At 69.3% G+C, this 53,893-nt stretch carries 67 protein-coding genes and 1 pseudogene (2 of these 68 only partly in view); 51 read left to right on the forward strand and 17 right to left on the reverse strand.

The window, feature by feature from the left end:
* The 24 genes from rplP to truA all read left to right on the forward strand — a co-directional run.
* A protein-coding gene (gene rplP, locus ABZ826_RS03360) for a 50S ribosomal protein L16 (protein ID WP_014047785.1) crosses the window boundary here: on the forward strand, positions 1-47 show its final stretch. Its footprint begins 373 nt before the window's first position; the window shows 47 of its 420 coding nt (coding positions 374-420); its start codon lies off the left edge, out of view; it ends in the stop codon at positions 45-47.
* Positions 47-271 (forward strand): 50S ribosomal protein L29, encoded by a 225-nt coding sequence (gene rpmC / locus ABZ826_RS03365; protein ID WP_015035581.1) that lies wholly within the window; start codon positions 47-49, stop codon positions 269-271. The genes rplP and rpmC overlap by 1 nt, the downstream gene beginning before the upstream one ends.
* Complete coding sequence (gene rpsQ / locus ABZ826_RS03370; RefSeq protein ID WP_361441421.1) at positions 271-579, forward strand: 30S ribosomal protein S17; 309 nt, start codon at positions 271-273, stop codon at positions 577-579. The genes rpmC and rpsQ overlap by 1 nt, the downstream gene beginning before the upstream one ends.
* A gap of 106 nt (positions 580-685) precedes the next feature.
* A complete protein-coding gene (gene rplN / locus ABZ826_RS03375) occupies positions 686-1,054 on the forward strand; it encodes a 50S ribosomal protein L14 (protein WP_003966950.1) in 369 nt (122 codons plus the stop codon).
* A 2-nt stretch (positions 1,055-1,056) separates the two neighbouring features.
* Entirely contained in the window at positions 1,057-1,380 is a 324-nt protein-coding gene (gene rplX, locus ABZ826_RS03380) for a 50S ribosomal protein L24 (RefSeq protein WP_003966949.1), read from the forward strand.
* Positions 1,380-1,937, forward strand: coding sequence for a 50S ribosomal protein L5 (gene rplE, locus ABZ826_RS03385; RefSeq protein WP_189544134.1), 558 nt, complete (start codon positions 1,380-1,382; stop codon positions 1,935-1,937). The genes rplX and rplE overlap by 1 nt, the downstream gene beginning before the upstream one ends.
* Before the next feature lie 2 nt (positions 1,938-1,939).
* A complete protein-coding gene (locus ABZ826_RS03390; protein ID WP_003948630.1) occupies positions 1,940-2,125 on the forward strand; it encodes a type Z 30S ribosomal protein S14 in 186 nt (61 codons plus the stop codon).
* A gap of 224 nt (positions 2,126-2,349) precedes the next feature.
* A complete protein-coding gene (gene rpsH, locus ABZ826_RS03395) occupies positions 2,350-2,748 on the forward strand; it encodes a 30S ribosomal protein S8 (protein ID WP_037688013.1) in 399 nt (132 codons plus the stop codon).
* A gap of 21 nt (positions 2,749-2,769) precedes the next feature.
* Entirely contained in the window at positions 2,770-3,309 is a 540-nt protein-coding gene (gene rplF / locus ABZ826_RS03400) for a 50S ribosomal protein L6 (RefSeq protein WP_361441426.1), read from the forward strand.
* A gap of 2 nt (positions 3,310-3,311) precedes the next feature.
* On the forward strand, positions 3,312-3,695 hold the full coding sequence (rplR, locus tag ABZ826_RS03405) for a 50S ribosomal protein L18 (protein ID WP_093540756.1): 384 nt from the start codon (positions 3,312-3,314) through the stop codon (positions 3,693-3,695).
* 47 nt (positions 3,696-3,742) lie between these two features.
* Positions 3,743-4,348, forward strand: a complete 606-nt coding sequence (gene rpsE / locus ABZ826_RS03410) for a 30S ribosomal protein S5 (protein WP_030914151.1) — start codon at positions 3,743-3,745, stop codon at positions 4,346-4,348.
* Positions 4,348-4,530: a 50S ribosomal protein L30 gene (rpmD, locus tag ABZ826_RS03415; protein WP_030914154.1), complete on the forward strand. Its 183-nt coding sequence runs from the start codon at positions 4,348-4,350 to the stop codon at positions 4,528-4,530. The genes rpsE and rpmD overlap by 1 nt, the downstream gene beginning before the upstream one ends.
* Before the next feature lies 1 nt (position 4,531).
* Entirely contained in the window at positions 4,532-4,987 is a 456-nt protein-coding gene (gene rplO, locus ABZ826_RS03420) for a 50S ribosomal protein L15 (RefSeq protein ID WP_018550610.1), read from the forward strand.
* A gap of 215 nt (positions 4,988-5,202) precedes the next feature.
* A complete protein-coding gene (secY, locus tag ABZ826_RS03425; protein WP_329818620.1) occupies positions 5,203-6,522 on the forward strand; it encodes a preprotein translocase subunit SecY in 1,320 nt (439 codons plus the stop codon).
* On the forward strand, positions 6,522-7,178 hold the full coding sequence (locus ABZ826_RS03430) for an adenylate kinase (protein ID WP_361441433.1): 657 nt from the start codon (positions 6,522-6,524) through the stop codon (positions 7,176-7,178). The genes secY and ABZ826_RS03430 overlap by 1 nt, the downstream gene beginning before the upstream one ends.
* A 135-nt stretch (positions 7,179-7,313) precedes the next feature.
* Positions 7,314-8,156, forward strand: a complete 843-nt coding sequence (map, locus tag ABZ826_RS03435) for a type I methionyl aminopeptidase (RefSeq protein ID WP_361441436.1) — start codon at positions 7,314-7,316, stop codon at positions 8,154-8,156.
* A 190-nt stretch (positions 8,157-8,346) separates the two neighbouring features.
* Positions 8,347-8,568, forward strand: coding sequence for a translation initiation factor IF-1 (gene infA, locus ABZ826_RS03440; RefSeq protein WP_003956442.1), 222 nt, complete (start codon positions 8,347-8,349; stop codon positions 8,566-8,568).
* A gap of 59 nt (positions 8,569-8,627) precedes the next feature.
* Positions 8,628-8,741 carry a 50S ribosomal protein L36 gene (gene rpmJ / locus ABZ826_RS03445; RefSeq protein WP_003956441.1) on the forward strand — a complete coding sequence of 38 codons (114 nt, stop codon included), beginning with the start codon at positions 8,628-8,630 and terminating at the stop codon, positions 8,739-8,741.
* A gap of 194 nt (positions 8,742-8,935) precedes the next feature.
* Positions 8,936-9,316: a 30S ribosomal protein S13 gene (rpsM, locus tag ABZ826_RS03450; RefSeq protein WP_014047799.1), complete on the forward strand. Its 381-nt coding sequence runs from the start codon at positions 8,936-8,938 to the stop codon at positions 9,314-9,316.
* A 105-nt stretch (positions 9,317-9,421) separates the two neighbouring features.
* Complete coding sequence (gene rpsK, locus ABZ826_RS03455) at positions 9,422-9,826, forward strand: 30S ribosomal protein S11 (protein ID WP_003956432.1); 405 nt, start codon at positions 9,422-9,424, stop codon at positions 9,824-9,826.
* A gap of 31 nt (positions 9,827-9,857) precedes the next feature.
* A complete protein-coding gene (gene rpsD / locus ABZ826_RS03460) occupies positions 9,858-10,484 on the forward strand; it encodes a 30S ribosomal protein S4 (protein WP_093897256.1) in 627 nt (208 codons plus the stop codon).
* 107 nt (positions 10,485-10,591) lie between these two features.
* On the forward strand, positions 10,592-11,614 hold the full coding sequence (locus ABZ826_RS03465; RefSeq protein ID WP_003966937.1) for a DNA-directed RNA polymerase subunit alpha: 1,023 nt from the start codon (positions 10,592-10,594) through the stop codon (positions 11,612-11,614).
* Between the two features lie 188 nt (positions 11,615-11,802).
* The gene (rplQ, locus tag ABZ826_RS03470) at positions 11,803-12,315 is read left to right on the forward strand and encodes a 50S ribosomal protein L17 (protein ID WP_361441441.1); all 513 of its coding nucleotides are present in this window, start codon (positions 11,803-11,805) and stop codon (positions 12,313-12,315) included.
* A gap of 86 nt (positions 12,316-12,401) precedes the next feature.
* Complete coding sequence (truA, locus tag ABZ826_RS03475) at positions 12,402-13,271, forward strand: tRNA pseudouridine(38-40) synthase TruA (protein ID WP_361441444.1); 870 nt, start codon at positions 12,402-12,404, stop codon at positions 13,269-13,271.
* 34 nt (positions 13,272-13,305) lie between these two features.
* Here the strand turns inward: truA and ABZ826_RS03480 are convergent, their stop codons facing one another.
* The 3 genes from ABZ826_RS03480 to ABZ826_RS03490 all read right to left on the reverse strand — a co-directional run bounded on the left by ABZ826_RS03480 (position 13,306) and on the right by ABZ826_RS03490 (position 16,036).
* Entirely contained in the window at positions 13,306-13,683 is a 378-nt protein-coding gene (locus ABZ826_RS03480) for a hypothetical protein (protein WP_361441447.1), read from the reverse strand.
* 137 nt (positions 13,684-13,820) lie between these two features.
* Positions 13,821-14,981 (reverse strand): amidase domain-containing protein, encoded by a 1,161-nt coding sequence (locus tag ABZ826_RS03485; RefSeq protein WP_361441450.1) that lies wholly within the window; start codon positions 14,979-14,981, stop codon positions 13,821-13,823.
* A gap of 203 nt (positions 14,982-15,184) precedes the next feature.
* Positions 15,185-16,036 (reverse strand): hypothetical protein, encoded by an 852-nt coding sequence (locus tag ABZ826_RS03490; protein ID WP_361441453.1) that lies wholly within the window; start codon positions 16,034-16,036, stop codon positions 15,185-15,187.
* A 58-nt stretch (positions 16,037-16,094) separates the two neighbouring features.
* On the opposite strand from ABZ826_RS03490, the gene ABZ826_RS03495 reads away from it, so the two are divergent.
* From ABZ826_RS03495 to glmM, 5 genes are all read left to right on the forward strand, one after another.
* On the forward strand, positions 16,095-17,723 hold the full coding sequence (locus ABZ826_RS03495) for an ATP-binding cassette domain-containing protein (RefSeq protein WP_361441813.1): 1,629 nt from the start codon (positions 16,095-16,097) through the stop codon (positions 17,721-17,723).
* 54 nt (positions 17,724-17,777) lie between these two features.
* A complete protein-coding gene (locus ABZ826_RS03500) occupies positions 17,778-18,158 on the forward strand; it encodes a hypothetical protein (RefSeq protein ID WP_361441456.1) in 381 nt (126 codons plus the stop codon).
* A 255-nt stretch (positions 18,159-18,413) separates the two neighbouring features.
* Positions 18,414-18,857, forward strand: coding sequence for a 50S ribosomal protein L13 (rplM, locus tag ABZ826_RS03505; RefSeq protein ID WP_072486702.1), 444 nt, complete (start codon positions 18,414-18,416; stop codon positions 18,855-18,857).
* A 44-nt stretch (positions 18,858-18,901) separates the two neighbouring features.
* Positions 18,902-19,429, forward strand: a complete 528-nt coding sequence (gene rpsI / locus ABZ826_RS03510) for a 30S ribosomal protein S9 (RefSeq protein WP_351078005.1) — start codon at positions 18,902-18,904, stop codon at positions 19,427-19,429.
* 183 nt (positions 19,430-19,612) lie between these two features.
* Complete coding sequence (gene glmM / locus ABZ826_RS03515) at positions 19,613-20,971, forward strand: phosphoglucosamine mutase (protein WP_361441460.1); 1,359 nt, start codon at positions 19,613-19,615, stop codon at positions 20,969-20,971.
* Between the two features lie 172 nt (positions 20,972-21,143).
* Here glmM and ABZ826_RS03520 read toward each other — a convergent pair whose 3' ends face one another.
* From ABZ826_RS03520 to ABZ826_RS03550, 7 genes are all read right to left on the reverse strand, one after another.
* The gene (locus ABZ826_RS03520; protein ID WP_361441463.1) at positions 21,144-22,100 is read right to left on the reverse strand and encodes a DUF389 domain-containing protein; all 957 of its coding nucleotides are present in this window, start codon (positions 22,098-22,100) and stop codon (positions 21,144-21,146) included.
* Between the two features lie 27 nt (positions 22,101-22,127).
* Positions 22,128-23,123 (reverse strand): type I pantothenate kinase, encoded by a 996-nt coding sequence (coaA, locus tag ABZ826_RS03525; protein ID WP_361441466.1) that lies wholly within the window; start codon positions 23,121-23,123, stop codon positions 22,128-22,130.
* 132 nt (positions 23,124-23,255) lie between these two features.
* A complete protein-coding gene (locus tag ABZ826_RS03530) occupies positions 23,256-24,230 on the reverse strand; it encodes a CU044_5270 family protein (RefSeq protein WP_361441469.1) in 975 nt (324 codons plus the stop codon).
* On the reverse strand, positions 24,218-24,817 hold the full coding sequence (locus ABZ826_RS03535; RefSeq protein ID WP_361441472.1) for an RNA polymerase sigma factor: 600 nt from the start codon (positions 24,815-24,817) through the stop codon (positions 24,218-24,220). Before ABZ826_RS03535 ends, ABZ826_RS03530 begins: the two co-directional genes overlap by 13 nt.
* Positions 24,818-25,034: 217 nt before the next feature.
* Complete coding sequence (locus ABZ826_RS03540; protein ID WP_361441475.1) at positions 25,035-26,783, reverse strand: insulinase family protein; 1,749 nt, start codon at positions 26,781-26,783, stop codon at positions 25,035-25,037.
* 4 nt (positions 26,784-26,787) lie between these two features.
* Entirely contained in the window at positions 26,788-27,735 is a 948-nt protein-coding gene (locus ABZ826_RS03545; RefSeq protein ID WP_361441478.1) for a hypothetical protein, read from the reverse strand.
* A 344-nt stretch (positions 27,736-28,079) separates the two neighbouring features.
* Positions 28,080-28,499: an ATP-binding protein gene (locus tag ABZ826_RS03550; protein WP_361441481.1), complete on the reverse strand. Its 420-nt coding sequence runs from the start codon at positions 28,497-28,499 to the stop codon at positions 28,080-28,082.
* A 144-nt stretch (positions 28,500-28,643) separates the two neighbouring features.
* Here ABZ826_RS03550 and ABZ826_RS03555 point away from each other — a divergent pair, with 144 nt between their 5' ends.
* The 11 genes from ABZ826_RS03555 (at position 28,644) to ABZ826_RS03605 (ending at position 39,120) form a co-directional block, all read left to right on the forward strand.
* Complete coding sequence (locus ABZ826_RS03555; RefSeq protein ID WP_361441484.1) at positions 28,644-29,516, forward strand: helix-turn-helix transcriptional regulator; 873 nt, start codon at positions 28,644-28,646, stop codon at positions 29,514-29,516.
* Positions 29,513-29,719 carry a DUF397 domain-containing protein gene (locus ABZ826_RS03560; protein ID WP_361441487.1) on the forward strand — a complete coding sequence of 69 codons (207 nt, stop codon included), beginning with the start codon at positions 29,513-29,515 and terminating at the stop codon, positions 29,717-29,719. The genes ABZ826_RS03555 and ABZ826_RS03560 overlap by 4 nt, the downstream gene beginning before the upstream one ends.
* Positions 29,720-30,206: 487 nt before the next feature.
* Positions 30,207-31,034, forward strand: a complete 828-nt coding sequence (locus ABZ826_RS03565; RefSeq protein WP_361441490.1) for an alpha/beta hydrolase — start codon at positions 30,207-30,209, stop codon at positions 31,032-31,034.
* Positions 31,035-31,515: 481 nt separating this feature from the next.
* Complete coding sequence (glmS, locus tag ABZ826_RS03570) at positions 31,516-33,363, forward strand: glutamine--fructose-6-phosphate transaminase (isomerizing) (RefSeq protein ID WP_361441493.1); 1,848 nt, start codon at positions 31,516-31,518, stop codon at positions 33,361-33,363.
* A 20-nt stretch (positions 33,364-33,383) separates the two neighbouring features.
* Positions 33,384-33,752 carry a holo-ACP synthase gene (locus ABZ826_RS03575; RefSeq protein WP_361441496.1) on the forward strand — a complete coding sequence of 123 codons (369 nt, stop codon included), beginning with the start codon at positions 33,384-33,386 and terminating at the stop codon, positions 33,750-33,752.
* 4 nt (positions 33,753-33,756) lie between these two features.
* Positions 33,757-35,217, forward strand: a complete 1,461-nt coding sequence (locus tag ABZ826_RS03580) for an NAD(P)H-hydrate dehydratase (protein WP_361441499.1) — start codon at positions 33,757-33,759, stop codon at positions 35,215-35,217.
* Positions 35,218-35,285: 68 nt separating this feature from the next.
* Positions 35,286-35,684, forward strand: coding sequence for a DUF488 family protein (locus tag ABZ826_RS03585; RefSeq protein ID WP_361441502.1), 399 nt, complete (start codon positions 35,286-35,288; stop codon positions 35,682-35,684).
* A 97-nt stretch (positions 35,685-35,781) separates the two neighbouring features.
* The gene (gene alr / locus ABZ826_RS03590; RefSeq protein ID WP_361441505.1) at positions 35,782-36,936 is read left to right on the forward strand and encodes an alanine racemase; all 1,155 of its coding nucleotides are present in this window, start codon (positions 35,782-35,784) and stop codon (positions 36,934-36,936) included.
* 93 nt (positions 36,937-37,029) lie between these two features.
* On the forward strand, positions 37,030-38,289 hold the full coding sequence (locus tag ABZ826_RS03595) for an alpha/beta hydrolase (RefSeq protein WP_361441507.1): 1,260 nt from the start codon (positions 37,030-37,032) through the stop codon (positions 38,287-38,289).
* Complete coding sequence (gene tsaE, locus ABZ826_RS03600; protein WP_361441509.1) at positions 38,258-38,788, forward strand: tRNA (adenosine(37)-N6)-threonylcarbamoyltransferase complex ATPase subunit type 1 TsaE; 531 nt, start codon at positions 38,258-38,260, stop codon at positions 38,786-38,788. The genes ABZ826_RS03595 and tsaE overlap by 32 nt, the downstream gene beginning before the upstream one ends.
* A gap of 131 nt (positions 38,789-38,919) precedes the next feature.
* Complete coding sequence (locus ABZ826_RS03605; RefSeq protein ID WP_361441511.1) at positions 38,920-39,120, forward strand: hypothetical protein; 201 nt, start codon at positions 38,920-38,922, stop codon at positions 39,118-39,120.
* A 9-nt stretch (positions 39,121-39,129) separates the two neighbouring features.
* Here ABZ826_RS03605 and ABZ826_RS03610 read toward each other — a convergent pair whose 3' ends face one another.
* Positions 39,130-39,675 carry a hypothetical protein gene (locus tag ABZ826_RS03610; RefSeq protein WP_361441816.1) on the reverse strand — a complete coding sequence of 182 codons (546 nt, stop codon included), beginning with the start codon at positions 39,673-39,675 and terminating at the stop codon, positions 39,130-39,132.
* 176 nt (positions 39,676-39,851) lie between these two features.
* Between ABZ826_RS03610 and tsaB the strand changes: the two genes are divergently transcribed.
* The 6 genes and pseudogenes from tsaB to ABZ826_RS03640 form a co-directional block, all read left to right on the forward strand.
* Positions 39,852-40,514, forward strand: a complete 663-nt coding sequence (gene tsaB / locus ABZ826_RS03615; RefSeq protein ID WP_361441514.1) for a tRNA (adenosine(37)-N6)-threonylcarbamoyltransferase complex dimerization subunit type 1 TsaB — start codon at positions 39,852-39,854, stop codon at positions 40,512-40,514.
* Positions 40,511-41,014, forward strand: a complete 504-nt coding sequence (gene rimI / locus ABZ826_RS03620) for a ribosomal protein S18-alanine N-acetyltransferase (RefSeq protein WP_361441517.1) — start codon at positions 40,511-40,513, stop codon at positions 41,012-41,014. The genes tsaB and rimI overlap by 4 nt, the downstream gene beginning before the upstream one ends.
* The gene (tsaD, locus tag ABZ826_RS03625) at positions 41,014-42,114 is read left to right on the forward strand and encodes a tRNA (adenosine(37)-N6)-threonylcarbamoyltransferase complex transferase subunit TsaD (protein ID WP_361441520.1); all 1,101 of its coding nucleotides are present in this window, start codon (positions 41,014-41,016) and stop codon (positions 42,112-42,114) included. Before rimI ends, tsaD begins: the two co-directional genes overlap by 1 nt.
* Positions 42,111-42,389 (forward strand): hypothetical protein, encoded by a 279-nt coding sequence (locus ABZ826_RS03630; protein WP_361441523.1) that lies wholly within the window; start codon positions 42,111-42,113, stop codon positions 42,387-42,389. Before tsaD ends, ABZ826_RS03630 begins: the two co-directional genes overlap by 4 nt.
* Before the next feature lie 385 nt (positions 42,390-42,774).
* Positions 42,775-43,140 (forward strand): YciI family protein, encoded by a 366-nt coding sequence (locus ABZ826_RS03635; protein ID WP_361441526.1) that lies wholly within the window; start codon positions 42,775-42,777, stop codon positions 43,138-43,140.
* Between the two features lie 41 nt (positions 43,141-43,181).
* A pseudogene (locus ABZ826_RS03640) lies at positions 43,182-43,484 on the forward strand (sigma factor); the annotation flags it as partial.
* Between the two features lie 109 nt (positions 43,485-43,593).
* Here ABZ826_RS03640 and ABZ826_RS03645 read toward each other — a convergent pair.
* Positions 43,594-44,214, reverse strand: a complete 621-nt coding sequence (locus tag ABZ826_RS03645) for a methyltransferase domain-containing protein (protein WP_361441529.1) — start codon at positions 44,212-44,214, stop codon at positions 43,594-43,596.
* Between the two features lie 95 nt (positions 44,215-44,309).
* Between ABZ826_RS03645 and ABZ826_RS03650 the strand changes: the two genes are divergently transcribed.
* Positions 44,310-44,975 carry a hypothetical protein gene (locus ABZ826_RS03650; protein ID WP_361441532.1) on the forward strand — a complete coding sequence of 222 codons (666 nt, stop codon included), beginning with the start codon at positions 44,310-44,312 and terminating at the stop codon, positions 44,973-44,975.
* 103 nt (positions 44,976-45,078) lie between these two features.
* The gene (locus tag ABZ826_RS03655; protein WP_361441535.1) at positions 45,079-45,444 is read left to right on the forward strand and encodes a hypothetical protein; all 366 of its coding nucleotides are present in this window, start codon (positions 45,079-45,081) and stop codon (positions 45,442-45,444) included.
* A gap of 16 nt (positions 45,445-45,460) precedes the next feature.
* Here the strand turns inward: ABZ826_RS03655 and ABZ826_RS03660 are convergent, their stop codons facing one another.
* Positions 45,461-46,750 carry a class I SAM-dependent methyltransferase gene (locus ABZ826_RS03660; protein ID WP_361441538.1) on the reverse strand — a complete coding sequence of 430 codons (1,290 nt, stop codon included), beginning with the start codon at positions 46,748-46,750 and terminating at the stop codon, positions 45,461-45,463.
* 115 nt (positions 46,751-46,865) lie between these two features.
* Here ABZ826_RS03660 and ABZ826_RS03665 point away from each other — a divergent pair, with 115 nt between their 5' ends.
* Positions 46,866-47,858, forward strand: coding sequence for a polysaccharide deacetylase family protein (locus ABZ826_RS03665; RefSeq protein WP_361441541.1), 993 nt, complete (start codon positions 46,866-46,868; stop codon positions 47,856-47,858).
* Between the two features lie 214 nt (positions 47,859-48,072).
* On the opposite strand, the gene ABZ826_RS03670 is transcribed toward ABZ826_RS03665, so the two are convergent.
* Positions 48,073-48,555, reverse strand: coding sequence for a DUF6234 family protein (locus tag ABZ826_RS03670; RefSeq protein WP_361441544.1), 483 nt, complete (start codon positions 48,553-48,555; stop codon positions 48,073-48,075).
* Positions 48,556-48,918: 363 nt separating this feature from the next.
* Between ABZ826_RS03670 and groES the strand changes: the two genes are divergently transcribed.
* Positions 48,919-49,227, forward strand: coding sequence for a co-chaperone GroES (groES, locus tag ABZ826_RS03675; protein WP_093540722.1), 309 nt, complete (start codon positions 48,919-48,921; stop codon positions 49,225-49,227).
* Between the two features lie 100 nt (positions 49,228-49,327).
* Positions 49,328-50,950, forward strand: coding sequence for a chaperonin GroEL (groL, locus tag ABZ826_RS03680; RefSeq protein WP_361441547.1), 1,623 nt, complete (start codon positions 49,328-49,330; stop codon positions 50,948-50,950).
* A gap of 174 nt (positions 50,951-51,124) precedes the next feature.
* Here groL and ABZ826_RS03685 read toward each other — a convergent pair whose 3' ends face one another.
* The 3 genes in view from ABZ826_RS03685 to ABZ826_RS03695 are tightly spaced (at most 35 nt apart) and all read right to left on the reverse strand, a layout consistent with a single transcriptional unit that may run on beyond the window.
* A complete protein-coding gene (locus ABZ826_RS03685) occupies positions 51,125-52,153 on the reverse strand; it encodes a hydroxyacid dehydrogenase (protein WP_361441550.1) in 1,029 nt (342 codons plus the stop codon).
* 35 nt (positions 52,154-52,188) lie between these two features.
* Complete coding sequence (locus ABZ826_RS03690; RefSeq protein ID WP_361441553.1) at positions 52,189-53,043, reverse strand: carbohydrate ABC transporter permease; 855 nt, start codon at positions 53,041-53,043, stop codon at positions 52,189-52,191.
* Positions 53,040-53,893 carry the 3' portion of a sugar ABC transporter permease gene (locus ABZ826_RS03695; protein WP_361441556.1) on the reverse strand. It continues 40 nt past the right edge of the window, so 854 of the gene's 894 nt are visible here — the last part of the coding sequence; its start codon lies beyond the right edge, outside the window; its stop codon occupies positions 53,040-53,042. The genes ABZ826_RS03690 and ABZ826_RS03695 overlap by 4 nt, the downstream gene beginning before the upstream one ends.

Genomic DNA, 53,893 nt, shown 5'->3' on the forward strand with positions numbered 1-53,893 from the left:
TTCCGATGAAGTGCCGGATCGTTCGGCGCGAGGCAGGTGAGTCGTGATGTCGGCCGGTACCAAGGCGTCCGAGCTGCGCGAGCTGGGCAACGAGGAGCTCCTCAACAAGCTCCGCGAGGCCAAGGAAGAGCTGTTCAACCTCCGCTTCCAGGCGGCGACGGGGCAGCTCGAGAACCACGGCCGGCTCAAGTCCGTCCGTAAGGACATCGCCCGGATCTACACCCTGATGCGCGAGCGCGAGCTGGGCATCGAGACGGTGGAGAGCGCCTGATGAGCGAGAAGACTGTGACTGAGACGACTGCAAGCAAGAGCGACGCTGTCGCGGGCGACCGCGGTTTCCGCAAGACCCGTGAGGGTCTGGTCGTCAGCGACAAGATGGACAAGACCGTCGTCGTCGCTGTCGAGGACCGTGTCAAGCACGCGCTGTACGGCAAGGTCATCCGCCGTACGAACAAGCTCAAGGCGCACGACGAGCAGAACGCCGCCGGCGTCGGCGACCGCGTCCTCCTGATGGAGACCCGGCCGCTGTCCGCCACGAAGCGGTGGCGCGTCGTCGAGATCCTCGAGAAGGCCAAGTAATTCCTGAGGGGCATTCCCCTCAGGCAGGTTCCGCCAGGCTCGGTGGGGTCCGCTCCGGTGACGGAGTGGCCCCCACCGGGAACCGGCAGACGATCAGGAGATAGACGTGATCCAGCAGGAGTCGCGACTTCGCGTCGCCGACAACACGGGTGCGAAGGAAATCCTCACCATCCGTGTTCTCGGTGGTTCGGGTCGCCGCTACGCGGGCATCGGTGACGTCATCGTCGCCACCGTCAAGGACGCGATCCCCGGTGGCAACGTGAAGAAGGGTGACGTCGTCAAGGCCGTCATCGTTCGCACCGTCAAGGAGCGTCGCCGTCAGGATGGCTCGTACATCCGCTTCGACGAGAACGCCGCCGTCATTCTGAAGAACGACGGTGACCCCCGCGGCACCCGCATCTTCGGCCCGGTGGGCCGGGAACTGCGCGAGAAGAAGTTCATGAAGATCATCTCGCTCGCGCCGGAGGTGCTGTAAGCATGAAGATCAAGAAGGGCGACCTGGTTCAGGTCATCACCGGTAAGGACAAGGGCAAGCAGGGCAAGGTCATCGTGGCCTACCCCGCTCAGGACCGCGTCCTCGTCGAGGGTGTCAACCGGGTCAAGAAGCACACCAAGGCCGGCCAGACCGCTCGCGGTTCGCAGACCGGTGGCATCGTCACGACCGAGGCCCCCATCCACGTGAGCAACGTTCAGCTCGTCGTGGAGAAGGACGGCAACAAGGTCGTCACGCGCGTCGGTTACCGCTTCGACGACGAAGGCAACAAGATCCGCGTTGCCAAGCGGACGGGTGAGGACATCTGATGGCTACCACCACCACTCCGCGTCTGAAGACGAAGTACCGCGAGGAAATCGCCGGCAAGCTGCGTGAGGAGTTCTCCTACGAGAACGTCATGCAGATCCCCGGCCTGGTCAAGATCGTGGTCAACATGGGTGTGGGCGACGCCGCCCGCGACTCCAAGCTGATCGACGGCGCCGTGCGCGACCTCACCACGATCACCGGCCAGAAGCCGGCCGTCACCAAGGCCCGCAAGTCCATCGCGCAGTTCAAGCTGCGCGAGGGCCAGCCGATCGGCTGCCACGTCACCCTGCGCGGTGACCGGATGTGGGAGTTCCTGGACCGTACGCTGTCGCTCGCGCTGCCGCGTATCCGTGACTTCCGTGGCCTGTCGCCGAAGCAGTTCGACGGCCGTGGCAACTACACCTTCGGTCTCACGGAGCAGGTCATGTTCCACGAGATCGACCAGGACAAGATCGACCGGGTCCGGGGCATGGACATCACCGTGGTCACCACGGCGACCAATGACGACGAGGGTCGTGCCCTCCTTCGTCACCTCGGCTTCCCGTTCAAGGAGAACTGACCGTGGCGAAGAAGGCTCTGATCGCTAAGGCCGCCCGTAAGCCGAAGTTCGGCGTTCGCGGGTACACCCGCTGCCAGCGCTGCGGCCGGCCCCACTCCGTCTACCGCAAGTTCGGCCTGTGCCGCGTGTGCCTTCGTGAGATGGCTCACCGTGGCGAGCTGCCGGGCGTGACCAAGAGCTCCTGGTAATTCTCCTTCGCCCTCCGGGCGTTGGGAATTGACGGAAGCTCTCGGTAAGCATCTGGTCGGCAGGAGTCCGGCCTCACATGCCGTAGGCTTGTGGGGTTGGGCGCCTGCCGCCCTAGACCGACTTACTACGCCGTAGGTCCCCGCACCGCACCCGTCCTGCCTCTGAGTGGGGAGAGGGATGGCGCATACAGGAAACCCCGGCGAGAGAGGCCGAAGGCCAATTCATGACCATGACTGATCCCATCGCAGACATGCTCACGCGTCTGCGCAACGCGAACTCGGCGTACCACGACTCCGTCGTGATGCCGCACAGCAAGATCAAGTCGCACATCGCGGAGATCCTCCAGCAGGAGGGCTTCATCACCGGCTGGAAGGTCGAGGACGCCGAGGTCGGCAAGAACCTCGTCCTGGAGCTGAAGTTCGGCCCGAACCGCGAGCGCTCGATCGCCGGCATCAAGCGCATCTCGAAGCCGGGTCTGCGTGTTTACGCAAAGTCCACCAACCTGCCGAAGGTTCTCGGCGGCCTGGGCGTGGCGATCATCTCCACGTCCCACGGTCTCCTGACCGGCCAGCAGGCCAGCAAGAAGGGCGTAGGTGGGGAAGTCCTCGCCTACGTCTGGTAGTCGGGAACGGAGGAATAGCTCATGTCGCGAATCGGCAAGCTCCCCATCCAGGTTCCCGCCGGTGTGGACGTCACCATCGATGGCCGCACGGTCGCGGTGAAGGGTCCCAAGGGCACCCTCACGCACACCGTCGCGTCGCCGATCGAGGTCACCAAGGGTGAGGACGGCTTCCTCAGCGTCACCCGCCCGAACGACGAGCGTCAGAACAAGGCCCTGCACGGCCTGTCCCGCACGCTGGTGGCGAACATGATCACCGGTGTGACCCAGGGATACATCAAGGCGCTCGAGATCAGTGGTGTCGGTTACCGCGTCCAGGCGAAGGGCTCCAACCTGGAGTTCGCCCTGGGCTACAGCCACCCGATCCTGATCGAGGCCCCGGAGGGCATCACCTTCAAGGTGGAGTCCCCCACGAAGTTCTCCGTCGAGGGCATCGACAAGCAGAAGGTCGGCGAGACCGCGGCCAAGATCCGCAAGCTGCGGAAGCCTGACCCGTACAAGGCCAAGGGCGTCAAGTACGCCGGCGAGGTCATCCGCCGCAAGGTCGGAAAGGCTGGTAAGTAGCCATGGCATACGGCGTGAAGATCGCCAAGGGCGACGCCTACAAGCGTGCCGCCCTCAAGCGTCGCCACATCCGTGTCCGCAAGCACATCTCCGGTTCGCCGGAGCGTCCGCGCTTGGTCGTGACGCGGTCCAACCGCCACATGGTGGCTCAGGTCATCGACGACATCGCGGGCCACACGCTCGCGTCGGCGTCGACCCTGGACGTCTCCATCCGTGGTGGCGAGGGCGACAAGAGCACCCAGGCCAAGCAGGTCGGCGCCCTGGTCGCTGAGCGCGCCAAGGCCGCAGGCGTCGAGGCCGTCGTGTTTGACCGCGGTGGTAACCAGTACGCCGGGCGGATTGCCGCTCTGGCTGACGCCGCCCGTGAAGCCGGGCTGAAGTTCTAAGCCCCGGTTCCTACGCACAGCGGACGTAACAGAGAGAGGTAAATCCAATGGCTGGACCCCAGCGCCGCGGAAGCGGTGCCGGTGGCGGCGAGCGGCGGGACCGGAAGGGCCGTGACGGCGGCGCAGCTGCCGCCGAGAAGACCGCGTACGTTGAGCGCGTCGTCGCGATCAACCGCGTCGCCAAGGTTGTGAAGGGTGGTCGTCGCTTCAGCTTCACCGCGCTGGTCGTGGTGGGCGATGGTGACGGCACCGTCGGTGTCGGCTACGGCAAGGCCAAGGAAGTTCCCGCGGCCATCGCCAAGGGCGTGGAAGAAGCCAAGAAGAACTTCTTCAAGGTTCCGCGCATCCAGGGCACCATTCCTCACCCGATCCAGGGCGAGAAGGCTGCGGGCGTCGTCCTGCTCAAGCCTGCTTCCCCCGGTACCGGTGTGATCGCCGGTGGCCCGGTGCGCGCCGTTCTGGAGTGCGCCGGCGTTCACGACATCCTGTCGAAGTCGCTCGGCTCCGACAACGCGATCAACATCGTGCACGCGACCGTGGCGGCCCTCAAGGGCCTGCAGCGTCCCGAGGAGATCGCGGCCCGCCGCGGTCTGCCGCTCGAGGACGTCGCCCCCGCGGCCCTGCTTCGTGCGCGTGCGGGAGCGGGTGCGTAATGGCTCGCCTCAAGATCACGCAGACGAAGTCGTACATCGGCAGCAAGCAGAACCACCGCGACACCCTGCGTTCGCTCGGGCTCAAGCGCCTGAACGACGTGGTCGTCAAGGAGGACCGTCCCGAGTTCCGCGGCATGGCTCACACCGTCCGCCACCTCGTGACGGTTGAGGAGGTCGACTGACATGGCGGAGAACAAGCCGCTGAAGGCCCATGACCTCCGGCCCGCCCCGGGCGCCAAGACCGCCAAGACCCGTGTGGGTCGTGGTGAGGCGTCCAAGGGTAAGACCGCTGGTCGTGGTACCAAGGGCACCAAGGCCCGTTACCAGGTTCCGGAGCGCTTCGAGGGTGGGCAGATGCCCCTCCACATGCGTCTCCCGAAGCTCAAGGGCTTCAAGAACCCGTTCCGCACCGAGTACCAGGTCGTGAACCTGGACAAGCTCGCGACGCTCTACCCCGAGGGTGGAGAGGTCACCGTGGCCGACCTGGTCGCCAAGGGTGCGGTGCGCAACAACCACCTCGTCAAGGTCCTCGGACAGGGCGAGATCTCCGTGGCACTGCAGGTTTCGGTTGACGCCGTCTCCGGCTCCGCCAAGGAGAAGATTGCCGCCGCCGGCGGCACCGTCACCGAGCTCGTCTGAGACAACTCGATGGCCTGAACATCCGACCGGGGATGCCTCTCATTTGAGGCATCCCCGGTTGGTCGTTCCTAGGTGGGCATGGTCGCCGGTAAGGTGGCGTGCGTTGTTGTGTGGTAACCCCTCGGGCACCCGCCCAGGGACTTTTGACTGTTACGTATTCGTCGATCCTCAAGACCGTCACCTCTACGCATTGCGCGGGGGTCGCAGGAGGCACCGTGCTCACCGCGTTCGCCCGGGCGTTCAAGACGCCCGACCTGCGCAAGAAGCTGCTCTTCACGCTCGGCATCATCGTGCTCTACCGGCTCGGGGCACACATCCCCGTACCGGGCGTGAGCTACGAGAACGTCCAGACCTGTGTTGATCAGGCCAGCAAGGGCAACAACAGCCTCTTCGGCCTGGTGAACATGTTCAGCGGTGGTGCACTGCTGCAGATCACGATCTTCGCGCTCGGCATCATGCCGTACATCACGGCCAGCATCATTCTCCAGCTGCTGACCGTGGTCATTCCCCGACTTGAGGCGCTCAAGAAGGAGGGGCAGTCCGGCCAGGCCAAGATCACGCAGTACACGCGTTATCTGACCGTGGCGCTCGCCATCCTCCAGGGCACCGGCCTGGTGGCCACCGCCACCAGCGGCGCGCTCTTCAGCGGCTGCCCGGTCGCCGACCAGATCGTTCCGAACCAGTCGATCTTCACCACCATCGTCATGGTGATCACCATGACCGCGGGCACCGCCGCCGTCATGTGGCTCGGTGAGCTCATCACCGACCGCGGCATCGGCAACGGCATGTCGATCCTGATGTTCATCTCGATCGCCGCCAGCTTCCCCGGCGCCCTGTGGGCCATCAAGACCAGCGGCAAGCTGGCCGACGGCTGGATCGAGTTCGGCACCGTCATCCTGATCGGCTTCGTGATGGTGGGCCTCGTCGTCTTCGTCGAGCAGGCCCAGCGCCGTATCCCGGTGCAGTACGCGAAGCGCATGATCGGCCGCAGGTCGTACGGCGGTACCTCGACGTACATTCCGCTGAAGGTGAATCAGGCGGGTGTGATTCCCGTCATCTTCGCTTCTTCGCTGCTCTACATCCCCGCCCTGATCGTCCAGTTCTCCAACTCCACCGCGGGCTGGGCGACCTGGATCAAGGACAACTTCGTCAAGGGCGACCACCCGTACTACATCACGGCGTACTTCCTGTTGATCGTCTTCTTCGCCTTCTTCTATGTGGCGATTTCGTTCAACCCCGAGGAAGTCGCCGACAACATGAAGAAGTATGGTGGGTTCATCCCGGGTATCCGGGCTGGTCGACCTACTGCCGAGTACCTGAGCTACGTGCTCAACAGGATCACTTGGCCGGGCTCGCTGTACCTGGGTCTGATCGCTCTGGTGCCGACGATGGCGTTGGCAGGCTTCGGTGGCGCTAACCAGAACTTCCCGTTCGGCGGGACGAGCATCCTCATCATCGTGGGTGTGGGTCTGGAGACCGTGAAGCAGATCGAGAGTCAGCTCCAGCAGCGCAATTACGAAGGGTTCCTCCGCTGATGCGAATCGTCCTCGTCGGGCCGCCCGGTGCCGGCAAGGGAACGCAGGCTGCGTACCTTGCCAAGAACCTGTCGATTCCGCACATCTCCACGGGCGATCTCTTCCGCGCCAACATCAGCCAGGGCACCGACCTTGGCAAGCAGGCCCGCGCCTACATGGACGCGGGGCAGCTGGTGCCGGACGAGGTCACCATCGCGATGGCCAAGGACCGCATGTCCCAGCCCGACGCCGTGAACGGCTTCCTGCTGGACGGCTTCCCGCGCAATGTGGGTCAGGCCGAGGCTCTTGACGCGATGCTCAAGGACGAGGGCGTGAAGCTGGACGCGGTTCTCGACCTGGAGGTCCCCGAGGACGAGGTCGTCAAACGGATCGCGGGTCGCCGGATCTGCCGCAACGACAGCGCGCACGTCTTCCACGTGACGTACAACCCGCCGAAGGCCGAAGGCGTCTGCGACTCCTGCGGCGGCGAGCTGTACCAGCGCGACGACGACTCCGAGGAGACGGTCCGCACTCGGCTGGAGGTCTACCACACGCAGACCGAGCCGATCATCGACTACTACAGGGCCCAGAACCTGGTGGTCACCATCTCCGCGCTCGGCAAGGTCACCGAGGTGACCGAGCGGGCGATGGAGGCTCTCGGGTCCGAGAAGGCCTGAGGGGCAGTCCCCGCAGTACTCGTACAGTCGGCCGCGGCGTCCATGGGCGTCGCGGCCGACTGTTTGCGCCGTATCGTTGTGTACGCCGCACCCCGTCACCGTTCGATGCAGTTCGATGCAGAGAGGCGCCGCGTAATGGTGCAGATCAAGACCCCCGAGCAGATCGCGAAGATGCGTGAGGCGGGGCTGGTGGTCGCTGCCATTCACGCGGCCACCCGTGAGGCGGCGGTGCCCGGCGCCACCACCCTGGACCTGGACCAGGTGGCCCGCAAGGTGATCGCCGATCACGGTGCGAAGTCGAACTTCCTCGGGTACGGCGGGTTCCCCGCGACCATCTGCACTTCGGTCAACGAGGTCGTCGTCCACGGCATCCCGGACGACAAGACCGTCCTCAAGGACGGCGACATCATCTCCATCGACGCCGGCGCGATCGTCGACGGCTGGCACGGGGACGCCGCGTACACGGCGTTCGTGGGCACCGGTCACGCTCCGGAGCTCATCGAGCTCTCCCGGGTGACGGAGGAGTCCATGTGGGCCGGTATCGCCGCGATGAAGGTGAACAACCGCCTCGTCGACATCTCGAAGGCGATCGAGTCCTGCATCCGCCGCCAGCCGCGTCCGGCCACCGGCAAGTACGGGATCATCGAGGACTACGGCGGCCACGGCATCGGCACCGAGATGCACATGGACCCGCACCTTTTGAACTACGTCGCCCGGAAGCGGGGCAAGGGAATCAAGCTCGTGCCCGGCGTCTGCCTGGCCATCGAGCCGATGGTCTCCCTCGGCACGCCGCAGACCGAGGTGCTCCAGGACGACTGGACCGTGATCACCACGGACGGCACCTGGTCCTCCCACTGGGAGCACTCGATCGCCCTCACCGAGCAGGGCCCCCTGGTCCTGACCGCCCCCGACTGCGGCAAGGCGAAGCTGGCCCAGTACGGAATCGAGACGGCGCCGGACCCTTGCGCGGGGTCCTGAGGACCGGGGCGGGCCTCATGGGCTGATTTGACCCCCTTGTGGAGGTCTAAGGATCTCCCGCGGTGGGCAAACTTGACGGATTCGTCTTTTGGGGTCCGCTGACGTAGACTGACGCGTCGGCTCTTGTGCATCCGTGTGTCCACATGTGATACCGAAAGTCGATCAAGGTAGCCGATTCGAAGGGCGAAGCGTGGCCAAGAAGCAAGGTGCCATCGAAATTGAGGGCACCGTGATCGAGTCCCTCCCGAACGCCATGTTCAAGGTGGAGCTCCAGAACGGTCACAAGGTCCTCGCGCACATCAGCGGCAAGATGCGGATGCACTACATCCGCATCCTTCCGGATGACCGGGTCGTCGTGGAGCTCTCTCCGTACGACCTGACGCGTGGCCGGATCGTCTACCGCTACAAGTAGATCTTGCCCGCACCCGCCTCGGCGCGGTGATGGCACTGACCCGGAGAACCTGACATCCCATGAAGGTCAAGCCGAGCGTCAAGAAGATCTGCGACAAGTGCAAGGTGATCCGCCGCCACGGTCGGGTCATGGTCATCTGCGACAACCTGCGCCACAAGCAGCGCCAGGGCTGACGTACGACCCCCTGCATCTCGCAGTACTTCGCGCGACGCACGTAATACGTACATACGCAGAGTCCGTCCAAGCTTCGGCTGACGACACCTCCGGCGGGGGCCGGGGACCCGGGCGTACCACTTCTCCTCGTGAGTGGTCGGCGATCGGGAGCGGCTCTGTGGAAGACCCCCGACTTAACAACTGGAGCCATTGAATGGCACGCGTTTCAGGTGTTGACATCCCGCGCGAAAAGCGCGTGGAGGTTGCCCTCACCTACGTCTTCGGTATCGGGCGCACCCGGTCCAAGGAGATCCTCGCCACCACCGGCGTGAACCCGAACACCCGCGTTCGTGACCTGGCCGAAGAGGACCTGGTCAAGATCCGCGAGTACGTGGACGCCAACCTCCGCACCGAGGGTGACCTCCGTCGCGAGATCCAGGGCGACATCCGCCGCAAGATCGAGATTGGCTGCTACCAGGGCATCCGCCACCGTCGCGGCCTGCCGGTCCACGGCCAGCGCACCAGCACGAACGCTCGTACCCGCAAGGGCCCGCGTCGCGCGATCGCCGGCAAGAAGAAGCCGGGCAAGAAGTAGTCCTCAGCGGACGCACTGCGGGTGTCCGGGCCACCGGTCAGCCGCAGCAACCAGCGGTCTTCGCTGTAGGACCGATCACCTCCCCTCTCCATCTGGAGTCAAGACATGCCCCCCAAGGGACGTCAGGGCGCAGCCAAGAAGGTGCGTCGCAAGGAAAAGAAGAACGTTGCTCACGGCCACGCGCACATCAAGAGCACGTTCAACAACACGATCGTCTCGATCACGGACCCCTCGGGCAACGTGATCTCCTGGGCCTCTGCCGGCCACGTCGGCTTCAAGGGCTCGCGCAAGTCCACCCCCTTCGCCGCGCAGATGGCCGCCGAGTCGGCCGCCCGCCGCGCGCAGGAGCACGGTATGCGCAAGGTTGACGTCTTCGTCAAGGGTCCGGGCTCCGGCCGCGAGACCGCGATCCGTTCGCTCCAGGCCACCGGCCTGGAGGTGGGCTCGATCCAGGACGTCACCCCCACTCCGCACAACGGATGCCGGCCGCCCAAGCGCCGCCGCGTCTGATTCCGTCTGAAGCAACGGAGACAACTGGAAAATGGCGCGATACACCGGGGCCGACTGCAAGCGTTGCCGTCGGGAGAAGCAGAAGCTGTTCCTCAAGGGCAGCAAGTGCGAGAGCGCGAAGTGCCCGATCGAGATCCGTCCTTACCCCCCGGGTGAGCACGGACGCGGGCGCACCAAGGACAGCGAGTACCTTCTTCAGCTTCGTGAGAAGCAGAAGTGCTCGCGGATCTACGGTGTTCTTGAGCGGCAGTTCGTGAACTACTACAAGGAAGCGAACCAGAAGACCGGCAAGACCGGTGAGAACCTTCTGCGCATCCTTGAGACCCGCCTCGACAACGTGGTCTACCGGGCAGGCTTCGCCAAGTCCCGCGACCATGCCCGTCAGCTGGTGCGTCACGGACACATCGCGGTGAACGGCACGAAGACCGACATTCCGTCGGCCCGCGTCGCCGTGAACGACGTGATCGAGGTTCGTCAGAAGTCCAAGGCCCTGACCCCCTTCCAGGTGGCCCAGGCCGAGGCCGGCGAGCGCACCGTTCCGGCGTGGCTCGAAGCCGTGCCGTCGACGATGCGGATCCTCGTGCACTCCCTGCCCGAGCGCCAGGTGATCGACACCCAGGTGCAGGAGCAGCTGATCGTCGAGCTCTACTCCAAGTAGTAGCTCGTGGGTCCGGGCGGTACGGCTCTTTCGGGTCGTGCCGCCCGTACCCTTGTCAGTATCTGGGGGCGTCAAATAGTGGGCGCCCACGACTGAAGGAACGCAACATGCTTATCGCTCAGCGTCCGTCGCTGACCGAAGAGGTCGTTGACGAGTTCCGCTCCCGGTTCGTGATCGAGCCGCTGGAGCCGGGCTTCGGCTACACCCTCGGCAACTCTCTTCGCCGCACGCTCCTTTCCTCGATCCCCGGTGCCGCCGTCACCAGCATCCGGATCGACGGTGTCCTGCACGAGTTCACCACCGTGCCGGGCGTCAAGGAGGACGTCACCGACCTCATCCTCAACATCAAGCAGCTGGTCGTCTCCTCGGAGCACGACGAGCCGGTCGTGATGTACCTGCGCAAGCAGGGTCCCGGCCTGGTCACCGCTGCTGACATCGCCCCGCCGGCCGGTGTCGAGGTCCACAACCCGGACCTGGTCCTGGCCACGCTGAACGGCAAGGGCAAGCTGGAGATGGAGCTGACCGTCGAGCGCGGTCGCGGCTACGTCTCCGCCGTCCAGAACAAGCAGGTGGGCCAGGAGATCGGCCGTATCCCGGTCGACTCCATCTACTCGCCGGTGCTCAAGGTCACGTACAAGGTCGAGGCGACCCGTGTCGAGCAGCGGACCGACTTCGACAAGCTGATCGTCGACGTCGAGACCAAGCAGGCCATGCGTCCGCGTGACGCCATGGCTTCGGCCGGTAAGACCCTGGTCGAGCTGTTCGGTCTGGCGCGTGAGCTCAACATCGACGCCGAGGGCATCGACATGGGCCCGTCCCCGACGGACGCCGCGCTCGCCGCCGATCTGGCGCTGCCGATCGAGGAGCTGGAGCTCACGGTCCGTTCGTACAACTGCCTCAAGCGTGAGGGCATCCACTCCGTGGGTGAGCTCGTGGCTCGTTCCGAGGCCGACCTGCTCGACATCCGCAACTTCGGTGCGAAGTCGATCGACGAGGTCAAGGCGAAGCTGGCCGGTATGGGCCTGGCGCTCAAGGACAGCCCGCCCGGATTCGACCCGACGGCCGCAGCCGACGCCTTCGGCGCCGACGACGACGCGGACGCCGGTTTCGTGGAGACCGAGCAGTACTAGTACGCCTCCGGCTGGGGTGCCCGGGTTTGCTGGGTGCCCCGGACCGGGTGAGGCTCTGTCCTCGAACGCCGGACGGGCTTGAGATTGGTTCTTGCCTGTTCGGCTCTTGATCTTCCGTGTGGCGTCCGCCGCGCGGGAACTGACACCGGTACCTGATACGGCCGGTGCAGCACACAAGGAGAAACACCATGCCGAAGCCCGCCAAGGGTGCCCGTCTGGGCGGCAGCGCTGCGCACGAGAAGCTTCTTCTCATCAACCTCGCGAAGGCGCTGTTCGAGCACGGCCGCATCACCACGACCGAGGCCAAGGCCCGCCGCCTGCGTCCGGTCGCCGAGCGTTTCATCACCAAGGCGAAGAAGGGCGACATCCACAACCGTCGCCTGGTGCTGCAGTCGATCACGGACAAGGGCATCGTGCACACGCTCTTCACCGAGATCGCCCCGCGCTACGAGAACCGCCCTGGTGGTTACACCCGCATCACCAAGATCGGCAACCGTCGTGGCGACAACGCCCCGATGGCGGTCATCGAGCTGGTCGAGGCGCTGACCGTGGCCCAGCAGGCCACCGGTGAGGCCGAGGCCGCGACCAAGCGTGCGGTCAAGGAGGACGCCCTCAAGAAGGACGAGGCTCCGGCCGAGTCCGCCGAGGTCGTCGAGGACGCCAAGTCGGCCGAGGCCGAGGCGGAGTCCAAGGACGCCTGAGCGTTCTGAGAGCACTGGACGGGCCCGCATCACCCTTCGGGGCGGTGCGGGCCCGTTCCGTATGGACTGGAGACAAGGATCCTCGGGTGAGTGACGAAGTGGAGCCCGGCTTCGTGCGGGTGCGGCTGGACCTGGCGTACGACGGCAAGGATTTCTCCGGCTGGGCCAAGCAGACCTCCAGGCGGACCGTCCAGGGGGAGATCGAGGACGCGCTGCGGACCGTGACGCGGTCCTCGCGGACGTACGGCCTGACCGTCGCCGGACGCACGGATGCCGGGGTGCACGCCCGGGGCCAGGTCGCCCATGTCGATCTGCCGGACGAGGTGTGGGCCGAGCACGCGGACAAGCTGCTGCGGCGGATGGCCGGGCGGATGGCGCCCGATGTACGGATCTGGCGCATCGAACGGGCTCCGGCGGGGTTCAACGCCCGGTTCTCGGCGCTGTGGCGTCGGTACGCGTACCGTGTCGCCGACCGTCCCGGTGGGGTGGATCCGCTGTTGCGCGGTCATGTGCTCTGGCACGACCGGCCGTTGGACGTCGACGCCATGAACGAGGCGGCGGCCCGGATGACCGGGGAGCACGACTTCGCCGCGTACTGCAAGAAGCGCGCGGGCGCGACGACGATCCGTACGCTGCAGAAGCTGAGCTGGGTCCGGGACGAGGCGTCCGGGATCATGACGGCGACCGTGCAGGCCGACGCGTTCTGCCACAACATGGTGCGGGCGCTGATCGGCGCGGCGCTGTTCGTCGGCGACGGGCGCCGTCCGGCCGAGTGGCCCGCCCAGGTGCTGGCGGCACGGGTGCGGGATCCCGGGGTGCATGTCGTGCGACCCCACGGGCTGACGCTGGAGGAAGTGGCCTACCCCGCCGACGAGTTGCTGGCCGCCCGCTCCAAGGAGGCGCGCAATGTGCGCACGCTTCCCGGAACGGGCGACGGTGGCGAGGGCTGCTGCTGAGACGCGATGACGGGCCCGCCCGGTGGTCGGTCCCTCAGGGCGACGGCCGCTCCGCGGACGAGGACTCCTTGCCCGGGGGGAGGGGGCGATCATCGAAGATCACCACGTGCCAGGCACCGGCCGTCCGGAGCACGGTGAAGGTGTCGTGGAGAGTGGCGCCCGTCCGGCCCTTCGCGGTGAGCTCGGCCGATCCGGTGTTCGGGCCTATGTCGTAGTCGATGCGCACGTCCGTGATCTTCAGGTCCTTGCCGCCGTCGGCGGCGAGGATCCGGGCCGCTTCGCGCCGCGACCAGTCCTCGTCCGGGACGTTGCCGATGTGCATCAGAGCGGGGACGCTACGGGAGTTGAGGGCGCGCACATACGATTCCACCGCTCGGCGGGCCCCGTCCGGTGATGCCGAGGGCTTGCTCACGGTGTGGGACTCCGAGGTTGACGAGCATCCGGAAGCCGCCAGCGTGACTGTGGCCACCGCCGCTGTCAGAACGCCGGCCGTTCGTCGACGATTCATTGTGCTCCTTCGTCCGATCGGGGAAGCGGTGTCTCTGGCCGTCAGGTGCGGTGCGCGTACCACCATGTCTTCTTGTGGTCGGACAGAAGTTTGGCCAGGCTCTTGTTGTGTGTGGCACCGGAGTGGTACGTGAGGTACGGAGTGCCCTGGTACCTCTTGGTGACCATCATGGTGTGGTCGATATTGCCGTTCTTGTCCCAGTCAGCCTGTAGAACATCTGAAGCGACCAGATTCCATACATTCGTGAGCATCTTGGTGCGTTTCGAGTGCTTCTGTGCGAACCAGTACCAGTTCTCCGCGCCCGCCCATGTGTAGCTGGTGGTGAACGTCGTGGGTCCGTAGAACCAGTACTTGTTGCTGGTCCGCTGGATCAGTGCGCCGCCTTTGGGGCCCCACCCCCCGGCCAGCATCGCCTGGGAAATGAAGTTGGTGCAATCGTTGCTGTAGGTGCGATATGCCTTGTTGTTGTTCTTCCAGTATTTGTCGGCGTATGCAGCGATTTTCCCGTAGCTGTAGCTTGCCGGTTTGACGACGGTGACGCCGGTGTCCGGAAGAACTGTCGTCTCGGACGGAGGTGTCTTGGTGCCCTCGTCCTCGTCCGGAGAACCACCTTCGTCTGCGGGTGCCGGGTCCGCCCGCTCCACCTGCGTGCTGGGTGCGGGGCCGCCGTCGGTCTCGGCTACGTCAGAGGCGAGGAGCCAGGTTCCCTCAGCTGTTCGCGCGAACTGCACGGTGTGCGGGAGGGCGATCTCTTCGTATTCCGGCGCTCCTTCCTCCATTTCCTGGGGGGTGAAGGGGAGGTGCAGGCGGGTGTACTCGGAGACCTGGAGGGTCGCCGCCGACTCGCCGACGGAGGCATTCGTGACCTCGACATCGACCGTCGCCTTCGTGTACCCCCCGTCGACTTGTTCGTATCGCCGCCCCTTCTCCGCCAGCGCTGTCAGGTCGGCATCCACCTGCGCGGACATCTGCCGAGTTGTCGCAATTCGGGCGGAGCGCGTGATGGATGCGGTGGTGGTGAGCATGTTGGCGCGCTGTTGCAGGTAGTTCTCTGTGAGCTGTGCCAACTCACTTGTGATCGGATCGGCAGTGGCAGACGTGGGCGCAGTGTCCGGGTGGGCGATCGCTGGTGTGGTTGTGAGAGCGAGAGCAGCGGCCGTCAGGATGGTGGCCGCCATATGTCTTCGTCGCTTGTACCTCATGAGCGACTCCCTTGCCTGAGCCGATCAGTCGTGTCCTGTTGCTGAGGCAAGAGAGGGCTGTCTGTCCAGGGGTTCCGAGGTGGCGTGATGACACCGAGGAATGACCGGTTCCGCGCCTGTGCGGGCCTTGGTCTCGCCGACTGGCTGTGCTGGTGGTTCGGTCTTTGCCGCAGGTTTCGTGCTGCGGCGCGGCAGAGGGTCGGTCAGCCGGTCTGGGCGGTGGCTGCGGCCGATGCCTGGAGCTCGCCCCGGTAGCGGATCTGACGGAACGTGAAGTTCGTCAGGTCGTCGCCGGTGGCGTAGACGTTCTTGTCGGCCGTGGTGACGTTCTTGCCGCTGGTGAACCCGCTGATGGCGAAGTAGGCGTAGCGCCCGTAGGAGTTGGCGGTACGGCGGCAGACCGATCCGGCGGGGCAGAAGGACGGCACGCCCGCGCCGCTCAGTGTGGCGATGCTGCCGCTCGACTGCTGGGCCGCCTTCTTCGCCTGGGCTTCCGTCTTGAAGACTGCGAGCCCGACGGTGACGGCGACGCCGTCCTTGCTGTACGTGGCCCGGATGACCTGGTCGCAGCCGTTGCTGGTGAGGATCGAGCCGAGCGCGCCCTTGGTGGTCGCGGCGCAGCTCTTCGTCTGCTGCGTCGCGCCCTTGACGTAGACGCGGTCGCCCATCGTCAGCTTCTTGCCGGGGAAGAACGCGTCGACGGTGATCGGCGCCTTGTCCTTCTTGGCGTCGGATATGTAGTCCTTCGGGTCGGGCGGGGGCGGCGGCGCCACCGAGGAGAAGGACGGCTCGGGCTCGGCGGTGTCGGTCGGCAGGTCGGTCGGCGCCGGGAGCTCGCTCGCGTGCTTGCCGGAGTTGGTGGAGTCGTTCTTGTTGGTCGAGATGACCGCGGTGGCCACGATCGCGCCGACCGCGGCGGTGGCGAGCACGCCTCCGCCGATCAGCAGCCACTTCTTGCGGCGGTTGCGCGCGGCGGACTCGTCGGCCAGCGCTGCCCAGTCCGGAGTCTGTGTGCCTCCGGGCCCCCGGGAGGGCCCCCCTTGCCCAAAGCTCATGCGGCGAATCCTAGACGGAACGTAAACCGGTTGGGCCAGGGCTTCGCGGCCCGTGACAATGCTGTGCATGGGACATCTTGAAGCGGGCCATCTGGAGTACTACCTACCGGACGGGCGGGTGCTGCTCGGCGATGCTTCGTTCCGGGTCGCGGACGGGGCGGTGGTCGCCCTCGTGGGTGCGAACGGTGCCGGGAAGACGACGCTGCTGAAACTGCTCGCCGGGGAGCTCCAGCCGCACGGCGGCTCCGTGTCGGTGAGTGGCGGTCTCGGGGTGATGCAGCAGTTCGTGGGCTCCGTGCGGGACGAGCGCACCGTCCGGGACCTGCTGGTCTCCGTCGCGCAGCCCCGTATCCGGGAGGCCGCCCTGGCGGTCGACAAGGCGGAGGAACTGATCTTCACCGTCGACGACGAGGCCGCGCAGATGACGTACGCGCAGGCCCTGAGCGACTGGGCGGAGGCCCGCGGGTACGAGGCCGAGACCGTCTGGGACATGTGCACCACGGCCGCGCTCGGTGTCCCGTACGAGAAGGCGCAGTGGCGCGAGGTGCGCACACTGTCCGGCGGTGAGCAGAAGCGGCTGGTGCTGGAGGCGCTGCTGCGCGGGCCGGACGAGGTGCTGCTGCTCGACGAGCCGGACAACTACCTCGACGTTCCCGGGAAGCGGTGGCTGGAGGAGAGACTGAAGGAGACCCGTAAGACGGTCCTCTTCGTCTCCCACGACCGGGAGCTGCTGTCCAGGGCGGCCGAGAAGATCGTCAGTGTCGAGCCGAGCCCGGCGGGCAGCGACGTGTGGGTGCACGGCGCCGGCTTCGACACGTACCACCAGGCCCGCAAGGACCGGTTCGCCCGGTTCGAGGAGCTGCTGCGGCGCTGGGAGGAGGAGCACGCCCGGCTGAAGGCGCTGGTCCACCGGCTGCGGCAGCAGGCGGCGATCAGCCCCGACATGGCGTCCCGCTACCGCGCGATGCAGACCCGCTTCAAGAAGTTCGAGGATGCCGGGCCCCCGCCGGAGCCGCCGCGCGAGCAGGACATCAGGATGCGGCTGCGCGGCGGGCGGACCGGTGTGCGGGCGGTGACCTGCAAGGGCCTGGAGCTCACCGGGCTGATGAAACCCTTCGACCTGGAGATCTTCTACGGGGAGCGGGTGGCCGTCCTCGGCTCGAACGGCTCGGGGAAGTCGCACTTCCTGCGGCTGCTCGCGGGCGAGCCGGTGGCGCACTCGGGGGAGTGGAAGCTCGGGGCGCGCGTCGTACCGGGCCACTTCGCGCAGACGCACGCCCATCCCGAACTGCTGGGCCACACACTCGTCGAGATCCTGTGGACCGAGCACGCCAAGGACCGGGGCGGGGCGATGTCCGTGCTGCGGCGCTACGAGCTGGAGCGGCAGGGCGACCAGCCGTTCGAGAAGCTGTCCGGCGGGCAGCAGGCACGCTTCCAGATCCTGCTCCTGGAACTGGCCGGCACGACCGCGCTGCTGCTGGACGAGCCGACGGACAACCTGGACCTGGAGTCGGCGGAGGCCCTGCAGGACGGGCTGGAGGCATACGACGGGACGGTGATGGCCGTCACGCACGACCGGTGGTTCGCGAAGTCCTTCGACCGGTACCTCGTGTTCGGCTCGGACGGTGTCGTACGCGAGACGACGGAGCCGGTGTGGGACGAGCGGAGGGTGGAGCGGGCGCGGTAGAGGGCGCCGGGGCGGCGCCCACCCGTCCGGGTGAGCGCTCCGCGAAGGGCCGACGTGTCCGATGCCGTGTCCATAGCGTGGCCCGTTGACGACGACACGGCGATGATCTTCGCCGAACTCACCGAACTGGGCCTGGGTTCCGCTCCGGCCGCACGGATCTGGAGGGATCTGATGTCTGTCGACCTCTCTTTCTTTCGCTCGGAGACGTCTGAGCGGCTGCGTTCCGAAGGGCGTTCCGAGGGGCGGGCCGAGGGGCGTGCCGAAGGGCGGGCCGAGGATATTCTGCGGATCCTGTCCAAGCGCGGGATCGCGGTTCCGGAGCAGGTGCGGGAGCGGATCGCTTCCTGTGCCGATCTGGACGTGCTGGGCGAGTGGTTCGACCGGTCGTTGACCGTCGAGGCGGTCGAGGACCTGTTCGTGGTGGACGAGGGCTGACCACCAGGGCCGGAACCCCGGCAGGGCCGGGCTTCCGGGGCTGTTTTGACCCGCGCGGGGGAGCGACGGTATTCTTCTGGTTTGTTATGCGTATTGGCTTGGTCGTTCTCACGCGAGGGGCCCTTACGCCGGTCCACCGGGCCGATGACCAGCGGCAGGTACTCGGGTTGCGTCCCCGCAGCGCCGCCAAGGCTGGTGTGATCGTCCGGGTGGCCTTGTCAGGACTCACTCACTGAAGAAGCGAAGGCTACGACCGTGCGTACGTACAGCCCCAAGCCTGGCGATGTGACGCGCCAGTGGCACATCATCGACGCCCAGGACATCGTCCTGGGCCGTCTGGCCACCACGGCTGCGAACCTCCTCCGCGGCAAGCACAAGGCGATTTACGCCCCCCACATGGACATGGGCGACTTCGTCATCATCATCAACGCCGAGAAGGTTCACCTCTCCGGCAACAAGAAGACCCAGAAGATGGCGTACCGCCACTCCGGGTTCCCGGGTGGTCTCCGCTCCGTCCGCTACGACGAGCTGCTCGCCAAGAGCCCCGAGAAGGCTGTCGAGAAGGCCATCAAGGGCATGATCCCCAAGAACAGCCTGGGCCGTCAGATGCTCTCGAAGCTCAAGGTCTACGCGGGCGACCAGCACCCGCACGCTGCTCAGCAGCCGGTCCCGTTCGAGATCACCCAGGTCGCGCAGTAGTTCCGGCCTCCCCCTAAGACCAAAAGAAAGATCTGAGGAGAATCGTGGCCGAGACCACTGTTGAGAACCCCGTCGAGGGCGTCGAGGGCGAAGAGGTTTTCGCCGAGGTGACCACCTTCGAGTCCGAGGTTCCCGTCGAGGGCGAGTACACCAGCGAGTCGCTGGCGTCCCGCTTCGGCGACCCGCAGCCCGCCGCCGGCCTCGGCCGTCGGAAGAACGCCATCGCCCGCGTCCGGATCGTTCCGGGCACCGGCAAGTGGAAGATCAACGGTCGCACCCTTGAGGACTACTTCCCCAACAAGGTGCACCAGCAGGAAGTCAACGAGCCCTTCAAGGTGCTTGAGCTCGACAACCGCTACGACGTCATCGCCCGCATCTCGGGCGGCGGCGTCTCGGGTCAGGCCGGTGCCCTGCGCCTCGGCGTGGCCCGTGCGCTGAACGAGGCGGACGTCGACAACAACCGCCCGACGCTGAAGAAGGCCGGCTTCCTCTCCCGCGACGACCGTGCGGTCGAGCGCAAGAAGGCCGGTCTCAAGAAGGCCCGTAAGGCCCCGCAGTACAGCAAGCGCTAAACCGCCTGCTCGTCTGCTTTACACGTTCGCCCCGGCGGCACACCTCGTGCTGGCCGGGGCGTTCGTTTATCGGCACGCTCGGGCGTATAACGGCATAAGACGTTCATAGGCCTGCATACACAGCGTCGCGTTGTGTTGCTTTTGGTTTGGTTTGCGGTTTCGGAGCATCTTCGGAGGACACCAGTGGGACAACTCTTCGGCACGGACGGTGTGCGCGGTGTCGCCAACGCGGACCTGACGGCCGAGCTCGCGCTCGGCCTGTCGGTCGCCGCGGCGCATGTGCTCGCCGAGGCGGGCACCTTTGAGGGGCATCGGCCGACAGCCGTGGTGGGGCGTGACCCACGTGCCTCCGGAGAGTTCCTGGAGGCCGCCGTCGTGGCAGGCCTCGCCAGTGCCGGTGTGGACGTCCTGCGGGTCGGTGTGCTGCCCACCCCCGCGGTGGCGCACCTCACCGGCGCGCTGGGCGCCGACCTCGGCGTGATGCTCTCCGCCAGCCACAACGCCATGCCGGACAACGGTGTCAAGTTCTTCGCCCGGGGCGGCCACAAGCTCGCCGACGAGCTGGAGGACCGGATCGAGACGGTCTACGAGCAGCACCGCACCGGTGAGCCCTGGGCGCGCCCGACGGGCGCCGGGGTGGGCCGCGTCACCGACTACGCCGAGGGCTTCGACCGCTACGTCGCCCACCTCGTCGCCGTCCTCCCGAACCGGCTCGACGGTCTGAAGGTCGTCCTCGACGAGGCGCACGGCGCCGCCGCCCGGGTTTCGCCCGAGGCGTTCACGCGAGCGGGTGCCGAGGTCGTCACGATCGGTGCCGAACCGGACGGTCTGAACATCAACGACGGCTGCGGCTCCACCCACCTGGACCTCCTGAAGGCCGCCGTCGTCGAGCACGGCGCCGACCTCGGCATCGCACACGACGGCGACGCCGACCGCTGCCTCGCCGTGGACGCCACGGGCGAGGAGGTCGACGGGGACCAGATCCTGGCCGTGCTCGCCCTCGCCATGCGCGAGGCCGGTCAACTGCGCAAGGACACCGTGGTCGGCACGGTCATGTCCAACCTCGGCTTCAAGATCGCGATGGAGCGGGAGGGCATCCGGCTCGTCCAGACCGCCGTCGGCGACCGTTACGTACTGGAGTCGATGAAGGCCGAGGGCTACGCGCTGGGTGGCGAGCAGTCCGGCCATGTCATCGTCCTGGACCACGCCACGACCGGCGACGGCACGCTGACCGGTCTGCTGCTGGCGGCCCGCGTCGCCGCGACCGGCCGTACGCTCGCCGAGCTGGCCGGGGTCATGCAGCGTCTGCCGCAGCTGCTGATCAACGTCCCCGACGTCGACAAGTCCCGGGTGGATACCTCTTCGGAGCTGGCCGCGGCGGTCGCCGAGGCCGAGCGCGAGCTGGGCTCCACCGGGCGCGTACTGCTGCGCCAGTCGGGCACGGAGCCGCTGGTACGGGTCATGGTCGAGGCGGCCGACATCGAACAGGCCCGCGCGGTCGCCGAGCGGCTGGCCGACGTGGTGAAGTCCGCGCTCGGTTAGGGCCTCTCGTTTCGCTGTTGCCGGGCTCCGGGGCGAGCCCGGCAAGATCCGAACGAAACACCCTGGGGCCTCTCCGGCGGATCACGGCCGGGGCCGGTGCGCCCTGTCCGGCCCTGATCCGCCGGACGGACTCCCGTCCGTTCGCCGACGGGGCCCGCCGGTGCCGGCCGCGCTACTCGCCGGACGGGCGCGTCGCCTGGCCCGTCCGGCGGCGGTGCGCCGCCCACAGGGCCTTCTGGAGCAGCAGCGTCAGCGTCCCCGCGACCACGATTCCACCGAGGTTCGCCAGCAGTTGGGCCGCCGAGCCCCACATCTGTCCGTAGTCGGTGTAGCTGAACGCCACCGCCGCGTTGGCTGCCGCCGGCACCGTCGTCACGGAGATTGCGACCCCGATCAGCGCCCCGGACTTCGCCGAGGTGAGCGAGAGCGTTCCGGCGATCCCGGCCAGGAACGCCACCACGAACGACAGCGGGTCCGGCTTCCAGATGAACGACGTGTTGGGCCGTGCGGCCTCGATCATCGAGCGGTTGAACAGCGCGAAGGCGTCCATCAGCCAGGCGAATCCGGCGGTCAGCACCATCGCGACGGCGAAGCCGCCGATCAGCGCCACCAGCGACCGCCACACCAGCCGCGGGGCCCGCTGCACCAGGGCCGTGGAGATCCCGGCCAGCGGCCCGAACTCCGGGCCGACCGCCATCGCGCCCACGATCAGGATCGCGTTGTCGAGCATCACACCGCAGGCGGCGAGCATCGTCGCGACCGCGAGGAACGCCACATAGGTGACGCTGAACGTCGACTCCTCGTGGGTCGCCTCCGTCAGCTCCTCCCACAGCACCGCGTCCGCGCCCTCGCCCGGCGCCTCCTCCTCGGCCTTGTCGGCGTGCGCGGAGAGCGTCAGGTCCATGTTCTCGACGGTGATCGAACCGGACTTGTCGATGCCGAGCCCGCGCAGCGCCGAGATCACCTCGTCGCCCGCCTCCCGCGCCACATCGCACAGCACCACGTCACCCGCCGGGTCGCGGGCGACACCGGGCATCACCACGAGATGCGTCGTACCGACGGTGCTCTCCAGCAGGTGCACCACCTCGTCCGTACGGCCGGCGGGGACGATCAGGCGCAGATGCAGCACGCGGACACTCCTGGAGGGCTCGACGTCTCAGAGTTTGCGCAGGGACAACCGCTGGACCTTGTGATCGGGCCCCTTGCGCAGCACCAGGGTGGCACGCCCTCGGGTGGGCGCGACATTCTCCACCAGATTGGGCTTGTTGATGGTCCGCCACATCGTCGCGGCGTACTCCATGGCCTCCTCCTCGGAGACCTGGGTGTACTTGCGGAAGTACGAGAACGGGTTCTGGAACGCCGTCTCGCGCAGTTTCCGGAACCGGTTGAGATACCAGGTCTCGATGTCCTCGGTCCGTGCGTCCACGTACACACTGAAGTCGAAGTAGTCGGCGAGCCCGACCCTCGTCCGTCCGTCCTTGCCGGGCAGCGCGGGCTGGAGGACGTTCAGCCCCTCGACGATCAGGATGTCGGGGCGGCGCACGGTGAGCCGCTCGCCCGGCACGATGTCGTAGATCAGGTGCGAGTAGACGGGCGCCGTCACCTCGTCCTTGCCGGCCTTGATGTCGGCGACGAAACGCGTCAGGGCCCGGCGGTCGTACGACTCGGGGAACCCCTTGCGCGACATCAGCCCGCGCGCCTGGAGTTCCTTCATCGGCAGCAGGAAGCCGTCCGTGGTGACGAGTTCCACCCGGGGGTGTTCGGGCCAGCGGGCCAGCAGCGCCTGGAGGATACGGGCGCTGGTGGACTTGCCGACCGCGACACTGCCCGCGACCCCTATGACGAACGGGGTGCCGCGCTGCGCCCCGTGGCCGTTGCCCGCGTCCCCGAGGAAGGTGTTCAGGGCGCCGCGCAGGCCCGAGGTGGCCTGGACGTAGAGGTTGAGCAGCCGGGAGAGCGGCAGATAGACGTCCCGGACCTCGTCGAGGTCGATGACGTCCCCGAGCCCGCGCAGCTGCTCCACCTCGTCGGCGGTCAGCGGCAACGGCGTCTTGTCGCGCAGGGCGCTCCATTCGGCGCGCGACAGGTCGACGTACGGCGTCGCCGCGTGCTCGGCACGGCGGTGGGTGCTTCGTGGCGGCGAAGTGATCACGTGTTCATTGTTGCGGGAGTTTGAACGGAGCGGGGGGTGGGCTCGGTCACGTGGGGGCGGCGGGCCGGCAGGGGTCCGGTGTCCGCACCCCCGCGGCGGACACCGGACCCGGTTCCCGGACCCCCGGTGATGTCAGGGCTTCTCACCCTCGGCGTCGACGACGGCGGCCTCGACCCGGGCTTCGCTCAGCGTGATCTGACCGGCCTTGAACTTCTCCGGCGGCAGTTTCGACCTGCCGGAGGAGAGCTGGTACGTGTAGTCCTCGGTGACCACGAACCGCTGTCCGGCGTAGTCGAAGGTGGTCGGGTCGATGAGGATCTCGCGCTGCTGGTGCGTGCCGTCCTCCTCCCGGGTGATGGCGATGACCTCGCGCCCGGCCGCGTCCTTCACCAGGTGGTCGGTGACGTGCAGCCCGGGGACGGTGGCCAGCGCCCGGTAGACGCGGGCGAGGGCGCGGGGTGCGATCGGGTAGGCCTCGACCATCAGCCCCATCGCGCGGAAGCTGTGCACGGCCTCGGGCTCGGGCAGGCTCTCGGGGGGGTGGCCCGTCGGATAGAACGAACGGACCTTCGCCAGCAGCCGCGCCGGATCGTCGGGAAGCTCATCGGCGGCCCGGTACACATCGCGGGACGTGCGGTAGTCGTCGTCCTTCCCGTTCCTGGCCGCGGCGGAGTTGTCGTACGGGACCCAGTTGTCGGGGTTGTACGACATGTGGCCGACGTCCGAGCCCTCCGGCTGGGCCATCACCGTCTTCGTATAGATCCACTGATCGTCGCGCGGCTCGGTCGGGGCGGGCTGCTTCTCCAGTGCGTCGGCGGCCCGGTTCAGCACCTCGGCGGGGCTGTCCAGCCGCAGGGTGCCGGTCGTCGAGGCGGGGCCGGAGCGGTCGGGGGCGGCGGCGTCGACGAGCTGGGTGCCGAGCACGGCCGCCACGGTGATGGCGGCTGCGGCACCGAACGCGGCGACCCGCCAGTCGGCCCGCAGCCGACGGGCACGGCGGCCCGAGGCGGCGGCCTCGGTGAGCTGCAGGCGACCTGGGGCGAGTGCCGAACGGTCCGGAACGGGTGCGTCGGCGCGCAATTCGCGCAGCACGGTCATTTCGTCCATGACGAGGTCAGCTCCATGGCGTCGGGCGTGAACGAGGGATCCAGGCTGAGCGCTTCACGTACCTTGCGGCGGGCGCGATTGAGTCGGGACCGCACGGTGCCGAGAGGGACGCCGAGCGCCTCGGCGACCTCCTGGTATCCGAGGTCGGCCCAGGCGACGAGCAGCAGCACATGGCGATCGCCGGGAGACAGCGAGGCGAGCGCCCCGGCCAGCGGCCCCTGCGCGGAGATCCGGTCGTCGCAGCGGTCGCTCCATGAAGCGGCCACCGGGTCCTGCCCGGTACGGGCCAGGGCTCGCAGGGCCCTCTCCTCGCCACGTCGTTGCTTGCCGATGAGGTTCGCGGCGATGCCGTACAGCCAGGGGCGGGCGCTGCGGCGCGTGCGGTCGTAACGGCGCCGCGAGCGGAACGCGATGAGGAAGGTCTCCGCCGTGATGTCGTCCGCCGCGCCCTCCCCGAGGCGGCGGACGGCATAGCGGTGGATGTCGGGCGCGTGGCGGTCGTAGAGCCCGGCGAAGATCTCGGGCTGCTCCAGCGACTGCGCGACGATCTCGGCGTCGTCGTCGGGGCTGGCCGGCGGTCCGGTCACATCGGCTCCTGGGGGCTCGGCGGATGAGCGTGTCATCCCTTGTTGCCCGCAGGGCGCGGAAAGGTTCACAGGATTTCGGAGCGCCTTGGCGCGAGGACTCCGGTGCGCCGGTCCGGTGCCATGTCGGTGTCGACCGGTCGCGGGCCGTCGGCACCGCAGACGGTTCTCCCGGCACACCCCACCACGGGGTGTGCCGGTCGCCGTGCGAGCCGCGGGGTCAGCCGTCCCGCTTGTCGCGGCCTCTGCGCAGGGCGATGAGCAGGGCCAGCGGCGGGATGATCAGGAGCCAGATGATGACGATCGTGCCGGGGTCCGGGTTCGGTTCGTCCAGCTCCATGAACATGGACACGGTCGCGATCAGGCCCCAGATCGCCGTCGCGATGCCGGACAGCCAGATGAGGACGGTCCGGGCCAGCCGTGCGCCCTTGGACTGCGGGGTGCCGCCCGGACGGCTGCCCTGTCTTCGGGGGCGGGGGATGCGGTCCGGGTCGCGGGGCGGCATGTGGATCACTGCCGAGGGCGGTACGCCCGCGTCGATCACGGCCAGGCGGTCCGGTGTGAGGCCCTTGTGGAGCGTGGGCTCGACGCGGATCTGGAAGCCGTCCAGGCCCGTGAGGTGGCGGCCGCCGTCCGGGTGGACGAGCAGGGCCGCGCACGCGTCGTACCGGACGACGACCGTGCCGGAGTCGGTGGCCAGGGACACGGCCTCGGGGGCCACCGTCAGCAGGACGGAGTCGTCCTCCAGCGAGCTGTGTCGGCTGCCCGCGCTCGTCCTGGTCCAGCTGGACCATTGGGGGGCTTCGGCGAAACCGGCCCAGTCGGCGCCCCGGCCGGGAACCTGGAGCAGTGCCGTGGAGTGCAGCTCGCGGGCGACCTCGCGAAGGTCGTCGAGGGTGACGGCGGCGAGTTCGGCCAGGTGCTCGTCGGGGGTGAGGTTGCGATGCCCGGTCAACAGGTTCAGGGCGTACGAGGGCAGCCGGGACGCGCCGATGTCCGGGGCGTCGTACTGCTTGAGGAACTTGGCACGGGCCGAGTCGAGTTCGGACTGCTCGATGTTGCCGGCCCGCAGGCGGGCCAATGCGTCGACGAAGCCGCCGACCACCGCGCCGTGCTTCTTCGGGAGCGCGTCGGCGAAGGCGGTGATGGTCGCGAAGTCGTTGTCGCGCGGGCTGTACCCGGCGTCGGCGGTGTACGAGTAGCCGCCCCTTTGGCGCAGGTCCGTGTAGAGCGCCCGGCTGAGCACCTCCGTGAACAGCGGCGCCGCCGTCGAGCGCCGCACGATGCCGTCCAGAACGACGCCGCCGCTGTCGCCCGTGATGTACGCGGGCGTGACGGGGAGCGCCGATGTCGGGGCGGGCAGCGGCTGCGGCACGCCTGCAGGGAGGGCGAGGTCGAGGCCTTCCGGCACGGTGCCGGCGGTGATCCATAGCACGGCGTTGTCACGGGTGAAGCGGGTGCGCGCCCAGTCGCGTACGGCCTCGGCGCTCAGATGCCAGGTGCCGAGCTCGCTGTAGCTGCTGAGCCCGTAGCTCTGGGCACCGTAACGCCACAGCGGCAGCTGGTGGTTGGGGCCGGCGCTGCGGCCCGCCGCCTCGGTGCGCAGGATCTCGCGCTCGGTCTCCAGCCGCTCCACCGGCAGATCCCGCAGGGCCGCGCAGACACCGTTGAGGTAGGTGGTGACCTCCTCAGGCGTGCCGGTGACATGGAAGAGCGTGTACGTGGCGGCGGTGGCGCCGTTGTAGTGCAGGTCGGACACACCGTGGCGGTGCAGAGCGAGGTGTTCGACGAGGTGCGTGATGCCAGAGGTGGCGAGGGTCTCGTCGGCGACTCCGACGCGGAAGAAGAGGCCCGCGGTGACCGGGCCGGGGGCCGCGGCGAGCACCGTACGGATGCCGTCGACCTCGGTCTCCCGGATGTCCGGGTCCGAGGCCGTGGCGGGTCTGTGCGCGGAGGTTTCCTGGGACATCGGCTCAGCCCTTCGACAGTGCGGTCTTGCGGTGCTTGAGGAACAGGGCTTCTTTGCCGCCGAAGTAGTCCCAGGGCGACGGGGTGGCCTTGTTGCCGAGGGTGCGGAAGAACGGTGCGGCTTCGCGGTGGTGGCCGCCCAGGCTGAGCGCCCCGGCGAAGTCGTTGTGGTCGCCGATCCAGTGGAAGCCGGGCCGGTAGTCGGGGTGTTGCACGGAGAGGGCGGCGGCGGCCAGGATCTCGTCACGGACCTCGGCCGAGCGCAGATAGTCGCTGTGGCCGTTGTCGGCGGTGTCCAGCCAGCGCTCCAGGTGCAGCTCGGCGATGAGTCGGCCCGCGTGGCTGCCCGGCGGCGCCGACTCCAGACAGGCGCGCGCGAACCCCTGCGCCTCCTCCCAGCTGCCGCCCCACTTCGGGCACAGCTGCTGGAGCAGCAGGGTCTGCGCGTGGATGTGGTGCGGGTGGTGCTCGGCCAGCCGGTCGTACCGCCGCCGTGCCTCGCTCTGTCCGAGTTCGAGCCCTCGTGCGGTGGTCAGCCGGGTCGCCCACGCCAGTGCGTACGTGGGGTGCTCGGCGCACACGTCGATGAGCAGCTTCTCCGCGCGCCGCAGCCAGTCGTGGAACTGCCGGAACTGGTCGCGTGAGACGTGTTCGGCACGGTAGGAGCTGCGGATGTCCCAGCCGACGCTGATGTACCGGATGGCCAGCAGGGTCCGGGCGAGGGCGGAACCGGGGTGCTCGGCGACGACCCGCTCCAGAAAGCGTTCGCAGGAGCTGAGGTCGTAGAAGAGCCCCGAGGCGATCGCCCGGTCGTCCTCGTGGTCGAGGGAGCCGAAGTACGCCTCGGCGGACGCCCAGTCGTCGTTGCGTACGGCGGTCCGGAGACCGGCGAGCGAGGGGATGTTGACGCACGGGTCGAACTCCGCGCGTATCGGGGGAGCGGTGGGAGACATGACAGTCCTCGGAGCGGACGCGACCGGCTGCCGCACGGGCTCGGTGTTCCGAGCGCGCGTGGGCATGCAGGTGGGGCGGAAAGAAAGCGGTCAGGCGAACGCGTGTGCGTGGGGTGCACGCGAAGAAAACGCAGGTTAGCAGGCCGTACTGACAGCGAGACAGCGACTTCCGCGGGCCGGGACCGGACCGCCCGTGGCTACCCCGTGAGTGTCGGCCCGCTCTCGCAATCGTGGCAATTGCGGGAGCGGAAGGCCCGGTCGCAGTGGTCGCAGTTCTGGAGTGGGGGTGGTCGGGGCCCGCCGGGTCGCGGTTCACCGGGACGTGACACACCGGCTCGCGACTGTCACGATCCGGTGAGGGCTACCTCCGCCCAGACGGTTTTGCGCGGGAAGGGGCCGACCTGCACGCCCCACCGGATGGCGATCGCCTCGACGAGCAACAGCCCGCGCCCCGCCTCGGATTCATCGCTCCGCTCCGGTACTCGGGGCAGCACATCCCCGCGAGCATCGGCGACCTCGATACGGAGCGTGTCCCCGGTGACGGTCAGCATGATGCGGAAGTCCCGCCCCGGCACGTACCCGTGCAGCGCGGCGTTCGACGCCAGTTCGGCGATGACATGCCCGGCGTCCTCCAGCGGCAGCCCCCACGAACGGAGTTGCTCGGTGGCGAGCAGCCGGGCGAGTCGGGCACCCCGACGGGTGGCGGAGAGCTGCACGGCGAACTGGCCGTTGCGGGCACGCGGTTGGGTGATTTCTCGGTTCACGTCACTCAGCGTGGCCGCGGATGCCTACTCTGCATAGCAGTGACGTGCGTACGGACAGTGACTGTCCAGTGGTTGTACGGGTCTGTCCATCCGGTACGGCGTCGAGCGCGAATCGGTGCGGGCACGGGTGGAGGCGGGTGTCGTATGGCGGACGAGGACAACGGCAACAACAGGGACAACACGGCGGATGGCCCGGACTGGGAGTTCGACGTCGAGGACGACTCGGGCGCGGTGATCGCGGCGGTCGGCCGACAGATCCGACTCTGGCGCGAGGCGGCCGGCCTGCGTGCGAAGGAACTGGGCGACGCGATTGGCTACGGGGAGAACCAGGTCTACAAGGTGGAGGCCGGGAAACGCATCCCCAAGCCGGAGTTCCTGGACGAGGCGGACGAAGTCCTGGGAGCGGGCGGCAAACTCGCCGCGATGAAGAAGGACGTGGCGGAGGCGCGGTACCCGAAGAAGGTCCGTGATCTGGCGAAGTTGGAGGCGAACGCGGTCGAGATGGGTGCGTACGCCAGCGATGTTGTGCACGGTTTGCTCCAGACCGAGGATTATGCCCGCGCCCTATACAAGGAGCGGCGCCCGGCGTACACCGAGGACCAGGTGGAGCGCTTGGTGGCCGCGCGCATGGCCCGCCAGTCGGTCTTCGCTCGATGCCCTGCCCCTCTGTTGACATTCGTCCAGGAAGAGGCGTCACTGAGGCGGCCGATCGGAGGCAAAATGGTGTTGCGTAGGCAGCTCGAACGCCTGCTAGAACTAAGCGGGTTGAGGCATGTCGAGGTCCAGGTCATGCCGATGGACACGGAGGAGCATGCGGGGCTGGCCGGTTCGCACCGGGTGCTTAAGCTGAGTGACGGCATGGCTGTGGGGCACAACGAGGTCCAGCTCACCAGCCGCCTGATCACCGATCCCAAGGAGGTACAAATCCTTGAGATGCGGTATGGCCTGATCCGGTCCCAGGCGCTCACGCCTCGGTCGTCGCGGACCTTCATCACGGAATTGCTGGGAGAGACATGAGTGCCAAGCCCTCGGCCGGAAATACTTCCGGGTTGACGTGGTTCAAGAGCAGCTACAGCAGCAATGACGGCCCTGACTGCGTCGAGGTTGCGGAGACTGCGAGCACGATCCACGTACGCGACTCCAAGAACATCCCGGGCCCGCGCCTCGGCTTCGCGCCGTACGCCTGGGCGGAGTTCGTCACGTACGCCTCCGGTAACTGATCACCGCGCCCACCAGCACCCGCCCCGTTACCCTTCCTCCTGGGGAGCGGGGCGGTCATGCTGTCGGCAACGCCCCTGGTCCGGCGACCGTCGCGAGTGCCCGTACCCGGAGACTCCGCTGCGACGCCGCGCCCGCCGCTGTTACCGCCATGCCGCGAGCACGTCTTCGGGACCCCAGTGGGCGGCCGGCCCCTCCGCCGCCGCACCCGTCGGCGGCCGGCGGCTGACCGCGATCAGGGCCGCGCCTTCCGCGCCCGGCACCTGCTGTACCGCTGATGCGAGCTCCGCAAGATCCCGTACGCCAAAGGGTGTGAGGTGCGGTGCGGATGCCGTGGCTGAGCGAGCCCGGCCTTGCCCGAGGCGGCGTGGAGCCGCGCCCGGAACGACGGGCGCGGCCGGCGGGTCCCCCCGATTCCGATTTGCGGCTCGGGAGTCCGGCCGCACCCTGGACTGGGGGCCCGGCAGTACATCCGAGAGGACAACACGCATGCCCACGGTGACCACACGTGACGGTGTCGAGATCTTCTACAAGGACTGGGGCCGCGGCCGCCCCGTCGTCTTCATCCATGGCTGGCCCCTGAGCGGGGACGCCTGGCAGGACCAGCTCAAGGTGGTCGCGGACAACGGGTTCCGCGGCATCGCGCACGACCGTCGCGGCCACGGCCACTCCACCCCGGTCCGGGACGGCTACGACTTCGACACTTTCGCGGACGACCTCGACGACCTGATCACCCAACTGGACCTGCGGGACGTCACGCTGGTCGCGCACTCGATGGGCGGTGGCGAACTCGCCCGCTACATCGGCCGCCACGGCACCGACCGGATCAGGTCCGCGGTGCTGCTCTCGGCGATCTGTCCGCTGATGCTCCAGGGCCCCGACAATCCGAAGGGCGTACCGCAGTCGGTCTTCGACGGCATCAAGAAGGGCATCCTCGCCGAACGTTCGCAGTTCTGGAAGGACGCATCGGTCGGCTTCTTCGGCGCCAACCGCGACGGCAACAAGGTCACCCAGGGCAACAAGGACGCGTTCTGGTACATGGCCATGCAGGAGACCATCGAGGGCGGCGTCGCCTGTGTGGACGCCTTCGCGGCCACGGACTTCCACGAGGACCTGAAGAAGTTCGACATCCCCACGCTCGTCGTGCACGGTGACGACGACCAGATCGTTCCCATCGACGCCACGGGCCGTAAGGCGGCCCAGCTCATCCCGGACGCGACGCTCAAGGTCTACGAAGGCGGTCCCCACGGCATCGCCCTCGTCCCGGGGTACAAGGAGAAGTTCAACAAGGACCTCCTGGAGTTCCTCAACCGCTGAACCGCTGAACCGCTGAACCGCCGGACACGGCCCGGGGACGGGCCCTGGCGGCGACGGCCGCCGTCTGGTCGGCCTTGTGTTCCCGGGACGGCGGCCAACCCGCGTCGGCCGGGCCGCAGCCTGCTGCTGGAGGGCCCCAGGCCGGCCGCCGCGGCCGCCGCGGCGGCCGCGGCACCGGCTTCTACGACCGGGTCATTCGACCCAGGCACTTCGGGAAGCCGGTGGGTGTGACGCCGGGACGGCTCGCGCTGCCGCGGAATGCGCGCTGTCACTTGACGTCGACGTAGTCGCCGCCACCCGTCGCGCCACCCGTCGTGGCCTCGGGGGTGTGCCGGTGCGGGTTCGGCAGGCGGTGAGGGTGAGGTGCGAGACCTTCGGTCGCGCGCTGTCCTCGATCGCCGGAGGGGCTCGATTTCTGCCGCCCCGTTCGCCTTCTGCGACGATGCGAAGAAGAGGGGCGGGCGACCAGGAAGGGAATGGTATGTGCGGAATTGTCGGATACGTTGGTGGGCAGTCGGCACAGGACGTCGTCGTCGCGGGTCTCAAGCGCCTCGAATACCGCGGATACGACTCGGCGGGAATCGCCGTCCTCGCGGACGGCGGTCTGGCCGCCGCGAAGAAGGCCGGGAAGCTCGTCAATCTGGAGAAGGCGCTGGCCGAGGCGCCGCTCCCGGCCGGGACCACCGGCATCGGCCACACCCGCTGGGCCACCCACGGCGCCCCCACCGACGCCAACGCCCACCCGCACCTCGACAACGCCGGCCGCGTCGCCGTCGTGCACAACGGGATCATCGAGAACTTCGCCGTTCTGCGCGCCGAACTCGCCGAGCGCGGCCACGATCTGGCCTCCGAGACCGACACCGAGGTCGTCGCGCATCTCCTCGCCGAGGCGTTCTCGTCCTGCGCGGACCTGGCGGAGGCGATGCGCCAGGTGTGCCGGCGCCTTGAGGGCGCCTTCACTCTGGTGGCCGTGCACGCGGACGCGCCCGACGCGGTGGTCGGGGCCCGGCGCAACTCGCCGCTCGTGGTCGGGGTGGGGGAGGGCGAGTCGTTCCTGGCCTCCGACGTGGCCGCGTTCATCGCGCACACCCGCTCCGCGATCGAGCTGGGGCAGGACCAGGTGGTGGAGCTGCGGCGGGAGGGCGTCACCGTCACCGACTTCGACGGGCGGCCCGCCGACGTCCGCGAGTACCACGTGGACTGGGACGTCTCCGCTGCCGAGAAGGGCGGCCACGCCTCCTTCATGCTCAAGGAGATCGAGGACCAGCCCAAGGCCGTCGCCGACACCCTCCTCGGGCGGATCGACGGCGCGGGCACGCTCCACCTCGACGAGGTACGGATCACCCCCCGCGAGCTCCGCGAGGTCGACAAGGTCGTGATCGTCGCCTGCGGCACCGCGTTCCACGCCGGGATGATCGCCAAGTACGCCATCGAGCACTGGACCCGCGTTCCCTGCGAGACCGAGCTGGCCAGCGAGTTCCGCTATCGCGACCCGATCCTCGACCACCGCACCCTCGTCGTCGCGATCTCCCAGTCCGGCGAGACCATGGACACCCTGATGGCCCTGCGGCACGCCCGCGAACAGGGCGCGAAGGTCCTGGCCATCTGCAACACGAACGGCTCCACCATCCCCAGGGAGTCCGACGCCGTGCTCTACACGCACGCGGGGCCCGAGGTCGCCGTGGCCTCCACCAAGGCCTTCCTCACCCAGCTCGTCGCCTGCTATCTCGTCGCCCTGTATCTCGGGCAGCTCCGCGGCACGAAGTGGGGCGACGAGATCCGGACCGTCATCCGCCAGCTCTCCGAGATCTCCGGGGCGGTCGAACAGGTCCTGGAGACCATGGAGCCCGTTCGCGCGCTGGCCCGCTCCCTCGCCGACCACGACACCGTGCTCTTCCTGGGCCGCCACGTCGGCTATCCCGTGGCCCTGGAAGGCGCGTTGAAGCTCAAGGAACTCGCGTACATGCACGCCGAGGGGTTCGCCGCGGGCGAGCTCAAGCACGGGCCGATCGCGCTCGTCGAGGACGATCTGCCCGTGGTCGTGGTCGTGCCCTCGCCGCGCGGCCGGTCGGTGCTGCACGACAAGATCGTGTCGAACATCCAGGAGATCCGGGCCCGCGGCGCCCGCACCATCGTCATCGCCGAGGAGGGCGACGAAGCGGTCGTGCCGTACGCCGACCACCTCATCAGGATTCCCGTTACGCCTACGCTGCTTCAGCCGCTGGTGTCCACCGTGCCGCTGCAGGTCTTCGCCTGCGAGCTGGCGACGGCCCGCGGCAACGATGTGGACCAGCCGCGCAATCTGGCGAAGTCCGTGACCGTGGAGTAGCGAGCAGTGAAGGAACACGCGTGATCATCGGGGTCGGGATCGATGTGGCCGAGATCGAACGGTTCGACGCGGCGATGGAGCGTACGCCGCACCTGGCCGACCGGCTCTTCGTGGAGAGTGAGCTGCTGCTGCCCAGCGGCGAGCGGCGCGGTATCGCCTCGCTCGCCGTGCGGTTCGCCGCCAAGGAGGCTCTCGCGAAGGCACTCGGCGCACCGGCCGGCCTGCTCTGGACGGACGCCGAGGTGTACGTCGAGGACAGCGGACAGCCCCGGCTGCGGGTCAGCGGCACGGTCGCCGCGCGCGCGGCCGAACTGGGCGTACGGAACTGGCACGTGTCGCTCAGCCATGACGCGGGGGTGGCGTCGGCCGTGGTGATCGCGGAGGGTTGAGCACATGCGTACCGCCTACAGCGTTCAGACCGTACGGGCCGCCGAGCGTGCCCTGATGGACCGGCTCCCCGAGGGTGCCCTGATGCAGCGCGCCGCGGCGGGACTCGCGGCGGCCTGCACCGATGTGCTGCGCCGGCGCGGACGGGTGTACGGGGCCCGGGTCGTCCTGCTCGTCGGCAGCGGCGACAACGGGGGCGACGCGCTGTACGCGGGCGCCCGGCTGGCCCGCCGCGGCGCGGGCGTGCGCGCCGTGCTCACCTCGCCCGGCCGCGCCCACGAGGGCGGGCTCGCGGCGCTGCTGGCGGCGGGCGGGCGCGTGGCGGAGGGCGACCCGGCGACGAGCGCCTGGGGCGGGCACATCGATCTCGTCGTGGACGGGATCACCGGCATCGGCGGGCGGGGCGGACTGCGCCCGGACGCCGCCGCGCTGGTGCGGGCCTTCGAGGCGACCGGCGCGGCCTTCGTCGCCGTCGACCTGCCCAGCGGGGTCGAGGCCGACTCCGGCGAGGTGCCCGGAGAGGCGGTGCGGGCCGACGCCACCGTCACCTTCGGCACGTACAAGCCGGGGCTGCTCGTCGACCCGGCCGCCGGCCTGGCGGGCGCGCTGCACCTGGTCGACATCGGGCTCGGGCCGGAGCTGCCGGACGTACCCGACCTGGAGGCGCTGCAGTACGCGGACGTCGCCGCGCTCCTGCCGGTGCCCGCGAGCGAGAGCGACAAGTACCGGCGGGGTGTCGTCGGCATCGTTGCCGGGTCGGCGCGGTATCCGGGGGCGGCGGTGCTGGCCGTCTCCGGGGCGCTGCGGGGCGGTGCCGGAGCCGTGCGGTACGTCGGTCCCGGCGCCGGCGCGGTGATCGCCCGCCATCCGGAGACGCTGGTCCACGCGGGGCCGCCGTCGAAGGCGGGGCGGGTGCAGGCATGGGTCGTCGGGCCCGGGCTCGGTGACGGTACGGAGGCCGTCGAGGCGGTCCGTGGCGTGCTGGCCGCGGACGTTCCGGTGCTCGTCGACGCGGACGGGCTGCGGCTGCTCGACGCCGCCGCCGTACGCGCGCGCACCGCGCCCACCGTCCTCACCCCGCACGCCGGTGAGGCCGCAGCCCTGCTCGGCGTCCCGCGCGAGGAGGTCGAGGCGGGGCGGCTCGCCGCCGTACGGGAACTGGCCGCCCGCTACCGCGCCACGGTCCTGCTCAAGGGGTCGACGACCCTGGTCGCCACCGACACCGCGCACACCCCCGTACGGGTCAACGCGACCGGTACCTCCTGGCTGGCCACGGCCGGCAGCGGCGACGTCCTCTCCGGCCTGACGGGCTCCCTGCTGGCGGCGGGCCTCGCCCCGCGCGACGCCGCGTCGGTCGGCGCGTATCTGCACGGCCTGGCCGCCCGCCACGCCGCGGACGGCGCTCCCGTCGCCGCGCAGGACGTCGCGGAGGCGATTCCCGCGGCGTGGCGGGACGTACGGGCCTGAGTGATCCTGGGCCGGACAGCGCCGGGCAGCAGGGGGCACGGCGGGCGGACGCCGACAGGAGGCCGATCGTGGGCACCAGCAAGGGCAGCGGTACCGACGTGCGCGTACGCCGGGTGTACGACCCGCAGGAGGACGGCGACGGCACCCGCGTCCTCATCGACCGGCTCTGGCCGCGCGGCGTGGCCAAGGACCGGGCCGGGATCGACAAGTGGCTCAAGGACGTCACCCCGTCGACCGAGCTCCGTGCCTGGTACCACGAGGACCGCACCGGCACCCGCTTCGACGAGTTCACCGACCGCTACCGTGCCGAACTGGCCGACCCCGCCCACACGGCGGCCGTCGACGAGCTGGTGGAACTGGTCCGCGAGGGCGGCCCGGTGACGCTCGTCACGGCGGTCAAGGACGTACCGCACAGCCATGTCCCGGTCCTCGTCGACCATCTGGAACACGAGCTGCGCCGGCACTGAGATGGACCGCCGCGGCACAGCGGACGCCCCTGGCGACGGCCCCGGGCCGACCCGCCGCCCGCAGGGCCCGCCGTACGCCTCTGAGAGACTGGGCGCGATGAACGAGACAGCGTCCTTGAGAGCCCGTGCCGAGATCGACCTCGCCGCATTGCGCGCCAATGTGCGTGAACTGCGCGCGCGGGCGGCCGGTGCGCAACTCATGGCCGTCGTCAAGTCCGACGCGTACGGGCACGGGGCGGTGCCCTGCGCCCGCGCCGCGCTGGAGGCCGGGGCGACCTGGCTGGGCACCGCGACGCCGCAGGAGGCGCTCGCGCTGCGGGCCGCCGGGCTCGGCGGCCGGGTGCTGTGCTGGCTGTGGACGCCGGGCGGTCCCTGGCGCGAGGCGATCGAGGCCGACATCGATGTGTCGGTGAGCGGGATGTGGGCCCTGCGCGAGGTCGTCGCCGCGGCCACGGAGGCCGGCGTCCCGGCCCGTGTCCAGCTCAAGGCCGACACCGGCCTCGGACGCAACGGCTGCCAGCCCGCCGACTGGCCCGAGCTGGTCGCCGCCGCCCGCGCCGCCGAGGACGCGGGCACGGTCAGGATCACCGGCCTCTGGTCCCACTTCGCCTGCGCCGACGAGCCGGGCCACCCCTCCATCGCCGCTCAGCTGAACGTGTTCCGGGACATGGTCGCGTACGCGGAGAAGGAGGGCGTCGATCCCGAGGTGCGCCACATGGCCAACTCCCCGGCGGCGCTGACGATCCCCGAGGCGCACTTCGATCTCGTACGGACCGGGATCGCGATGTACGGCATCTCGCCCAGCCCCGAGCTCGGCACCCCGGCCGACTTCGGGCTGCGTCCCGTCATGACGCTCGTCGCGTCGATCGCCCTGGTCAAGCAGGTGCCGGCCGGTCACGGGATCAGTTACGGACACCACTACACGACCTCCGCCGAGACGACCCTGGGCCTGGTGCCGGTCGGCTACGCGGACGGCATCCCGCGCCATGCCTCCGGCCGCGCGCCCGTCCTGGTCGGTGGCGTGTGGCGGCGGATCGCGGGCCGGGTGGCCATGGACCAGTTCGTCGTCGACCTCGACGGGGACGAGATCGAGGTGGGCAGCGAGGCGGTCCTCTTCGGCCCCGGGGACCGGGGCGAGCCGAGCGCCGAGGACTGGGCGCAGGCCGCCGACACGATCGCGTACGAGATCGTCACCCGGATCGGCACCCGTGTGCCGCGCATCCATCTGCATGGCACCCCGGCCGAGTCCTGACCGATCAAGCGCCCCTGACCAGGCACGATCTGAGCACGACTGGAACAGACCAGCCCTGACCTGACGGACACGACCGACGAGGAGCGCGGCACGGTGAGCGAGATCAGCGCGGGGGACGCGGTGACGGACGCCGCTACGGCGGTCGGCTGGCGCCGGGCGGGGTTCGCCGGGGCCGCCATAGGTGTGATCGCGGCCGGAGCCGCCGCGGGCGTCGCGGTCGAGCGGCTGACCGTGGGCCGGGGCATGCGCAGGAGGGCCAGGCTGGCGCTGGACGCCTCGGGGCCGTACGGCTCGCTGCGCGGACTGCCCGGCCGGGCCACGGCCGACGACGGCACCGAGCTGTACTACGAGATCGACGAGGTCGAACCGGACGGCGCTTCGGGGACCGGTCCGGACGGCGAGAGCACCACCGCCACCGGGGCCGGCACGCGCCGCCGTCGGCTCTTCGGCCGCAAGGCACCCGCCCCCGTCACCGTGGTCTTCAGCCACGGCTACTGCCTCAACCAGGACTCCTGGCACTTCCAACGGGCGGCGTTGCGCGGTCTGGTCCGAACCGTCCACTGGGACCAGCGCAGCCACGGCCGCTCCGAGCGGGGCCGGGCCCAGGCGGACGGGGTGACGGTCGGCATCGACCAGCTCGGCCGGGATCTGAAGGCGGTCATCGACGCGGCCGCCCCGGAAGGGCGGCTGGTGCTGGTCGGGCACTCGATGGGCGGCATGACGATGATGGCGCTCGCCGAGCAGTACCCCCAGCTCATCCGGGACCGGGTCGCCTCCGTGGCCTTCATCGGCACATCGAGCGGGAAGCTCGGCGAGGTCAGTTTCGGGCTGCCGATCGCGGGTGTGAACGCGGTGCGACGGGTGCTTCCCGGGGTGCTCAGGGCGCTCGGCTCCCAGGCCGAACTGGTGGAACGGGGCCGGCGGGCGACCGCCGATCTCTTCGCCGGTCTGATCAAGCGGTACTCGTTCGGCTCGCGGGACGTGGACCCGGCGGTCGAACGGTTCGCCGAGCGGCTCATCGAATCCACCCCGATCGATGTGGTCGCCGAGTTCTACCCGGCCTTCACCGAACACGACAAGAGCCACGTGCTGCCGGCCTTCCGCGACCTCCCGGTGCTGATCCTGGCGGGCGACAAGGACCTGGTGACGCCCAGCTCGCACAGCGAGGCCATCGCGGACCAGCTCCCGGAGGCGGAGCTGGTCATCGTCCCGGACGCCGGTCATCTGGTGATGCTGGAACACCCGGAGACGGTGACGGACCGGCTGGCGGACCTGCTGGTACGCGTCGGAGCGGTGCCGGCAGCGGCTAACGTTGGCGGGCATGGAAGCACCGCACAACAGCCTGACGGCTGAGCCAGACGAAGGCGCCGCGCCGGGCACCGTCACCGTGCGCCTGGCCGTCGAATCCCCCGAACAGATGCAGGCCCTCGGCCGCCGGATCGCCGCTGTCCTGCGCCCCGGCGACCTCGTGATGCTCACCGGTGAGCTCGGCGCCGGGAAGACGACGCTGACCCGGGGGCTCGGCGAGGGCCTCGGGGTGCGTGGCGCCGTGACCTCGCCCACCTTCGTGATCGCCCGGGTCCATCCGTCGCTGACCGGCGGTCCCGCGCTGGTCCACGTCGACGCGTACCGCCTGGGCGGCGGGCTCGACGAGATGGAGGACCTGGACCTCGACGTGTCGCTGCCGGAGTCGGTGGTGGTCGTGGAGTGGGGCGACGGCAAGGTCGAGGAGCTCTCGGACGACCGGCTGCAGGTGGTGATCCACCGCGCGGTCGGTGACACGGACGACGAACGGCGCGAGGTGACGCTGGTCGGCATCGGCGCGCGCTGGGCGGGGCTGGGCGAGGTCTGAGCGCGGGACGCACTTTCCGACAGCGTGTCGGTACATTGTTGCGCCGGGCGGGGCGGGCGTGGTCACATGGATGGTGAGAGCGGGTTAGGTCTGCCTAACCATGCCTTCCGCCGGAGCCTCAGGAGGCATCCATGACGACGTCCGCCGACCGTGAAGTGCCGCCGCCATCGATGAGAGACCTGCTGTCGGCCTGCGCCGCGGCCACGGCGGTCTCGACCCCGCCCGCGCCGTCCACGGACCAGGACCGGGCCACCGCCGTTCCAACGGATGACGCGGAAACGGACCCCGACGCGGAACCCGCCGCATCCGCCCCGGGACGCCGGGCCGGCTGAACCCGCGGGTTACGGGACGACGACCACTGTCGTGCGTACGGTCGCGAACTCCCACATCGCGTTCCCGTCGGCCCGGGACATCCGTACGCCGCCCGTCTTCAGCGCCGGGTTCGGGCTCTCCATCGAGCCGTCCAGCGCCGCGCTGAATCCGACGGACACGCCGTCCACCATCGTGAACCGCACGACGTGCTCGATCATCACGCCGTCCGAGCCCTTCGTGGGGGGCCCCTGGCGCGGGGTGCCCACCTGGTACGTCCCGGGCTTGGGGTTCAGCGCGCTCGGCATGACCTCGAAGGTCCGGGTCACCTTCCCGGCCTCGTCGACGAGCCACACCTGACGGTCCTCCAGGGCGTACACCACGCGCTTGCCGGTACCGGAGCCGGCCGGGAGCGCGGCCGGAGGCTTCTTCTTGTCCTTCGGCTTGTCATGGCCGGTGGCGGGGGCGCTGCTGGAGACCTTCGGCTTGGGCGCGGCCACGGAATCGGGGGCGTTCGCCGATGCCTGGTAGGCCAGGAAGCCGACCGCGGCGAGAGCCGCCGCAGTGAGCCCGGCCACGATTCCCGAGCTGCCCCTTGCCACCGTGCGCGCCCCTTTCGCTCTGTATGTCGTACAAGCGTTTAGCGATTACGTCGTACCCGCGTGTTCTCGGTGACGGTAGCAGCCGGGACCGGCCGTACCGGGACGCCGTACGGGACGCCGTGCCCCCGTCGGAGGAGCCGTAGGCTGTTTGCGTGCTCTTGCTCGCCGTGGATACCGCCACCCCCGCCGTCACCGTCGCCCTTCACGACAAAAGCTCCGTCGTCGCCGAGTACGGCCAGGTCGACGCCCGAAGGCACGGGGAGCTGCTGCTGCCCGCCGTCGACCGGGTCCTCGCCGAGGCCGGGGTGAAACTCGACGCCGTGACGGACGTGGTCGTGGGCGTCGGCCCCGGCCCGTACACCGGGCTGCGGGTGGGCCTGGTCACGGCCGCGACCTTCGGCTCCGCCCTCTCCGTGCCCGTGCACGGGCTGTGCACCCTGGACGCTCTCGCGTACGCCGCCGGGCAAGGCGGTCTGGAGGGCCCGTTCGCCGTCGCGACGGACGCCCGCCGCAAGGAGGTGTACTGGGCGAGATACGAGGACTTCCGTACGCGCGCCACGGAGCCCGCCGTCGACCGGCCCGCCGACATCACCGAGCGGCTCGCCGGGCTTCCCGTCGTCGGCGCGGGCGCCGTGCTCTACCCGGAGGCGTTCCCGGACGCCCGGGGCCCGGAGCACGTCAGTGCCGGTGCGCTCGCCGCCCTCGCCGCCGAGCGCCTGGCCGCGGGTGCGGAACTGCTGCCGCCGCAGCCGCTCTACCTCCGCAGGCCCGACGCCCAGGTTCCGAAGAACTACAAGGTGGTCACCCCCAAGTGACGAGCACGACTGCCGTACTGCGCGAGATGCGCTGGTGGGACATCGATCCGGTGCTGGAGCTCGAACACGAGCTGTTCCCCGACGACGCCTGGTCGGCCGGCATGTTCTGGTCCGAGCTGGCGCACTCCCGCGGTGCGCGGGCCACCCGCCGCTACGTCGTCGCCGAGGATCCCGTGACCGGCCGGATCGTCGGCTACGCCGGGCTCGCCGCGGCGGGTGACCTCGCCGACGTACAGACCATCGGTGTCACCCGCGACCACTGGGGCGGCGGCCTCGGCTCCGAACTCCTCAGCGATCTGCTGAAGCACGCCACGGCCTTCGAGTGCGCCGAGGTGCTCCTCGAAGTCCGCGTCGACAACACCCGGGCGCAGAAGCTGTACGAACGCTTCGGCTTCGAACCGATCGGCTTCCGCCGCGGCTACTACCAGCCGGGCAACATCGACGCACTCGTCATGCGCCTGACGGTGCAAGAGCCCGTACAAGAGACAGAGACTGACTGATGGCTGACGAACCGCTCGTACTCGGCATCGAGACCTCCTGCGACGAGACCGGCGTCGGCATCGTCCGCGGTACGACGCTGCTGGCGGACGCCGTGGCGTCCAGCGTCGACACGCACGCCCGCTTCGGCGGTGTCGTCCCGGAGATCGCCTCCCGGGCTCACCTGGAGGCGATGGTCCCCACCATCGAGCGCGCCCTGAAGGAGGCCGGGATCAGCGCCCGCGACCTCGACGGCATCTCCGTCACCGCGGGTCCCGGACTCGCGGGCGCGCTGCTCGTCGGCGTCTCGGCCGCCAAGGCGTACGCGTACGCGCTGAACAAGCCGCTCTACGGGGTGAACCACCTCGCCTCGCATATCTGCGTCGACCAGCTGGAGCACGGCCCGCTGCCCGAGCCGACGATGGCGCTGCTGGTCAGCGGCGGCCACTCCTCGCTGCTCCTCGCGCCCGACATCACCAACGACGTACGGCCGCTGGGCGCGACCATCGACGACGCGGCGGGCGAGGCCTTCGACAAGATCGCCCGGGTGCTGGATCTCGGCTTCCCCGGCGGTCCGGTCATCGACCGGCTGGCGAAGGAGGGCGACCCGAAGGCGATCGCGTTCCCGCGCGGTCTGAGCGGCTCGCGCGATCCCGCGTACGACTTCTCCTTCTCCGGTCTGAAGACCTCGGTGGCCCGTTGGATCGAGGCCAAGCGGGCGGCGGGCGAGGAGGTGCCGGTGAGGGACGTGGCGGCGTCCTTCCAGGAGGCCGTCGTGGATGTGCTCACCCGCAAGGCCGTCCGGGCCTGCAAGGACGAGGGCGTCGACCACCTGATGATCGGCGGCGGCGTGGCGGCCAACTCGCGGCTGCGGGCGCTGGCCGAGGAGCGGTGCGAGCGGGCCGGTATCCGGCTGCGGGTGCCGCGGCCGGGGCTGTGCACGGACAACGGGGCGATGGTCGCGGCGCTGGGCGCGGAGATGGTGGCCCGCGGCAGGCCGGCGTCGGACCTGGAGCTGTCCGCGGACTCGTCGCTGCCGGTGACCGACACCCACGTCCCCGGTGCCCATGCGCACGACCACGACCACGTGCACGAGATCAGCAAGGACAACCTGTACTCATGAGTGGCACGGGCGGTACGACCGTCGCGCTGATGTGGGAGGCCCGCGCCGTCGACGGCAGAGGCCCCGAACTCCTGGAGTGGGCGCGCGCCCGCGCGGCCGAGCTGGCCCGCGAGCCGCTGCGGCGCGAGCTGCTGCGCGCCCCGCAGGACCGGGTCCTGGTCATCACCTGGTGGGCGGCGGCCTACGGCGACGAGCTGCCCGAACTCCCCGAACCGGCCGCCGAGTTGATCACCCGTCCGGTGCACCGCTGGCGCTTCGAGTCCCTGGGGTCGTAGAGGCTCACGGACGGGGGAGTGCTCGGGCCGGGGCGAACCCCTCGGTGGGAGGGGCCCTTCGGCCGGCCGACGTCGTGGGACGTTCCTCGGTTGATCAGCCCCTCGATGATCGCGTCGAGCTCCTCGGCCGTCTCGCAGTGACGGCGACCGCCCGGCCGATCCGGCGGCGGGGTACGCGGCGGCGTTCCGGGTCTGTGCCGGGCTGCTCGCGCTCGCGGTGCTGGTGGTCCTGATGCTGCTCCCGGCACCGGAACGGACCGCTGCGGTGGCCGCTCCGGAAGATTCTCAGAAGAATTCCGTGGGAGCTGTCGATCCGGGTGTCTCCCGCTCGACGCAAGGGTGAGAGGCGGGGAAGGACCCCGCCCCTTCCGACCGAGGAGTCACCATGCCCCGCTTCCTGTCGCTGATCCGCATCGACGAGCAGAACCTCCCCTCCGAGAACCCGGGCCCCGAGTTCGAGAAGCGCATGGGCGCCCTGTTCGAGGAGATCACCAAGGCCGGGGTCATGCTGGAGACGGCCGGACTCACCCCGACCTCCGAGGGCACCAGGGTCACCTGGTCCGGCGGCAGGCTCAGCTACACCGACGGCCCCTTCACCGAGACCAAGGAGGTCGTCGGCGGCTACGCCATCCTCCAGGTCAAGGACAAGGCCGAAGCCCTGGAATGGACCAAGCGGTTCCTGCAGATCCACCCGGAGAGCTGGACCGTCACCTCCGAGGTCCGGCAGATCGACGAGGCCCCGAGCATCTGACCGGCCCGGTTTGCCGCGTCCCCGTGCCGCTGCTCTGATGGGTGACCGTGACGGCAGCACGTGCGAGGACGGCGGTCGAGGCGGTCTTCAGGATCGAGTCCGCGCGGATCATCGCGGGTGTCACCCGCATCGTGCGGGACGTGGGCATCGCCGAGGAACTTGCGCAGGACGCCCTGGTGGCCGCGCTGGAACAGTGGCCGGAGTCAGGTGTCCCGGACCGGCCGGGCGCCTGGCTCATGGCCACCGCCAGACACCGCGCGATCGATCTCGTACGCCGCAGGGCGACGTACGCGCGCAAGCTCGCCGAGGTGGGGCGGGCCCTGGAGGACGTGCCACCGCCCGAGACTGGCCCGCAACGCACGCGAACGCGAGCTGCTCCTGGACCGCGCGGCCCATCCGGACCGCGCCGGGCGATGAGTTCCGGGCGCCGCCCCGGCCCCGTTCCCGGACCGGTCAGGGGACGGCGACCCCCATCGAGTCGGCCGCCATCGGCTTCGGGGCGCCCTTCGCGTAGAACACTTCGAGATCGACGATCGTGAACCCCGCGGCCGTCAGCATCTCGGGGATCGGCCGGGTCAGATGGCACCCGCCGAAGATCCGCCGCTCCAGTGGATCGAGGCGGCGCTGCCAGCGGCGTACGTCCTCGTCCTCCTCCGGCGCCAGCCCGTGCTCCAGGAAGTGCAGGGTCGCACCGGGTTTGAGGACCCGCCGCACCTCGCGCAGCGCCGCGTCGGCGTCGGGGATGGTGCACAGCGCCCACGTCGAGAGGGCGCCGTCGAAGGTGTTGTCCTCGAACGGCAGGTACTGACTGTCCAGGCAGGCGCGGCGCACCAGGGCGTGCCCCGCGTCGATGCGGTCCCGGGCCAGCTTCCAGCCGAGATCGGACGGCTCGACCGCGGCCACGTCGGTGACGGCCTCCGGGTAGAACGGGACGTTGTGCCCGGAGCCGAACCCGATCTCGATGATCTCGCCGTACAGGCCTTCGCAGACCCGGCGCCGCAGCGGCTCGACCGCCTTCGCGCGCCCGGCGGCATCGGCGATCCGGGGCACGATCCGTTCGGCATAGAACCCCATCGTGAACCTCCGTGTGTCCCTTCCCAGCATGGCACCCCGGTGGCCCCGACGCACCGTGCCGTCCACAGAAACACACGGTCGATAGGGTCTGGCCCATGTCCAGCCGCGCACAACTGCCGCCGCCCCCACCGCCCGTGGAGATACGTTCCTGGCCGGACCGTGAGGCGCTGCTCGCCGACCGGGCCGTGGTGCTGGGGGAGTTGGTGAAGAGGCATGTCTCCCCGGCGCGGCTGGTGACGCTGTGGCTGTGCGGGGCGCTCTGCGCGGTCGGCTGGTCGCTGGTGGGCGCGGCGCTCATCACGTTCGAGGAGACCTACGACATCTTCAGCGCCGTGCTCGCCGTGATCCTCGCCGGAACGGGTGCCTGCTGCGTGGTGCCCGCGGTCTTCCTCGTCGTCATCGGGCTGCGCCGCGACAGTGAGATCCGCCGACTGCTCGCCGCCTGGGGCGGGTTGGACCGCGATCCGGTGCGCGACGCGCGGCTGAGGATGCCGGGCGTCAGTCTGGTCTGGCTGCTGCTGTCGTTCGCGCTGTGCGTTCTCGGGCTGTACACCTGCATCGCGGTCCCGGCGACCGACGAGACGGTCCGGGGCGGTTTCGGCCTCGCCGCCCTGGTCATGGGACTCGGGATGACCTGCTGGCTCGTCGGACTGATCGGTGTCACCAAGGCCTTCGCCCACCGGCGTTGGGTGCTGCGGGTACTGGTCGGGGCGCCCGCCCCGGAGCCGCTGTTCTCCCCCGGAGGCGGCGCGCACCGCTGAGAGCCTGTCGGGCGGCCTCTGATCGGGCGTGGCCGCCCGACAGGTTCTGAGCCCGGACCTGTCCTGGCCGGACGCATGAGCCACGCAGGGGGAGGAGTGTCGCATGGAGTGGTACTGGTGGGTGCTCATCATCTTCTGGACGGGCGGCTTCGGATGGGCCGTCGACAACGTCCGTACCGCGCTGCGCAACCGGCACAGCCGCAAGCTGGAGCTGCTGGAGGCGGCCAGGCAGGAGCGGCTGGCCGTCGAAGCGGCCCACAAGCCGCCGGAGCCGGTCTGCGGCTGCACGCACCATCTCGCCAAGCACGACAAGCGGGGCAGGTGCCATGAGCGGGTCGAGGTGCCGACGGCCTGGGACGAGGCCAAGAAACCGGTCCGTTTCGAGTCCGGCCAGTGCAACTGCCAGCAGTACGTGGGTCCTCAGCCACTTTCCCAGGTGTACGCCGAGGACCTGACCGACCTGGCCTGACGGCCGCCCCCGCCGGTCAGGCGGGACCGGTCAGCGGGTGGCCGATCAGCATCGTCGGGGCTCCGGCCACCCGGGTGAGGAAGACCGTCGCGGCGTTCGGCCCCTGGAGCTTCATCCTGCGGCGCAGCTCCTCCGGCTCGACGGCCGAGCCGCGCTTCTTCACGGTCAGGACGCCGACCTTCCGCTCCCGCAGCAGCGCCTTCAGCTTCTTCATGTTGAACGGCAGCCGGTCGGTGATCTCGTATCCGGTGGTGTACGGGGAGTCGTACGGCTCGTCGCTCGTGACGTACGCGATGGTCTCGTCGATCAGCCGGCCGTCGCATCGCGCCACGATGTCGGCGACCAGATGCGCGCGGATGACGGCGCCGTCCGGCTCGTACAGATAGCGGCCGACCGGGCCGACGGGCGGGGCGGGCAGCGGGGCCGCGGACCACAGCGCGGCGCCGCCCGGCAGCACGGTGGCCCGGTACGAACCGGCCGTGAAACCCTCGCCGAACCAGAGCACCGCCTCCTTCACATCGCCGCCGTCCGAGATCCACTCGGCCTCGGCCCGCGCCGGGATCGCCTCGTGCGGGATGCCGGGGGCGATCTTCAGCGCGGCGCGCGGGGCCGCGAGCGCCGCGCCGGTCGCCCAGGAGAGCGGCGGCGAGTACGCCTCGGGGTCGAAGATCCTGCCCCGGCCGCCGCGCCGCGCCGGATCGACGAAGACCGCGTCGTACGGCGAGGTGTCGATCCCGGTGACATCGGCGCGGCGCACCTCGATCAGACCGTCCAGACCGAGTGCGGCGGCGTTGGCACGCGCCACCTCGGCGGTCAGCGGATCGCGGTCCACGGCCAGGACCGAGATGCCCGCCCGTGCGAGCGCGATCGCGTCGCCGCCGATCCCGCAGCAGAGGTCGGCGACGCTCCGTACCCCCGCCGCCACGAACCGCCGCGCGCGATGGGTGGCCACCGAGGTACGGGTCGCCTGCTCGACGCCGTTCGGCGTGAAGAACATCCGGTACGCGTCCTCGGCACCGAATTTCGCCACCGCCCGCTGCCGCAGCCGTGCCTGCCCCAGCGCGGCCGACACCAGGGAGGCCGGGTGGGTGCGGCGCAGCCGGGTGGCGGTGGCCAGCTCCTGGGCGGGGTCGTACGAGCGCAGTTCCTCCAGCAGCGCCGCGCCCTCCGGGGTGCGCAGGGCCATGAAGGCGGCGAGCGGGTCGTCGGCGCCGGACGGGGCATCGGCGCCGGGCCCGTCGGGCCCGTCCGGCGGGTCGTTCGGGGCGTTCGGGTCGTTCGGGGCGAGAGCGTTCACCCGTCCCATTGTGAGCCAGCCGGGTTGACCGGCGGACCCGGCGGCGGTGTCGCACCCCGGGGTCCGTCACGGGCTGGCAGGATGCGACGTCATGTAACTTATACGACAAAAGGATGAATTAAACATGGAAAGGCGAGAATCGGGCACGCTCGACGCCGGTGCGCGCCGGGCTCCCGGCGCGGACCGGCCGGCCCGTGTGGTCCTGGCCCTACTCCTGCTCGCCGCCGTCGGCTCGGGCTGCGCGTCCGCGGCCGGCGACCGGGGTGACGCGGACGCCGAGCACCGGGCCCGACCCTCCGCCGGACACCCGGGCGCTCCCGGACGGAAGGCGGGCCCCGGGCGACCGGCCGAACAGGGCCGCGCGCCCGCCGGATCCCACGAGAACGCGAAGTTCGCCCCGGCCGTGCGGGCGGCCCTCGCGAAGAAGTGGGGACTGGGCGGGCCGCCGCTGGTCGCACCCCCGCCGCCCGCGGTGAAGCCGCACCTCACCACCCGGGAGGGATTCGAGGTCAAGGGCGGCGACGACTCGCTGCCGCCGGTGTTCACCACCGTCCCGACCAAGGACCGGGTCGTCTTCCTGACGATGGACGACGGTGCCGAGAAGGACCCCGAACTGCTGCGGATGATGGATGAGCTGGACATCCCGTACAGCGCGTTCCTCAGCGACTACGAGGTGAGCGACAACTACGGGTACTTCGGCGAGGCGCAGCGGCTGGGCGTGTCCCTCAACAATCACACGCTCAACCACCCCTACCTGCCCGGCCTCTCCTACAGCGGGCAGAGGCGCGAGATCTGCGGCCAGCAGGACATCATCGAGAAGCAGTTCGGCAAGCGTCCGACCCTCTTCCGCCCGCCGTACGGCAACTACAACGGGGACACGCTCCGCATCGCGAAGTCCTGCGGCATCAAGGCCGTGCCGCTCTGGAACGAGGAGGCGTTCCCGGACCACATGGAATGGCGCGAGGAGGATCAGGACCTGCACCCCGGCGACATCATCCTCACGCACTTCCGCGGCCGGAAGGAGTGGAGCGGCAGCATGACCGACCTGGTCCGCGCGGTCATGAAGACCATCACGGACAAGGGGTACGCCGTGGCCCGGCTGGAGGACTACGTATGAGAAGGGCGCACCGGCTGCTCGCCGGACTGCTGACAGCCGGTGCGCTGCTGACCGCCACCACCGCGTGCGCGCAGTCGGTGGATCCGATCGAACGGCTGGGCCGCAAGGCCGCGCAGAAGATGACCCGGCCGCGGCCGGCGCCCGAGGCCGGCCCGCGGGCGCGTCCGCGCGGCGATCACGGGGCGCCGGGGTCGCTGGTCGTCGTCGCCTGCCCTCAGCCGCCGGAGTCCAGGCACTCGTGGTTGTCGCCGCCGCTGAGGCACTGGTGGCCGGACCGGCCGGGATCGTACGAGGGTGCGGGGGCCGGTGCCGGGTGCGCGCGGCGGTAGTCCTCGTGCCCGGTCAGTACTGTGACCAGACACAGCAGCAGTGCGGCCAGGACCTGGATGCCACCCGCCCAGGGCCAGTTCGAGCGGATCAGGACCACGGCGAACAGGGAGATCACCGCGGCGATCCCGCCGAAGACGAGGACGGGTGTCCAGTCCATCGGCGGCGGACCGGGCGCCTCCCGGCCGCCGAGGTCCAGTCGCGAGACCGTCAGGGAGTAGGCGGCGACCGCGCAGATCAGCCCCTCCAGGGCCACCAGCAGCAGACCCAGCAGCACGTCGAGGCAGCCGTTCACGGTGCGAGAGGGGTGCTGCGTGGCCCAGGGGCGGGGCGGCGGCGGGTTCGACGGTCCGCGCGGAGGTTCGAGCATGAACCCACGGTCGTACGGAACGGTTCGGTCCGCCCCCGCGTTGTCCTTATGGTGTCCGGACTGTTGCCCGGACTGTTGCCCGGACTGTTGCCCGGACTGTTGCCCGGACTGTTGTGCGGTCCGTGGTCCGGGGGTGGGAAGCGGCGGGGGCGGGCAGGGCTTCCGGCACGCCACGACTGGCCGAATTGGCACTCCGCTTGACCGAGTGCTAATCCCGGTCATAGTCTCGGTGCTGGCACTCGCCACTGGAGAGTGCCAGCAGTACTGGCGACTGGCAGGTCCGGCACCCGCGACGACGGATCCACCTGGTCGCCACCCAAAGACTCTTAACCCCGTGAGATCTCCGAAGGGGGAGACCGGATCGTGTCGACCGCCAGCACCAAGGTTGCGATCAAGCCGCTCGAGGACCGCATTGTGGTCCAGCCGCTCGACGCCGAGCAGACCACGGCCTCCGGCCTGGTCATTCCGGACACCGCCAAGGAGAAGCCCCAGGAGGGCGTCGTCCTGGCCGTGGGCCCGGGCCGCTTCGAGAACGGCGAGCGCCTGCCGCTCGACGTCAAGACCGGCGACGTCGTGCTGTACAGCAAGTACGGCGGCACCGAGGTGAAGTACAACGGCGAGGAGTACCTCGTCCTCTCGGCTCGCGACGTTCTCGCGATCATCGAGAAGTAATTCACCCACGTTTGCTTCTGTTCTGCGCCCCTGGCCCCCTGCGAACTAACCAGCCGGGCGGTCGGGGGCGCAGTTCATTTGAGAGGAAAGCTCAGCTCCCATGGCGAAGATTCTGAAGTTCGACGAGGACGCCCGTCGCGCCCTTGAGCGCGGCGTCAACAAGCTTGCCGACACGGTCAAGGTGACGATCGGCCCCAAGGGCCGCAACGTCGTCATCGACAAGAAGTTCGGCGCTCCCACCATCACCAACGACGGTGTCACCATCGCGCGCGAGGTCGAGCTCGACGACCCGTACGAGAACCTCGGCGCCCAGCTGGTGAAGGAAGTGGCGACCAAGACCAACGACGTCGCGGGTGACGGTACGACCACCGCCACCGTGCTGGCCCAGGCGCTCGTCCGCGAGGGTCTGCGCAACGTCGCCGCGGGTGCTTCCCCGGCCGCCCTGAAGAAGGGCATCGACGCCGCGGTCAAGGCCGTGTCCGAGGAGCTCCTCGCGACCGCCCGTCCGATCGACGACAAGAGCGACATCGCCGCCGTCGCCGCGCTCTCCGCGCAGGACCCGCAGGTCGGCGAGCTCATCGCGGACGCGATGGACAAGGTCGGCAAGGACGGTGTCATCACCGTCGAGGAGTCCAACACCTTCGGTCTGGACCTCGACTTCACCGAGGGCATGGCCTTCGACAAGGGCTACCTGTCCCCGTACATGGTGACCGACCAGGAGCGTATGGAGGCCGTCCTCGACGACCCGTACATCCTGATCCACCAGGGCAAGATCGGCTCGATCCAGGAGCTGCTCCCGCTGCTGGAGAAGGTCATCCAGGCCGGTGGCTCCAAGCCGCTGCTGATCATCGCCGAGGACGTCGAGGGCGAGGCGCTGTCGACCCTCGTCGTCAACAAGATCCGTGGCACCTTCAACGCCGTCGCGGTGAAGGCCCCGGGCTTCGGTGACCGCCGCAAGGCCATGCTCGGCGACATCGCCACCCTCACCGGTGCGACCGTCATCGCCGAGGAGGTCGGCCTCAAGCTCGACCAGGCCGGTCTGGACGTGCTGGGCACCGCCCGCCGCGTCACCGTCTCCAAGGACGACACGACGATCGTGGACGGCGGCGGCGAGCCCGGCGACGTCAAGGGCCGGGTCAACCAGATCAAGGCCGAGATCGAGGCCACGGACTCCGACTGGGACCGCGAGAAGCTCCAGGAGCGCCTCGCGAAGCTGGCCGGCGGCGTGTGCGTGATCCGTGTCGGTGCCGCCACCGAGGTGGAGTTGAAGGAGAAGAAGCACCGTCTGGAGGACGCCATCTCCGCGACCCGCGCCGCGGTCGAGGAGGGCATCGTCTCCGGTGGTGGCTCCGCCATCGTCCACGCCGTCAAGGTCCTCGACGGCAACCTCGGCAAGACCGGCGACGAGGCCACCGGTGTCGCGGTCGTGCGCCGCGCCGCGGTCGAGCCGCTGCGCTGGATCGCCGAGAACGCGGGCCTCGAGGGTTACGTCATCACCTCGAAGGTCGCCGAGCTCGACAAGGGCCAGGGCTTCAACGCCGCGACCGGCGAGTACGGCGACCTGGTGAAGGCCGGCGTCATCGACCCGGTCAAGGTCACCCGCTCCGCGCTGGAGAACGCCGCGTCCATCGCGTCGCTGCTGCTCACGACCGAGACGCTGGTCGTCGAGAAGCCGGCCGAGGAAGAGGCCGAGGCCGGTCACGGCCACGGTCACTCGCACTAGTGCCCCTCCCGGCGACGTTCGCCCTGTCGATCGTCGCCGGTCACGGCACCAGCGTGTAGCTCCACCCGGACACTGAGGCCCGGTACCCCGTCGCGGGGTACCGGGCCTCGGCATGTGCGGCGTTCCCGGGCCGGGGATGCCGCCGGGAGGTGCGGGCAGGGGATGGAGCCCGCGTCAGGCCGAGTGCGGCAGCACCTCCGGCAGCACCGGGTCCGCGAAGGGCAGACCCCGTACGTACCGTTCCGTCTCGTCCAGCGCCTGGTCGGCCATCCGGTGCAGCTCATCGCCCAGCGAACCCGCGACATGCGGCGTGAGCAGTACATTCGGCAGGTCGTACAACGGCGAGTGCGCGGGCGGGAGTTCGGGCTCCGTCACATCCAGCACCGCGTGCAGCCGGCCGGCCGTCAGCTCGGGCAGCAGTGCCTCCTCGTCGACCAGCGAACCCCGTGCCGTGTTGATCAGCGTCGTCCCGGTCGCCATGGCCGACAGCTGAGCCGCGCCGATCAGATGGCGCGTCTGGGGAAGCTGCGGCGCGTGCACCGAGACGACCGAGCTGCTCGCGCACAGCTCGTCGAGCGAGGTGAGCCGTACGCCCAGTTGAGCCGCCTGCGGCCCGTCCACGTACGGGTCGTACAGCAGGACGTCCAGATCGAAGGGGCGCAGCAGCTCGATCACGCGCCGGCCGATGCGGGAGGCGCCGATGATACCGACCGTACGGCGGTAGTTGCCCCAGCCGTTGAGTTCCGCGAGCCAGTCGTGGTCGGCGCGCAGGGTGCGATAGCGGTCCGCGGAGCTCAGGACCCGCTTGCCCGCGAAGAGGATCGCGGCGAGGGTGAATTCGGCGACGGGCAGCGCGTTGGCCCCGGCCGCCGAGGTGACGGCGAGCCCGCGCTCCCAGCAGGCGTCGGTGATGTGGTGCTTCACGGAACCCGCCGCATGCACCACGGCGCGCAGCCGGGGCGCGGCCGACAGCACCTCGGCGGTGAGCGGAGTCACGCCCCAGCAGGTGAACAGCACCTCGGCCTCGGCGAGCGCGGCGGCCACCTCGGGCGTCGGGTCGGCCAGGTCGTGGGCGACGAGGTAGGGGTCGGTGCGGGTGAGGGCGGCCAGCCGGGTGCGATGGCGGTCGGCGAGCAGGCGGTCGGCGACGCCGGGGCCCATCGCGAGCAGGGCCGTCGGCCGGTTGTCAGTGGCGTGGGGCATGGTGGGACTCGTACTCCTCAGGGCTCGCGCGGTGGTCACTTGACGCTGCCGGCGGTCAGACCGGCCTTCCAGTGCCGCTGCAGCGAGACGAAGGCGACGATCAGGGGGATGACGGCGAGGAGCGAGCCGGTGACGACGAGCGGATAGAAGCTCGGCTCGCCATGGGTGTTGGTGTTCCAGGAGTACAGGCCGAGGCTCAGCGGGAAGAGCTTGCGGTCCGAGAGCATCACGAGGGGGAGGAAGAAGTTGTTCCAGATCGCGGTGAACTGGAAGAGGAAGACGGTCACGAAGCCCGGCATGACCATGCGCAGCCCGATGGACCAGAAGACGCGCAACTCGCCGGCTCCGTCGATACGGGCGGCCTCCAGGGCCTCGTTCGGTATGTAGCCGGTGCTGAACACCCGGGCGAGATACACGCCGAACGGGTTGACCAGCACCGGGATCAGCACGGACCAGTAGGTGTTGACCAGGCCGGTCTTGGAGGCCAGGAGATACATCGGCAGGGCGAGCGCCGTGGTGGGGACGAGCACGCCCATCAGCACGAGGCCGAACAGCTTCTCCTTGCCCCGGAATTCGTACTTGTCGAAGGCGTACCCCGCGGCGACGCAGATCAGCGAGCAGACGATCGCCCCGCCGCCCGCGTAGAGAAGGCTGTTGAGGTACCAGCGGAAGTAGATCCCGTCGCCGTAGGAGGCCAGGTTCGACAGGTTCTCGCCGAGGTTGAAGCCCTCGAAGGAGAACGCGTTGCCCGCGAGCAGTCCGCCGGTGTCCTTCGTGGCGGCGGTGACCAGCCAGACGAGGGGGAAGAGCATGTAGACGACGGCGAGCAGCAGGAAGCCGTTGACCGCGGTCTTCGACATCCAGCGGCTTCGGGAGGCGGGGGAGTTCATGCTTTCTTGCCCTTCCGGCCGGTGAAGCGGGTGACGACGAAGGACAACAGCGCGGCCGTGAGCGCAAGCAGGATGGAGGCGGCCGCGGCGAGACCGTAGTCGTTGCGTTCGAAGGCCGCGGTGTAGGCGTACATGTTCGGCGTCCAGGTGGAGGTGACGGCGGAGCCGGTTCCCTTGTTGAGGATCAGCGGCTCGGTGAACAGCTGGAGCGAGCCGATGACCGTGAACAGCGCGACCATCACGACCGAGGCGCGGATCAACGGCACCTTGATGCTGAGCGCGACGCGCCAGGCTCCGGCCCCGTCGACCGTGGCCGCTTCGAGTACGGAGCGGTCGATGGCCTGCAACGCGGCATAGAAGATCACCATGTTGTAGCCGAGCCATTCCCACAGGGCGATGTTGACGACGGAGGGGAGGGCGCCCTCGGGCGAGAAGAAGTCGAAGCCGATGCCGCCGGACTCCATGGCGCTGACCACCGGGCTGAGCTGGGGCGTGTAGAGGTACACCCAGATCAGCGCGGCGATGATGCCGGGCACGGCGTGTGGCAGGAAGAGCGCGAGCTGGAAGAACCTGCGGGCGCGGGCCAGCGCGGAGTCCAGCAGCAGGGCGAGGGCGAGGGCCCCGATGAGCAGCAGCGGAATGTAGAAGAGGCAGTATCCGAGGAGTACGCCGAAGCCCTCGCGGAACGCCCGGTCGCCCAGGGCCGCCGTGTAGTTGTCGAGTCCGCTGAAGACGGTCTCGGTGCCGCCGAAGCCCAGGCCGGACTGTTTCTCGGTGAACAGGCTGAGCCAGACCGCGTATCCGATCGGCAGCACCATGACCACGGTGAACAGTACGAAGAAGGGCCCCA

The sequence above is a fragment of the Streptomyces sp. NPDC047515 genome (assembly GCF_040643055.1).
In the GTDB taxonomy this organism is placed as follows: domain Bacteria; phylum Actinomycetota; class Actinomycetes; order Streptomycetales; family Streptomycetaceae; genus Streptomyces.

What these genes read in the sequence shown, in the direction of transcription:
- ABZ826_RS03630 (WP_361441523.1), top strand. Translation starts at nt 42,111, where the DNA reads ATGAGTGGCACGGGCGGTACGACCGTCGCGCTGATGTGGGAGGCCCGC.
- ABZ826_RS03555 (WP_361441484.1), top strand. Translation starts at nt 28,644, where the DNA reads ATGGCGGACGAGGACAACGGCAACAACAGGGACAACACGGCGGATGGC.
- ABZ826_RS03580 (WP_361441499.1), top strand. Translation starts at nt 33,757, where the DNA reads ATGCGTACCGCCTACAGCGTTCAGACCGTACGGGCCGCCGAGCGTGCC.
- groL (WP_361441547.1), top strand. Translation starts at nt 49,328, where the DNA reads ATGGCGAAGATTCTGAAGTTCGACGAGGACGCCCGTCGCGCCCTTGAG.
- ABZ826_RS03660 (WP_361441538.1), bottom strand. Translation starts at nt 46,750, where the DNA reads ATGGGACGGGTGAACGCTCTCGCCCCGAACGACCCGAACGCCCCGAAC.
- rpsD (WP_093897256.1), top strand. Translation starts at nt 9,858, where the DNA reads ATGGCGCGATACACCGGGGCCGACTGCAAGCGTTGCCGTCGGGAGAAG.
- rplE (WP_189544134.1), top strand. Translation starts at nt 1,380, where the DNA reads ATGGCTACCACCACCACTCCGCGTCTGAAGACGAAGTACCGCGAGGAA.
- ABZ826_RS03565 (WP_361441490.1), top strand. Translation starts at nt 30,207, where the DNA reads ATGCCCACGGTGACCACACGTGACGGTGTCGAGATCTTCTACAAGGAC.
- ABZ826_RS03650 (WP_361441532.1), top strand. Translation starts at nt 44,310, where the DNA reads ATGTCCAGCCGCGCACAACTGCCGCCGCCCCCACCGCCCGTGGAGATA.
- map (WP_361441436.1), top strand. Translation starts at nt 7,314, where the DNA reads ATGGTGCAGATCAAGACCCCCGAGCAGATCGCGAAGATGCGTGAGGCG.
- ABZ826_RS03670 (WP_361441544.1), bottom strand. Translation starts at nt 48,555, where the DNA reads ATGCTCGAACCTCCGCGCGGACCGTCGAACCCGCCGCCGCCCCGCCCC.
- rplQ (WP_361441441.1), top strand. Translation starts at nt 11,803, where the DNA reads ATGCCGAAGCCCGCCAAGGGTGCCCGTCTGGGCGGCAGCGCTGCGCAC.
- ABZ826_RS03655 (WP_361441535.1), top strand. Translation starts at nt 45,079, where the DNA reads ATGGAGTGGTACTGGTGGGTGCTCATCATCTTCTGGACGGGCGGCTTC.
- ABZ826_RS03685 (WP_361441550.1), bottom strand. Translation starts at nt 52,153, where the DNA reads ATGCCCCACGCCACTGACAACCGGCCGACGGCCCTGCTCGCGATGGGC.
- rpsE (WP_030914151.1), top strand. Translation starts at nt 3,743, where the DNA reads ATGGCTGGACCCCAGCGCCGCGGAAGCGGTGCCGGTGGCGGCGAGCGG.
- rpmJ (WP_003956441.1), top strand. Translation starts at nt 8,628, where the DNA reads ATGAAGGTCAAGCCGAGCGTCAAGAAGATCTGCGACAAGTGCAAGGTG.
- glmS (WP_361441493.1), top strand. Translation starts at nt 31,516, where the DNA reads ATGTGCGGAATTGTCGGATACGTTGGTGGGCAGTCGGCACAGGACGTC.
- tsaE (WP_361441509.1), top strand. Translation starts at nt 38,258, where the DNA reads ATGGAAGCACCGCACAACAGCCTGACGGCTGAGCCAGACGAAGGCGCC.
- ABZ826_RS03560 (WP_361441487.1), top strand. Translation starts at nt 29,513, where the DNA reads ATGAGTGCCAAGCCCTCGGCCGGAAATACTTCCGGGTTGACGTGGTTC.
- rpsQ (WP_361441421.1), top strand. Translation starts at nt 271, where the DNA reads ATGAGCGAGAAGACTGTGACTGAGACGACTGCAAGCAAGAGCGACGCT.
- ABZ826_RS03530 (WP_361441469.1), bottom strand. Translation starts at nt 24,230, where the DNA reads ATGGACGAAATGACCGTGCTGCGCGAATTGCGCGCCGACGCACCCGTT.
- ABZ826_RS03605 (WP_361441511.1), top strand. Translation starts at nt 38,920, where the DNA reads ATGACGACGTCCGCCGACCGTGAAGTGCCGCCGCCATCGATGAGAGAC.
- ABZ826_RS03465 (WP_003966937.1), top strand. Translation starts at nt 10,592, where the DNA reads ATGCTTATCGCTCAGCGTCCGTCGCTGACCGAAGAGGTCGTTGACGAG.
- ABZ826_RS03540 (WP_361441475.1), bottom strand. Translation starts at nt 26,783, where the DNA reads ATGTCCCAGGAAACCTCCGCGCACAGACCCGCCACGGCCTCGGACCCG.
- rpsH (WP_037688013.1), top strand. Translation starts at nt 2,350, where the DNA reads ATGACCATGACTGATCCCATCGCAGACATGCTCACGCGTCTGCGCAAC.
- rplR (WP_093540756.1), top strand. Translation starts at nt 3,312, where the DNA reads ATGGCATACGGCGTGAAGATCGCCAAGGGCGACGCCTACAAGCGTGCC.
- ABZ826_RS03665 (WP_361441541.1), top strand. Translation starts at nt 46,866, where the DNA reads ATGGAAAGGCGAGAATCGGGCACGCTCGACGCCGGTGCGCGCCGGGCT.
- rpmC (WP_015035581.1), top strand. Translation starts at nt 47, where the DNA reads ATGTCGGCCGGTACCAAGGCGTCCGAGCTGCGCGAGCTGGGCAACGAG.
- rplO (WP_018550610.1), top strand. Translation starts at nt 4,532, where the DNA reads ATGGCGGAGAACAAGCCGCTGAAGGCCCATGACCTCCGGCCCGCCCCG.
- ABZ826_RS03495 (WP_361441813.1), top strand. Translation starts at nt 16,095, where the DNA reads ATGCTGTGCATGGGACATCTTGAAGCGGGCCATCTGGAGTACTACCTA.
- tsaD (WP_361441520.1), top strand. Translation starts at nt 41,014, where the DNA reads ATGGCTGACGAACCGCTCGTACTCGGCATCGAGACCTCCTGCGACGAG.
- rpmD (WP_030914154.1), top strand. Translation starts at nt 4,348, where the DNA reads ATGGCTCGCCTCAAGATCACGCAGACGAAGTCGTACATCGGCAGCAAG.
- alr (WP_361441505.1), top strand. Translation starts at nt 35,782, where the DNA reads ATGAACGAGACAGCGTCCTTGAGAGCCCGTGCCGAGATCGACCTCGCC.
- ABZ826_RS03485 (WP_361441450.1), bottom strand. Translation starts at nt 14,981, where the DNA reads ATGAGGTACAAGCGACGAAGACATATGGCGGCCACCATCCTGACGGCC.
- ABZ826_RS03690 (WP_361441553.1), bottom strand. Translation starts at nt 53,043, where the DNA reads ATGAACTCCCCCGCCTCCCGAAGCCGCTGGATGTCGAAGACCGCGGTC.
- rpsM (WP_014047799.1), top strand. Translation starts at nt 8,936, where the DNA reads ATGGCACGCGTTTCAGGTGTTGACATCCCGCGCGAAAAGCGCGTGGAG.
- ABZ826_RS03490 (WP_361441453.1), bottom strand. Translation starts at nt 16,036, where the DNA reads ATGAGCTTTGGGCAAGGGGGGCCCTCCCGGGGGCCCGGAGGCACACAG.
- ABZ826_RS03430 (WP_361441433.1), top strand. Translation starts at nt 6,522, where the DNA reads ATGCGAATCGTCCTCGTCGGGCCGCCCGGTGCCGGCAAGGGAACGCAG.
- rplX (WP_003966949.1), top strand. Translation starts at nt 1,057, where the DNA reads ATGAAGATCAAGAAGGGCGACCTGGTTCAGGTCATCACCGGTAAGGAC.
- rplF (WP_361441426.1), top strand. Translation starts at nt 2,770, where the DNA reads ATGTCGCGAATCGGCAAGCTCCCCATCCAGGTTCCCGCCGGTGTGGAC.
- ABZ826_RS03645 (WP_361441529.1), bottom strand. Translation starts at nt 44,214, where the DNA reads ATGGGGTTCTATGCCGAACGGATCGTGCCCCGGATCGCCGATGCCGCC.
- rpsK (WP_003956432.1), top strand. Translation starts at nt 9,422, where the DNA reads ATGCCCCCCAAGGGACGTCAGGGCGCAGCCAAGAAGGTGCGTCGCAAG.
- ABZ826_RS03545 (WP_361441478.1), bottom strand. Translation starts at nt 27,735, where the DNA reads ATGTCTCCCACCGCTCCCCCGATACGCGCGGAGTTCGACCCGTGCGTC.
- ABZ826_RS03635 (WP_361441526.1), top strand. Translation starts at nt 42,775, where the DNA reads ATGCCCCGCTTCCTGTCGCTGATCCGCATCGACGAGCAGAACCTCCCC.